Annotated in this window: 45 protein-coding genes; 26 read left to right on the forward strand and 19 right to left on the reverse strand. The window is 35.7% G+C overall.

From position 1 onward, the window contains the following. Positions 1–50: 50 nt before the first annotated feature. Entirely contained in the window at positions 51–608 is a 558-nt protein-coding gene (locus FLA105534_RS08395; RefSeq protein ID WP_173965572.1) for a DUF4369 domain-containing protein, read from the reverse strand. A gap of 55 nt (positions 609–663) precedes the next feature. Then, positions 664–945 carry a hypothetical protein gene (locus FLA105534_RS08400; RefSeq protein ID WP_173965573.1) on the reverse strand — a complete coding sequence of 94 codons (282 nt, stop codon included), beginning with the start codon at positions 943–945 and terminating at the stop codon, positions 664–666. A 346-nt stretch (positions 946–1,291) separates the two neighbouring features. Between FLA105534_RS08400 and FLA105534_RS08405 the strand changes: the two genes are divergently transcribed. From FLA105534_RS08405 to FLA105534_RS08430, 6 genes are all read left to right on the forward strand, one after another. Further along, positions 1,292–1,618 (forward strand): helix-turn-helix transcriptional regulator, encoded by a 327-nt coding sequence (locus FLA105534_RS08405; RefSeq protein WP_173965574.1) that lies wholly within the window; start codon positions 1,292–1,294, stop codon positions 1,616–1,618. A gap of 827 nt (positions 1,619–2,445) precedes the next feature. Beyond that, entirely contained in the window at positions 2,446–5,526 is a 3,081-nt protein-coding gene (locus FLA105534_RS08410) for a SusC/RagA family TonB-linked outer membrane protein (protein ID WP_173965575.1), read from the forward strand. A 10-nt stretch (positions 5,527–5,536) separates the two neighbouring features. After that, positions 5,537–7,234, forward strand: a complete 1,698-nt coding sequence (locus FLA105534_RS08415; protein WP_173965576.1) for a RagB/SusD family nutrient uptake outer membrane protein — start codon at positions 5,537–5,539, stop codon at positions 7,232–7,234. A gap of 99 nt (positions 7,235–7,333) precedes the next feature. Then, complete coding sequence (locus tag FLA105534_RS08420) at positions 7,334–8,659, forward strand: DUF3472 domain-containing protein (RefSeq protein WP_173965577.1); 1,326 nt, start codon at positions 7,334–7,336, stop codon at positions 8,657–8,659. 99 nt (positions 8,660–8,758) lie between these two features. Further along, positions 8,759–10,114, forward strand: a complete 1,356-nt coding sequence (locus tag FLA105534_RS08425; protein ID WP_246253196.1) for a Gfo/Idh/MocA family protein — start codon at positions 8,759–8,761, stop codon at positions 10,112–10,114. An 86-nt stretch (positions 10,115–10,200) separates the two neighbouring features. Continuing rightward, the gene (locus tag FLA105534_RS08430) at positions 10,201–12,057 is read left to right on the forward strand and encodes a glycoside hydrolase family 35 protein (RefSeq protein WP_173965579.1); all 1,857 of its coding nucleotides are present in this window, start codon (positions 10,201–10,203) and stop codon (positions 12,055–12,057) included. An 80-nt stretch (positions 12,058–12,137) separates the two neighbouring features. Here FLA105534_RS08430 and FLA105534_RS08435 read toward each other — a convergent pair whose 3' ends face one another. The 4 genes from FLA105534_RS08435 to guaA all read right to left on the reverse strand — a co-directional run bounded on the left by FLA105534_RS08435 (position 12,138) and on the right by guaA (position 18,246). After that, on the reverse strand, positions 12,138–12,539 hold the full coding sequence (locus tag FLA105534_RS08435) for an OsmC family protein (RefSeq protein ID WP_173965580.1): 402 nt from the start codon (positions 12,537–12,539) through the stop codon (positions 12,138–12,140). Then, positions 12,539–14,641, reverse strand: a complete 2,103-nt coding sequence (locus FLA105534_RS08440; RefSeq protein ID WP_173965582.1) for a PBP1 and LysM peptidoglycan-binding domain-containing protein — start codon at positions 14,639–14,641, stop codon at positions 12,539–12,541. The genes FLA105534_RS08435 and FLA105534_RS08440 overlap by 1 nt, the downstream gene beginning before the upstream one ends. A gap of 94 nt (positions 14,642–14,735) precedes the next feature. Continuing rightward, entirely contained in the window at positions 14,736–16,655 is a 1,920-nt protein-coding gene (locus tag FLA105534_RS08445) for a LysM peptidoglycan-binding domain-containing protein (RefSeq protein ID WP_173965584.1), read from the reverse strand. A gap of 61 nt (positions 16,656–16,716) precedes the next feature. Continuing rightward, on the reverse strand, positions 16,717–18,246 hold the full coding sequence (guaA, locus tag FLA105534_RS08450) for a glutamine-hydrolyzing GMP synthase (protein ID WP_173965585.1): 1,530 nt from the start codon (positions 18,244–18,246) through the stop codon (positions 16,717–16,719). A gap of 262 nt (positions 18,247–18,508) precedes the next feature. Between guaA and FLA105534_RS08455 the strand changes: the two genes are divergently transcribed. After that, positions 18,509–19,036 carry a hypothetical protein gene (locus FLA105534_RS08455; RefSeq protein ID WP_173965586.1) on the forward strand — a complete coding sequence of 176 codons (528 nt, stop codon included), beginning with the start codon at positions 18,509–18,511 and terminating at the stop codon, positions 19,034–19,036. Between the two features lie 125 nt (positions 19,037–19,161). On the opposite strand, the gene FLA105534_RS08460 is transcribed toward FLA105534_RS08455, so the two are convergent. After that, positions 19,162–19,875 (reverse strand): hypothetical protein, encoded by a 714-nt coding sequence (locus FLA105534_RS08460; protein WP_173965588.1) that lies wholly within the window; start codon positions 19,873–19,875, stop codon positions 19,162–19,164. Positions 19,876–20,321: 446 nt separating this feature from the next. Between FLA105534_RS08460 and FLA105534_RS08465 the strand changes: the two genes are divergently transcribed. The 15 genes from FLA105534_RS08465 (at position 20,322) to FLA105534_RS08535 (ending at position 33,628) form a co-directional block, all read left to right on the forward strand. Continuing rightward, the gene (locus FLA105534_RS08465; RefSeq protein ID WP_173965589.1) at positions 20,322–21,242 is read left to right on the forward strand and encodes a DnaJ C-terminal domain-containing protein; all 921 of its coding nucleotides are present in this window, start codon (positions 20,322–20,324) and stop codon (positions 21,240–21,242) included. Continuing rightward, positions 21,235–21,540, forward strand: a complete 306-nt coding sequence (locus FLA105534_RS08470; RefSeq protein WP_173965591.1) for a chaperone modulator CbpM — start codon at positions 21,235–21,237, stop codon at positions 21,538–21,540. Before FLA105534_RS08465 ends, FLA105534_RS08470 begins: the two co-directional genes overlap by 8 nt. Positions 21,541–21,706: 166 nt before the next feature. After that, entirely contained in the window at positions 21,707–22,090 is a 384-nt protein-coding gene (locus tag FLA105534_RS08475) for a RidA family protein (RefSeq protein WP_173965592.1), read from the forward strand. Positions 22,091–22,210: 120 nt separating this feature from the next. Next, complete coding sequence (locus FLA105534_RS08480) at positions 22,211–23,446, forward strand: voltage-gated chloride channel family protein (protein WP_173965594.1); 1,236 nt, start codon at positions 22,211–22,213, stop codon at positions 23,444–23,446. A gap of 351 nt (positions 23,447–23,797) precedes the next feature. Further along, a complete protein-coding gene (locus FLA105534_RS08485) occupies positions 23,798–24,802 on the forward strand; it encodes a DHH family phosphoesterase (RefSeq protein ID WP_173965596.1) in 1,005 nt (334 codons plus the stop codon). A gap of 8 nt (positions 24,803–24,810) precedes the next feature. Beyond that, positions 24,811–25,452 carry a gliding motility-associated peptidyl-prolyl isomerase GldI gene (gene gldI, locus FLA105534_RS08490; protein WP_173965597.1) on the forward strand — a complete coding sequence of 214 codons (642 nt, stop codon included), beginning with the start codon at positions 24,811–24,813 and terminating at the stop codon, positions 25,450–25,452. Positions 25,453–25,468: 16 nt separating this feature from the next. Then, positions 25,469–26,545, forward strand: coding sequence for a peptidylprolyl isomerase (locus FLA105534_RS08495; protein WP_173965599.1), 1,077 nt, complete (start codon positions 25,469–25,471; stop codon positions 26,543–26,545). Between the two features lie 42 nt (positions 26,546–26,587). Then, a complete protein-coding gene (locus tag FLA105534_RS08500; protein ID WP_173965601.1) occupies positions 26,588–27,730 on the forward strand; it encodes a peptidylprolyl isomerase in 1,143 nt (380 codons plus the stop codon). 210 nt (positions 27,731–27,940) lie between these two features. Further along, entirely contained in the window at positions 27,941–28,837 is an 897-nt protein-coding gene (locus tag FLA105534_RS08505; protein ID WP_173965602.1) for an EamA family transporter, read from the forward strand. An 88-nt stretch (positions 28,838–28,925) separates the two neighbouring features. Then, on the forward strand, positions 28,926–29,282 hold the full coding sequence (locus FLA105534_RS08510; protein ID WP_173965604.1) for a DoxX family protein: 357 nt from the start codon (positions 28,926–28,928) through the stop codon (positions 29,280–29,282). Positions 29,283–29,311: 29 nt separating this feature from the next. Beyond that, positions 29,312–30,019, forward strand: coding sequence for an aquaporin Z (gene aqpZ, locus FLA105534_RS08515; protein WP_173965605.1), 708 nt, complete (start codon positions 29,312–29,314; stop codon positions 30,017–30,019). Between the two features lie 32 nt (positions 30,020–30,051). After that, positions 30,052–30,294, forward strand: a complete 243-nt coding sequence (locus FLA105534_RS08520; RefSeq protein WP_173965607.1) for a GlsB/YeaQ/YmgE family stress response membrane protein — start codon at positions 30,052–30,054, stop codon at positions 30,292–30,294. 148 nt (positions 30,295–30,442) lie between these two features. Next, complete coding sequence (locus FLA105534_RS08525; protein ID WP_173965610.1) at positions 30,443–31,270, forward strand: sterol desaturase family protein; 828 nt, start codon at positions 30,443–30,445, stop codon at positions 31,268–31,270. 120 nt (positions 31,271–31,390) lie between these two features. Beyond that, positions 31,391–31,669: a DUF2805 domain-containing protein gene (locus FLA105534_RS08530; RefSeq protein WP_173965611.1), complete on the forward strand. Its 279-nt coding sequence runs from the start codon at positions 31,391–31,393 to the stop codon at positions 31,667–31,669. Between the two features lie 99 nt (positions 31,670–31,768). Beyond that, positions 31,769–33,628 (forward strand): M61 family metallopeptidase, encoded by a 1,860-nt coding sequence (locus FLA105534_RS08535; RefSeq protein ID WP_173965613.1) that lies wholly within the window; start codon positions 31,769–31,771, stop codon positions 33,626–33,628. A gap of 82 nt (positions 33,629–33,710) precedes the next feature. Here FLA105534_RS08535 and FLA105534_RS08540 read toward each other — a convergent pair whose 3' ends face one another. After that, positions 33,711–34,154, reverse strand: a complete 444-nt coding sequence (locus tag FLA105534_RS08540; RefSeq protein ID WP_173965615.1) for a hypothetical protein — start codon at positions 34,152–34,154, stop codon at positions 33,711–33,713. A 77-nt stretch (positions 34,155–34,231) separates the two neighbouring features. Continuing rightward, positions 34,232–36,559, reverse strand: coding sequence for a GH92 family glycosyl hydrolase (locus FLA105534_RS08545; RefSeq protein WP_173965617.1), 2,328 nt, complete (start codon positions 36,557–36,559; stop codon positions 34,232–34,234). 176 nt (positions 36,560–36,735) lie between these two features. On the opposite strand from FLA105534_RS08545, the gene FLA105534_RS08550 reads away from it, so the two are divergent. Next, positions 36,736–37,359 (forward strand): M949_RS01915 family surface polysaccharide biosynthesis protein, encoded by a 624-nt coding sequence (locus FLA105534_RS08550; protein WP_173965619.1) that lies wholly within the window; start codon positions 36,736–36,738, stop codon positions 37,357–37,359. 385 nt (positions 37,360–37,744) lie between these two features. On the opposite strand, the gene FLA105534_RS08555 is transcribed toward FLA105534_RS08550, so the two are convergent. Beyond that, positions 37,745–38,350, reverse strand: coding sequence for a GNAT family N-acetyltransferase (locus FLA105534_RS08555; RefSeq protein WP_173965621.1), 606 nt, complete (start codon positions 38,348–38,350; stop codon positions 37,745–37,747). 336 nt (positions 38,351–38,686) lie between these two features. Between FLA105534_RS08555 and FLA105534_RS08560 the strand changes: the two genes are divergently transcribed. Next, positions 38,687–39,022: a hypothetical protein gene (locus FLA105534_RS08560; RefSeq protein WP_173965622.1), complete on the forward strand. Its 336-nt coding sequence runs from the start codon at positions 38,687–38,689 to the stop codon at positions 39,020–39,022. Between the two features lie 43 nt (positions 39,023–39,065). Here the strand turns inward: FLA105534_RS08560 and FLA105534_RS08565 are convergent, their stop codons facing one another. From FLA105534_RS08565 to FLA105534_RS08605, 9 genes are all read right to left on the reverse strand, one after another. Beyond that, the gene (locus FLA105534_RS08565) at positions 39,066–39,422 is read right to left on the reverse strand and encodes a hypothetical protein (protein WP_173965624.1); all 357 of its coding nucleotides are present in this window, start codon (positions 39,420–39,422) and stop codon (positions 39,066–39,068) included. 190 nt (positions 39,423–39,612) lie between these two features. Next, complete coding sequence (locus FLA105534_RS08570; protein WP_173965626.1) at positions 39,613–40,791, reverse strand: AIR synthase related protein; 1,179 nt, start codon at positions 40,789–40,791, stop codon at positions 39,613–39,615. A gap of 156 nt (positions 40,792–40,947) precedes the next feature. Then, complete coding sequence (locus tag FLA105534_RS08575) at positions 40,948–42,435, reverse strand: carboxypeptidase regulatory-like domain-containing protein (RefSeq protein WP_246253195.1); 1,488 nt, start codon at positions 42,433–42,435, stop codon at positions 40,948–40,950. A gap of 91 nt (positions 42,436–42,526) precedes the next feature. Continuing rightward, positions 42,527–43,900 (reverse strand): CsgG/HfaB family protein, encoded by a 1,374-nt coding sequence (locus FLA105534_RS08580; RefSeq protein WP_173965628.1) that lies wholly within the window; start codon positions 43,898–43,900, stop codon positions 42,527–42,529. 60 nt (positions 43,901–43,960) lie between these two features. Next, complete coding sequence (locus FLA105534_RS08585; RefSeq protein WP_173965630.1) at positions 43,961–44,413, reverse strand: curli assembly protein CsgF; 453 nt, start codon at positions 44,411–44,413, stop codon at positions 43,961–43,963. Between the two features lie 86 nt (positions 44,414–44,499). Next, entirely contained in the window at positions 44,500–45,234 is a 735-nt protein-coding gene (locus tag FLA105534_RS08590) for a CsgE family curli-type amyloid fiber assembly protein (RefSeq protein WP_173965632.1), read from the reverse strand. A 4-nt stretch (positions 45,235–45,238) separates the two neighbouring features. Further along, complete coding sequence (locus tag FLA105534_RS08595; protein WP_173965634.1) at positions 45,239–45,718, reverse strand: hypothetical protein; 480 nt, start codon at positions 45,716–45,718, stop codon at positions 45,239–45,241. Between the two features lie 66 nt (positions 45,719–45,784). Then, positions 45,785–46,411 carry a hypothetical protein gene (locus tag FLA105534_RS08600; RefSeq protein ID WP_173965636.1) on the reverse strand — a complete coding sequence of 209 codons (627 nt, stop codon included), beginning with the start codon at positions 46,409–46,411 and terminating at the stop codon, positions 45,785–45,787. 395 nt (positions 46,412–46,806) lie between these two features. Beyond that, positions 46,807–48,996, reverse strand: a complete 2,190-nt coding sequence (locus tag FLA105534_RS08605) for a glutamine synthetase III family protein (protein WP_173965638.1) — start codon at positions 48,994–48,996, stop codon at positions 46,807–46,809. Positions 48,997–49,423: 427 nt separating this feature from the next. On the opposite strand from FLA105534_RS08605, the gene FLA105534_RS08610 reads away from it, so the two are divergent. Beyond that, a complete protein-coding gene (locus tag FLA105534_RS08610) occupies positions 49,424–50,440 on the forward strand; it encodes a glutamine synthetase beta-grasp domain-containing protein (protein WP_173965640.1) in 1,017 nt (338 codons plus the stop codon). Positions 50,441–50,621: 181 nt separating this feature from the next. Then, on the forward strand, positions 50,622–51,587 hold the full coding sequence (locus tag FLA105534_RS08615; protein ID WP_173965642.1) for a TerC family protein: 966 nt from the start codon (positions 50,622–50,624) through the stop codon (positions 51,585–51,587). Positions 51,588–51,726: the final 139 nt, after the last annotated feature.

Below are 51,726 nucleotides of genomic sequence, written 5' to 3' on the forward strand. Positions count from 1 at the left end.
GTTTGTGTCAATTGTATTAAGATTATCAGATTCATAGATTTCTTCTTTTGCTACATCCAAATATTTTGCAACTTTTGATCATCAGCTGATGAATCCCAAGATGTCTTTGATAATAAATCTAATGAATATGGATGGCTAGGATATTTTGAAACAATTTCATCTAATTTTCTATAGTTTTTAATCTGCCAATCTTTATCTTGATAATACTTTCTTCTAAATGCCTCATAATCTTTCTCAATCAAACTTGTTTCCGTCCCCTCTATTGAATTGATCGTAATCCAATCCAATTCAATCTTATTAACAGTTTTCTTTTCGAAAGTGATATCAATATTGATGTTTTCATTTTCCAAATAAAAGTCTTTGTCCATTCCGGCAGCTCTGCTAATAGAAAAATATCCGACCTCGACTTTAGATAGATTTCCTTTAAAATGAAACTTATTATTAATAACAATGCAACTATCTTTAATATTACCGTAATGAAGATAAAGATAACCCTCATAATTTCCGTGAATTAAACCAGTTAACGTAAATTTTTTTTTTTGAGTTTGACTTAACAGAGAAGTCGAAAAAAGAATAACAATAATTTTAATAAAAATACAATTTCTCATTTTTTTTGTAAATTAAGTTGTAGATAGTTATTAACTATCTACAACTAGGTAGTTTTTAAAGACAAACTCGTCCTCTATCACCACCACAAGGTGGATAATTACCGCTCACGGACATACCGCTACAACAATCAGAATTCTTAGTAACACCTGTCGAACATGCTGGTAAACAATCTGCTTCCCCCCCACCATAGGCATCACAAGGAGGCAGTCCAGATTGTCCACATGAAGGGCTTGCACCTCCCCCAGGACCAAAATTACCTGCAGAGAGATTTCTCATTTCGTTTCTCGTTAATTTATTAATAAGATTCGAAAGTCCAATTTCATTAATTTTTTTCATAATTTAAAATTTTACTTAACTTAAATTCTACACTACCTAAACATTCTCAACTACTTATTCACCACGTGCACTTAGTTTTTTTAAATAATCTAAGAATATTCAGCATTTGATAAAAGTAAAACATAAGTCAGATTACTCTTATGCATATCCATGCGAATTTTATGCAATTTGTCCTTAATTTATATCTTCACTAATACGAAATGTGTTCGAACACATTTTCTTCTCCTTTCCTTGCAAAATAAAAACTGTATCTGTATTTTCGTGCTTATTCTAACCTATCCAGCTATTTTTTTATCCAAATGGTAAAAGAAATACAACTATTCTTAAAATACTATATCATAAACCAATGAAAAAAAAATTATTACAAGCAAGATTAAATAAAGGATTATCACAAGAAGAACTGGCAGACCTAATAGGAATATCGCAATCGAATTATTCCCGAAGAGAAAAGGGGTTAAAAAAAATATCAAATATGGAGTGGGTTAAAATTGCAAAATATTTGGATGTAGCAAAAGAAGAAATCTATGAATCTGATAATCTTAATACAATTGACACAAACGATTCATTTAAAGCAGAATCCTTTACTATTCCAAATTTTATCATCGAACACATAGAAATGCTCACAGAGAGAAATAAACAACTTGAAGAAAAGTTAAAAAAATTTGAGCTTTAGATTCCTTTAACAAAAAAAAATCTACCAACAGATATACTTGTTTCTCCTTAATCTGATCCTTTACCAAAAGAAAATCTATTAACGAGTTCGCTAATATTATGAGATAAAACTTCTCTGTTTTAATTTAATCGTAAAGCTTTAAAAAAAAACCTTTAAAACGAAACTCTTCAATTCGCAAAATTGATTTGATTTTTCTTTCAATTTTGCGAAATTATGGCTTCAAAAAAAAATCTCTTTAAATTTCTAAAATCTGGTTGAAAACTCCGTCCTCATCCTCACCTTTTTTGTTCGTAAACTAAAGAGCATTTTTTACTCCAAAAACACAACTCTTCTCTGAATAAATTAACTCTCAACAGAAAAAATTCCTTCAAAACCGTCCTTACAGAATAACAGTAGAAAACTTACTTTATTATCAACATAAAGGGATAGCAATTACGAAATTCACAAAATTAAACACAACTCTTTTTAATAACTTAAAAATAGAATATTTACATTTTGACAATATAAATATCGAACTATTCTTTTTCGGCCCTTTAATTTTAACAAAACGCTACTTTTTTAGTTTAAAAAAAACGTTTTGTGTAATTTTATGTGCTCGAGAACACAAATTTTGTGTGTTCGAGCACATTTTTCATGTTTTTTCTTGGTTAATAAAAATATAATCGATAGTTTCGTCAAGTAATAAAAACATTGAGTGGGAATAATCCTATGTTTTAAGCCTCTTTAATTCGATTCTTAAGCCATAAAAAAGGAACCCTTCAAATACCAATTACGGCAAAAAAACAACTTGACAAAAAAACAATCATTAACCAAAACCAAACAAGAGCATGAAAGAAGCACTTTCAAAAAATCCTAAGATTTTAAAGTTGCAGACAGTACTTGATAAAAGTTTAAAAACAACATTGTGTACTTTGTTGTCCGTAACTTTTCAAATTACAACTGCTGCTCCCTCAAAAGAGATTTCTTTAAACAAAACCAGCTTACTGGCCTTTCAAAAAATAGTAAAGGGTAAAGTTGTGGATGAAAAAGGAATTCCAATTCCCGGTGTAAATGTTATTATAAAAGGATCCAAGACCGGTGTCCAAACGGATATCGACGGAAGTTTTGCAATCGAGATACCAAATGCCAACACCATTTTAGTATTCTCATTTTTAGGAATGCAGGATCAGGAAATCCCGGCTGGAAATGACGCTATTAAAGTGACGATGAAGGAAGCCGGACAGCAAATGGATGAAGTTGTTATCGTGGGATACAGTAAAGTAAAAAAAGAAAGCTTAACAGGGTCACTACAGACTTTAGACAATAAAAAACTATTGGATGTTACCACTCCAACTGTTGAAAACTTACTGGCTGGAAAAGCAAGTGGAGTTTTTGTTAGTACCAGTGGAGGAGAGCCTGGAGGTGCCTCAAAAGTGATTATTAGAGGTAAAACTACAGTAAACGGAAGCACTGACCCTCTATGGGTAGTAGACGGTGTGATCGTTGGAAACAGTTCTCCTCCTATGAATCCTTCTGATATCGAAAATTTAACCGTTCTTAAAGATGCGGCTTCTACTGCTGTTTATGGTTCACAAGGTGCCAATGGCGTAATTGTAGTAACCACAAAAAGCGGTAAAGCAGGAAAATCAATCATTAATTTTTCTTCAAGAACAGCGATGTCGACCGTAAACAATGGGAATCTTAAAATGATGAACGGAGCTGAATTATATGATTTTTATGATTCTTTTGCAAACAAACAAGATTTTCAAAATGTTTGGTGGTGGACTCCCGAATTAAGAAATAAAAACCACGACTGGTGGAAAAATGCTACTCAAACGGGTATTGCTCAGGATTACAACTTATCAATTAGTGGCGGTGGTGAGAACTTCAAAAGTTATGTTTCCTTAGGACTTTATGACGAAACTGGAGCTATAACTGGTTATGAATATAAAAGATATAACGGTTTGATGAAATTTGAGTACAAACCAATTTCATGGCTGACTATAAAACCACTAATCAATTTAACCCGAGAGAAAGTATACGATCAACAACATAGTGTAGGCGCTATGTACCGCAACCTGCCTTGGGACAGTCCTTATTTACCGGACGGATCATTAGTAGGAAATGCACCTAACCCAACCTGGGTAAATACGACTGGGTCTAACTATTTGTATGATTTACAATGGAATTATTCTGAATCGGAAAAATATACTGTTCGTGCCAATATGGATTTCGATGTAAAATTAACAAACTGGCTGACGTATTCATCTGTAAACAATTACATCTTCGACAATTACAATTCAACTGCCTATTCGGATCCGAGATCGTCCTCAGCATTAGCCGTAAAAGGTAGAATAGAAGACAGATTCGAAACCTATAACAAGCTATACACTAATCAACTGTTAAGGTTTAACAAATCATTTGGTTCCCATAATGTGAATGCGGTTGCAGGTTATGAATGGAATGAATATAATTTCAAAAAAACACAGGCAATTGCAACAGGAATTCCTCCCGGAATTAGTGTGACAGACCCAGCTGCCAAACCTGAAGCTGTAAACGGAAATAAAAGACAATGGGCAGTACAATCCTTACTATCAAATGTAAATTATACCTATGATAATCGCTATTTGGCACAATTTTCTTTTAGACGTGACGGAGCTTCTAATTTTGGTAAAAATGCACAATACGGTAATTTCTTCTCTATTAGTGGTGGATGGAATATCCATAATGAAGCTTTCTTTAAAGCGGATTGGGTGAATAACCTAAAACTAAGAGCCAGTTATGGTTCGGTCGGAAATCGTCCAAACAGCTTATACGGTCACCTGCCGTTATACTCTTTTCAAGAAAGTTATGATGAAAATCCCGGTGCCTTAATTTCACAATTAGCAAATCCTGATCTAAGCTGGGAAAAAACATTCACTACCGGTATAGGTCTAGACATAAGCCTCTTCAAGAGAGTAAATATTACTTTAGATTATTATGATAAAGATACTTCAGATTTATTGTACCAGGTTCCGCTTCCGGGTGTTATAGGAGTAACTCGTATCTGGAGAAACGTTGGGGCAGTAAACAACAGAGGGTTTGAAGCCTCAGTTAATGTAGATATTATCAAAACTAAAGATCTTGTTTGGTCATTTGACGCCAATATTGGGTTTAACAAAAATAAAGTAACCGGTCTTTATGGTGACAAACAGGAAATAATTGTTTCCGACCGAAGCGGTGTGGAAGGTGCTGCTAAAAAACTACTAAAACCAGGATATGATGTAGACAGCTGGTTCTTAACCGAATGGGCTGGTGTTGATCCTGAAAATGGGAAACCACAGTGGTTTACTACTAATGCTTCCGGAGAACGTGTAAAAACCTATAGTTATGGTGAGGCTTCCAAATATCAAAAAGTAGTGGGTTCTTATACTCCGGATTTCTTCGGAGGATTCTCAACCAGTTTAAACTATAAAAATTTTGATTTTGCAGCTATATTCAGCTATTCTGTTGGAGGTGAAATTTACAACTACGCCAGGTCAGAATTTGATTCGGATGGTGCTTATTCAGACAGAAACCAAATGAATCTAAATAGCGGATGGAGCCGTTGGGAAAAACCGGGTGATATTGCTACACACCCACAGGCGATTTACAACAACCCAAGTAACTCCCAAAAATCATCTTCCCGTTTCTTAGAAACTGGAACTTATCTAAAAATGAGAAGTTTATCTTTAGGTTATAATATACCTCTTCAACATTTACACATTACCAACTTAAGGTTATTTATTACCGGAGAAAATTTATTTACCATCTCACATTTTTCAGGTGTAACTCCGGAGTTGTCACCAAATTGGGATGCTTCAACTGAAGAATACGTGATTTCGGGTGTAGCCAGAGACATGTATCCGCAAACTCGTAAAATTACACTAGGTCTTAACTTAACGTTATAAAATAAAAATCATGAAAAAGATATTACTACTAGGTATTGCAATTAGTTTTCTGAGCTCATGTGAGTTAGACAGAGAGCCATTTTCTTCCTATACAAAAGATAAAATACAACAAGATAAAGAAGCTTCCGTAGAAGTATTGCTGAACGGATGTTACGCACAACTAAAAGGCTGGTCGGATGTCATGCACCGCGTTGGAGAATATCCGGGAGACAACATCATGATTAGAGGAACTTCTACCGATCACTTTTACTCTTTTATTTCCTATCAACATGTTCCTGACAATAATAGATTGTCTACTTTTTGGAATAATGGGTATAAAATTATTTCGCAATCAAGTGATTTGATAACATCTATTAAAGAAGGTGAAAGTCCTGCTATTGACCAGCAATTAGGGGAAGCTTATTACTTAAGAGGCATGATTTATTTTTACTTGTGCCGTACGTACGGAAGACCTTATGCCCAATCACCTGAAACCAATTTAGGTGTGCCAATTGTAAACGGCTTACCGGCAGATCTTAACAACCTTAGACTTCCGGATCGTTCTACCGTAAAAACAACTTACGACCAGGCTATTAACGACTTGAAAAAAGCAGAAGCACTAATGACCGTAGGAAAAGCAGCTACTTATGCCACCAAAGAGGCAGCGCAAGCCATGCTTTCAAGAGTCTATTTGTACATGAGTGGTACTTATGAAACTCCAAATCAGGAATATGCAACGCTTTCTATTGATTATGCTAAAAAAGTAATCATGAGTGGCAGATACAGCTTATTAAGCCGTGCCAATTTTATGAAGTACAACACTTATGCACCAGATTCTGCTGAACAAACAGAAACTATTTTTGCAATAAAAAGAGTCGCTTCAGAATATTCCGGATACGATCACTATTATGGTATTGGAGGAATGTATGCCAATATCCAGGGACAAGGATGGGGCGAAATGTATGCCAGTGGAGAATATCTTGACTTGTTAAGAAAAGCTGGACTGAAAAAAGATGCTCGTTGGGCTTTTATTGATCCGCAATACACAAAAGATGCCAGCGGAAATAAAACAGAGGCTTTCCGCTTTATAACGGATGTTTTCAATGCCGGTGGTACACAAACTGGATACAATTATGTGCAACAGCCTTTAAAAACTAAGGCAGATGGATCCTATTTTATTACAATTGGAACTACAGATTATAACCTTACTGTCGTAAATGCAGCTGAAAATCAATATTCTATTGTATACCAAGGCAAAACGTATACAGGAGAAAAAGATTATATGATGCTTTTAAACCGTGTATATCCAATGTTTTATATTACAAAATGTTCTTTACAAAATAATGATTCACACCTGCACTCGCCTATTATTTCAAGATTGGCAGAAATGTACCTGAACATGGCAGAAGCTTATGCTAAAAAAGGAGATTATTCCAACGCTTTGACCAATCTGAACATCATTCGTGAAAGAGCAATTGTTGGCGGAGGTTATGCTTCTTTAAACAGTACAAACGCTGTACAGCGTATTGATGAAGAGCGTCAGTTAGAATTGGCTTTTGAAGCGCATCGTGGTTATGACGTTTACAGAAACGGTCAAACAATGACACGTCGTTACCCTGGTCCTCATTTACCAATGAATGACGTTCCGGCAACGAGTCTGCGTGTAGTACAATACATTCCTCAATCTGAAGTTAATGCTTACCCTGGGACTTTAACACAAAACCCATAGTTTTTTATTTATTGTTTGTTTTGAAGCCTCTCTAATTGGATCGATTAGAGAGGCATTTCAAAAACAACTGCTTAAAGTATCATCACTTAATCTCAAAAAATGAAAAATATATTGTACTTGTTTTTTGCTTCTTTTCTTGTCTCAACTTCCTGCGCTGGCAGCAATGATGATGTACCATTGGAAAATGAAACCATAGAAAATCCAAAAACAACAATTTCCCTGCCCCTTGGAGGAAATGCATATAGTTCTAAACATTTAGACGGAACTACTTCGATTACAGACAATGGTATCGAGAACTGGACCGACTCCGGTGAATTTTTTACCGCTTATTTCAGAATTTCTAAACCCGGAACATTTCAAATTACAGTAGAAGAATCTGTTCAGGTGTATGGAAAATCGGAATTAGAATTTTCGATCAATAACGAATCCAAGAAAGTAAATTTCACCACTTCAAAAAAGGCTGTTATAGCTGGAACCTGGAACCTTAAAAAAGAAGGATATGTTGCTGTCAGAATAAAAGGAATCAGTAAAACCGGCGATCGTTTCCCGTCTATTAGTCGTTTAACGATTGCAAGTGCTGATTTTGACGGCAAAATCTCTTATGTACCTAACAACGAAGGAGCTTTTTACCACTGGGGACGTCGCGGGCCTTCTGTTCATTTAAATTATCAGGTACCTGAAAACACCAACACCGAATGGTACTACAACGAAATTACCGTTCCTCAAAACGAAGACAAAATTGGTTCTTACTTTATGGCAAATGGTTTTGGAGAAGGTTATTTCGGAATTCAGGTCAACTCAGCTACTGAAAGAAGAATTTTATTTTCTGTATGGAGTCCGTTTACGACCGATGATCCTGCCAGCATTCCCGAAACTCACAAAATTAAAATGCTTAAAAAAGGAGAAAATGTACACACCGGCGAATTCGGAAATGAAGGTTCGGGAGGACAAAGCTATCTAAAATATAATTGGAAAGCCGGAAACACCTATAAGTTTTTACTTCGTGGATTTCCAGCAGGTAATAATACGACCACCTATACAGCTTATTTTTATGCTCCGGAATTGAATAAATGGCTCTTAATTGCCAGCTTTAACCGTCCGGAAACCAACACCTACTTAAAAAGATTCCATTCTTTTCTGGAAAACTTTATTCCCGAACAGGGAGATCTATCCCGTAAAGTTCTTTTTAACAACCAATGGGTTTGCGACGACAAAGGCAACTGGTCAGAAATCAATTCGGCACGATTCACAAACGACAATACCGGTGCAAAAGAATACAGAATGGATTTTGCCGGAGGTACCGAAAATGGTTTCTTTTATCTAAAAAATGGAGGCTTTTTTAATGATTATACAACTCCAAAAACTATTTTTACAAAAGCTTTAACCAATAAAAAACCGGAAATAAATTTTAATACATTACCCTAAAAAACACTCATAAAACAATAATCCCCGATAATCGGATTTTAGATTATCAATCATTTCAAATCAAATTAAACTATTATGAAAACTAGCATTTTAAAATTCATGTTAGCCGCCTGTATTCTGTTTGGAGGAACAAACGCATCGGCACAAATGATTAAAACCAAAACACCTGCCCGTGCAAAAGGTCAAACCGACGTTTTGCGTTTGGCAACAACACCAATACCTACCGTTCGTGTTGCCTTTATAGGTCTCGGAATGCGTGGCCCTGGAGCAGTAGAACGTATGACACATATTCCGGGTGTGGAAATTGTCGCTTTGTGCGATATGACACAGGAAAACACTTCTAAAGCAAACGAAACTTTAACCAAAGCAGGATTTCCTAAAGCTCAGGAATTCTACGGTGACGAAAATGCCTGGAGAAAAGTTACTGCTTTACCAAATGTTGATTTAGTTTACATCGCTACCGACTGGAAACATCACGCTATTATAGGTGTGCAAGCGATGAAAGATGGTAAACACGTAGCCATAGAAGTTCCGGGAGCAATGACAATGGAAGAAATCTGGCAGCTTATTGATACTTCTGAGAAAACCCGTAAACACTGTATGCAGCTTGAAAACTGTGTGTACGATTTCTTTGAACTTACTACCTTAAACATGGCTCAGCAAGGTTTGTTTGGAGAAATTCTTCATGCTGAAGGATCTTACATTCACGGACTTCAGCCTTTCTGGGGAGAATACTGGAACAACTGGAGAATGGATTACAACATCAAACACCGAGGCGATATTTATGCGACTCACGGTATGGGCCCGGCTTGTCAGGCTTTAAACATTCATCGTGGTGATAAAATGAACTTCTTAGTTTCTATGGATACTAAAGCAGTTGGAAATCCGGCATACATCAAAGAAAAATCCGGAAAAGAAATTAAAGATTTCAGAAATGGAGATCACACAATGACCATGATTCGTACTGAAAACGGAAAAACAATCCAGATTCAGCACGATGTTACCTCACCTCGTCCTTACAGCAGAATGTACCAATTAAGCGGTACAAAAGGTTTTGCTAACAAATATCCATTAGAAGGATATGCTTTAGACGGTGCAACATTAGGTGACGATGTAAAACCAAATCACGAGAAATTAAGCGCACACTCTTTTGTTCCTGCAGATGTGAAAAAAGCATTAATGGAAAAATACAAACACCCAATCGTAAAAAACATTGAAGAGCAGGCTAAAAAAGTGGGCGGTCATGGTGGAATGGATTTCGTAATGGATTACCGTTTGATTTACTGTCTGCAAAAAGGACTTCCATTAGACATGGATGTTTATGATTTAGCCGAATGGTCTTGTTTAGGCCCGTTAACAGAAATTTCTCTTGACAACGGTTCTGCTCCTGTAGAAATTCCTGATTTTACACGTGGCGGATGGAACAAGTTGAAAAAATTAGAATTTTCAGAATAAAATTTATTGGTTAGTTAGTAGAAACAAGAGGGCACGATTTATAGTGCTCTCTTGTTCATTATAGCCAACACTAATTAAAATAAAAGATGAAAAAAATATATTTTACATTTCTGTTTTTGTTTCTCTCATTGTGTGCAACCGCACAGGAAAAACAAAGTTTTGCTATAGCCAATGGAAATTTCCTGCTTAACGGAAAACCCATACAAATTCATTCGGGAGAAATGCACTACTCCCGTATTCCTCAACCCTACTGGCGTCATCGCTTAAAGATGATGAAAGCAATGGGTTTAAATGCCGTGGCAACCTATGTGTTTTGGAACTACCATGAAACAGCACCGGGAATCTGGGACTTCAAAACCGGAAATAAAAACCTGGCCGAATACATTAAAACAGCTCAGGAAGAGGGTTTGTTTGTGATTTTACGCCCGGGCCCGTATGTGTGTGCCGAATGGGAATTTGGAGGTTATCCATGGTTCCTGCAAAACGTACCCAATATGGTTATTCGAGGGAATAACACAGCCTATCTGACGGCAACTAAAGCCTATTTTACTGAATTATACAATCAGGTTAAGAATTTACAAATTACCAAAGGAGGCCCAATTATCATGGTTCAGGGAGAGAACGAATTTGGATCCTATGTAGCGCAACGCAAAGATATTCCGCTTGACGAGCATAAAAAGTATAGTGCTGCCGTTTTTCAGCAATTAAAAGATATTGGTTTCGAAGTTCCGTTTTTTACTTCAGACGGAAGCTGGTTATTTGAAGGCGGAGCTTTACCAGGTGCACTGCCAACTGCAAATGGAGAAAGCGACATTACAAAACTAAAAAATGTGGTCAACCAATTCAATAATGGGCAAGGTCCGTATATGGTAGCTGAATTTTACCCGGGCTGGCTGGATCATTGGGCAGAACCTTTCCCGACACAAACTCCCGAGGAAACCGTAAGCCAAACTCAAAAATATTTGGACAATCAGGTTTCATTCAATTACTATATGGTTCACGGAGGAACTAATTTTGGTTTTACTTCAGGAGCCAATTATGATAAGGAACATGACATTCAACCCGACATGACTTCTTATGATTATGACGCCCCAATTAGCGAAGCGGGTTGGGCAACTCCAAAATACAATGCGTTAAGAGCCCTGCTCAAAACAAATGAAACTCCGGCTATTCCGGCAAAAATGCCTGTGATCACTATTCCAAATATAGCATTAACGAAAACCGTTGATTTAGCCGATTTAAAGTCTAAAATCCCCCCTGTAACTGCGGACAATCCTTTAACCTTTGAACAGCTAAATCAGGGAGACGGTTACGTTTGGTACAGCAAAAGATTTACTCAGCCTATTAGCGGGAAGTTAGAACTAAAAGGATTACGCGATTACGCTATAGTGTATGTCAATGGCAAAAAAGTAGCCGAATTGAACCGATACTATAAAAAATACGATTGCGAAATTGAAGTTCCTTTTAACGCCACATTAGATATTCTGGTGGAGAATATGGGACGTATTAATTACGGTTCTCAAATTAATGCCAACAATAAAGGAATTATTAGTCCTGTAATAATTAATGGTGAAACCATTACCGGAAATTGGAAAATGTACAAATTACCAATGGCTCAGGAACCGGATTTAACGACTTACAAAAACTCAGGAAAAACAGACCGTCCTACCTTATATCAGGGAACTTTTAATCTGAGTAAAACCGGGGATACCTTCCTGGACATGCGCGACTGGGGTAAAGGAATTGTTTTTGTAAACGGAATTAACATTGGACGCTATTGGAGCGTTGGCCCACAGCAAACATTATATGTTCCGGGTTGCTGGCTTAAAAAAGGCAAAAACACCATTCAAATTTTCGAACAGAAAAACGGGAAAATTCAGAAGGAGGTAAAAACAATTAGCACTCCGATTTTAGAGGATTTAAAACCCGAAAACGGACAATAAAATTCTCTGTTTTTTCAAAAAAAAAAATCCCAAGCTCCAACAAAAATTGGAATTTGGGATTTTAAATATTGAATTTTAAATTACTTCCAGTTAAAAGTAATTTTCTTTTCTATTTCAGCATTTAAACTTAAAAATACGGGACAAGTCATTGCTGCACGTTCCAAAATTGTTTTGCTTTTTTCATCGGCATCTCCTTTCATTTCAAAAACAATTTCAATCGCTCCTATACGTCTAGGTTCTGCATTCATTATTTTTGTTACCTCCGCAGTTGAATCGATTAGATTTACGTTCAGATCACGAGCTTTAATCCCCATAATCGTCATCATACAACTGGCTAAAGCATTGGCAACCGTATCTGTTGGAGAAAAAGCTTCTCCTTTTCCGTTATTATCTACTGGCGCATCCGAAATGATTTCGCTTCCGGATTGCACATGAATTGATTTTGTTCTTAAATCGCCTAAATAGGTTACTTTTGATGTCATTAATTTGCTACTTTTAAAGTTAAATCATTATCGTAATATAAAATGTAGACGCCTTTGTTTGCGTGCCCACCATCCTCTTTTTTATAAAATTGAAATTTATTGTCAACTTGTTCCGTTGTCATTAAATCGGCTGTTTCCTGATATGTTTTTCCCTGAACCAAACGCATCATGGTATCAAAAGTTACATCAAATCCTCTTGTCGCATACGTATTTGGATTCACTTTATTCTTCAATCGGTACTCTTTCTCAAAAATCAAAACAGACGGATCATCGCTGTCACGCGTAACAGACGGATACATCAATTTTAGTTTTATTAAACTATCAAAACTAATTTCATCTGAGTCCAGCGTACTGTTGGGCTCTAAAACAACCAATTGTACCTGACAGGTTTTTTGAGCATCAAGCAAAGCTTTTATAGTGGTTCTAACCATGGCTGTGTTGGCTGTTTCCATTACCACATAGTTCATTCGGTTAGGCAATAATAAACTTTTTAAATTGGCCACATCCAAAGCTCCGGTTTCTGTCAGACTTGCAAACACAACTCCTTTTTGATTTTGCTTGATGTAACTGATAACTGATTCTTTCTTTTTATCTACAACCGCAACAATGTTTCCATTTTTGCCGCGCATATACTCAAACATAGCATTTCTAACCATATCGTTTGACGGAATGGTCTGATACAAATTATCAATCGGGTTCGCTTTATCTTTTGACAATGGCGAAATCACCGGAATATTATACAAACGCAATGTATTAGCAGTAGATTCGGCATTACTCTGATAAAAAGGTCCCACTACAGCATTGGCATCCTGCAATTTATTCTGAGCGATTAAACCCGAAATATTAGAACTGTTTTTTGTTTCCTGAGAATCATAAATGGCAACATCAATTGGCAATTTTAAAGTTCTCGCAGAATCGATCGCCATTAAAACTCCCGAATAAAAATCAAGAGTCATATTCAGGAACTTATCGTTTTTAATTCTGGTAGCTGAACTTGTGGTATCATTTTGCATTTTAGCCAAATTAAACGGCAGCAATAAAACCAGTTTTTGACGATCGGTTTGTCCACGTTTTTTAGTCAGTTCAACCACCTCAGGATTTACAGAAACCGTTTCCGATTTTACTTTGTCTATAATTTGTATCCCTCCCGTACTTTTATTTTCCAGTACTTTTTCAATATTTTGCTGTGGTTGTTCTTGTTTTTCTTGCACAACAATAGGCACTGGCGCTAAATATCCAGCAGGAACTTTTAAAACCATTCCTTCTTTAACCCCTTCAGAAAGTGCCGGATTTAAAGCTGTTAATTCTTCCTGAGTAATATGAAAAGTGTGTGTTAAACTATAAAAAGTTTCTTTTGGTTTTACCTGATAATCCATATAAGAAACCGCTTTTTTAGTCATTTCTGTCCCTTTCTTAATTTCTGTCGGTTTAGCAACACTAGTCACGGGCTGGGAAGAAGTTTCTGTTTTAGGAGCTGTTCCTTTTATCGTTAGGCGATAACCAACCGGCAAATTTGAAACAATCTCAGGATTGCGTTTTTCTAATTCTTCAATTGTTATTCCGTATTGTTTTGCGATCGAAAACTTAGTTTCTTTTGCAAGCACGTCATGATAAACATACTTTTCCGTAGCTGTCGATTTAGCTTTAGCAGGAACCGAAACCGCTGCTTTTACTGCACCGCCTTTTGATGGTATCGTAAGAGTCTGTCCAATTTGCAAACCGTCTTTTACCAAAAAAGGATTGGCCGTTTTTAAAGCTTCATCCGAAACATTATATTTTTTCTCAATCCCAAACAAAGTCTCTTTGGGTTGCACTTCATGTGTAACTGTTTTTCCCGGGGTAGAACTCTTCACTGAAGCAACATCAGTTTTAACCGCCGCTTTAGTACCGGAAGTCGGAATCAATAAAACCGTATTCGGTTTAACACCATTTCTGGCATCCGGGTTTAATGAATAAATATCATAAGGCGTAACCTTAAATTTTACGGCAATCTGATTAATAGTTTCTCCGCTTGAAACCGTGTACTTTACCACTTTTTCTTGTGAAAATGCAGAACTGGTTGCAAAAAAAATCAGAGACAATAATGTTGAATAATATTTCATAATAAAGCTTAAAACAATTTAATTTCAATTTCAATAACAAGTTACAAAATTCTCTTTAAAGCAAGATTCCTGCCACTTATTATTTCTACACTGCTTATTCCCTAAGATCAATCTCGATCTTAGCAATAACAACCTCTTTATATAACTCCTCTTCCTCCTTTTTCTTGCATTGATACAAAACTTCTTCCATATTTTGGTACTTATCTGAATAGACATAGTAAGAAAGACTGTTAATGTTAAAGAAGAAACTGGCGTTAAAATCGCCCGAATCAATGAGTTTCATAATGAACCTGTCTCTTAGCGTTGCGTCTGTAAATATACCTAAAACTAAGTAATAGCCGTTTGAAACTTCTTTAAGATTATCAAAAACTTCAACCTTTATCGTTTTGTCTTTTCTAAGCGGATTTTCCTTTAACTCGCACTTCATTTCTTCCGATGAAACGATCTTCGAATCTTCTGTTGCACCATTTTTTTTCTGATTTTTAATCGCCTGATCCTGATACTTTTTTAGTTTAACCAAAGCCACCTTGTCATCAAACTTTCGGGCTTCCATACTATAATAAGATGCTTTGCTAATATGTCTTTTTACTTCAATCTTTTTCTGAGTATCCAGCGAATCTATTTTAGCAATCAAAAGCTGATTTTGGGCATCCCCTTGTTCCTGCTCTATTTTGTAACGCTTTATTTCTTCCAGAGAAAGACGTTGCAGCAGTGAAATTGTAGTATTATTCTTTTCACTTTCACGGATTTTCTTCTTGTATTCCTGGTTTTCCTCCGCAGCAATTTTCTCTACCTTATTCATTAAACCGGCATATACCTTTCTATTCTCGGCCAGTTCTTTCTTCAACTGAGACGATAACTCATTGGTTTTTCCGATACTTTCATAAGATCGTTTTTCGAGTCTTTTTGATTCGTCGATATTTAGAACATCCATTCTCTTTAAATCGACCAGATCGTTACTCATTATAGTGACCAGCGAATCCAGTTTCGCCATTAAAACACCCTGAACATTTTTATTAGCTTCCAATACCAATCGCAACTTTTCAACTGAATTCTCTTTGGAACCGTTCATGTTATTCAGATTCACTTTCAGATCGTTAATTTTTATGATTTTCTGATTCATTTCTTTCTGAACAACCAATCGGTCTTTCAAATCCTCCAGTTCAACCGTTTTCGCTTTTGTTTTTTCGACCACCACCTGCTTTTCAGCCAGAGCCAACATCAACTCTTCACTTTCGTTTGTTGGCTTTACTCCTTTGGTATTGATTGCTAACTTGTTCCCTACAATCAGTCCGTTTACGATTTCAGGATTCTGAGACTCTAACTGATCAATTGAGATTTCGTATTTTTTAGCAATCGAAAACTTGGTTTCTTTAGGCTCTACCACATGAAAAACAGTTTCCTGATTAATGACACGAACTCGTCCATCCAGTGTTTTTCGTTTGTTCGGAATCGCAATAGACTGACCAATCTGTAATCCATTTTGAAGAAGATTTTTGTTTAGATTTTCTAAATCCAGCACCGAAACATTATATTGTCTGGCAATGCTGAATAAGGACTCCTTAGCAACAACCTGATGGTTTACTTTTGAAGATGATGTACTTTCATTTTTGGAAAGATCTGCCAGTCCTTGAGGAATAACTAATTCCTGACCAATCTGAAGTCCGTTGGCAAGAATCGTCTGATTTGCATTTTGAAGCGATTCAACTGAAACGTTGTACTGTTTCGATAAACCAAAAAGGGTTTCTTTTGCGCCAACAATGTGAGTAATTTGCTGACCGGGGTTTGTTTTTTCAACCGGGTGAACAGGAATCTTAATAATCTGATTGTCTTGGATTCCACTCTGTGATTCGGGGTTGAATTTGTAAATCTCTTCGACAGAAACCTTGTACTTTTGGGCAATAAAATAGGCAGTTTCTCCTTTTTGAATTTTATGCTCAATAAATGAATCTTGCGCAGTTATTTTGTTAAAAGACAAAACAAAGACAAGAGAAAACGTTAAAAATTCTCTCATAAATAGTAGGTTTAAAAAATTAAGGCGTTACAAATGTAACGCCTTAATTGGAAAAACAATACTATTCCCACTCAATTGTTGCAGGTGGTTTTGAGCTGATATCGTAAACAACACGATTCACTCCTTTTACTTTATTGATGATGTCATTAGACACTTTCATTAAGAATTCATAAGGCAAATGAACCCAGTCAGCTGTCATACCATCTGTTGATTCAACGGCTCTAAGCGCCACTACTTTTTCGTAAGTACGCTCATCACCCATTACCCCAACACTGTTTACCGGAAGCAAGATTGCTCCTGCCTGCCAAACTTTGTCATACAATCCCCAGGATTTTAATCCTTCGATAAAAACAGCGTCAACATCTTGTAAAATCTGAACTTTTTCAGGAGTGATATCTCCTAAAATTCTAATTGATAATCCTGGTCCCGGGAAAGGATGTCTTCCTAACAACTCAGGATCTATTCCTAAAGTAGCTCCCACTCTTCGAACTTCGTCTTTAAACAGCATTCGAAGTGGCTCTACAATTTTTAATTTCATATAATCCGGCAATCCACCCACGTTATGGTGCGATTTAATGGTTGCTGATGGTCCTTTTACCGAAACTGACTCGATAACATCAGGATAAATAGTTCCCTGTGCCAACCATTTTACATCTTCGATTAAGTGTGACTCATCATCAAAAACTTCAATAAATACACGACCAATAGTTTTACGTTTGGTTTCAGGATCGCTGATTCCTGCTAATTCAGACAGAAAACGATCTCCTGCATCTACTCCTTTTACATTCAATCCCATTCCTTTGTATTGATCTAATACATTTTGGAATTCGTTTTTACGAAGTAAACCGTTATTAACAAAAATACAATATAAGTTTTTACCAATGGCCTGATGTAATAAAACCGCTGCTACAGTTGAATCTACTCCACCTGACAATCCTAAAACTACTTTGTCATCTCCTAATTTCTCTTTTAACTCTCCAACCATCTCTTCTACGAAAGCATTTGGTGTAAAGTTTTGAGGAACTTCTGCGATATCTACCAAAAAGTTTTTCAGCATTTTTGATCCGTCTGTGGAGTGAAAAACTTCCGGATGATATTGAATCGCATAAGTAGTTTCGCCTTCAATTTTATAAGCGGCAAATTCTACGTCGTGCGTGCTGGCTAATTTTACAGCATTGGTTGGCAAAGCTTTGATACTATCGCTATGACTCATCCAAACCTGGCTGTTTTCAGAAACTCCGTTAAAGAAAACCTCATCCTCTTTAATATAAGACAAATTAGCTCTACCGTATTCTCTGGTGTTTGAAGCGGCTACTTCACCTCCGCTAAAATGCGCTAAGTATTGTGCTCCGTAACAAACTGCCAACATTGGAAGCTTGCCTCGAATTTGAGATAAATCAGGATGCGGAGCATCTTCTGCACGAACAGAAAAAGGACTTCCTCCTAAAATTACGGCTTTATAAGGTGATAAATCACTAGGAAAGTGATTGTAAGGGAAAATTTCGCAGAATATATTTAATTCGCGAACTCTACGCGCAATAAGCTGAGTATATTGCGATCCGAAATCTAAAATAAGTACGTTGTGTTGCATGCGCAAAAATACTTTTTATATTCGAATTTGAAAAATGGAATTTTGATTTTTTTTCTTTACAAGGTTCTAAGGGGCTGAGGCGCTAAGATTCTAAGGTACTAAACTCTTAAAAAAAGAAAAACTTAACATCTCAGCAGCTTAGTATCTCTAAAAAAAACTTAGTATCTCAGTACCTTAGCAACTTACTATCTTAGTATCTTCGCAAAAAATCCAAAAACCAGATTATTTCGTAAGTACCGAAAAACTCAATTAAAATTTAACTATGAAATCAAAATTAATTGCCCTCTCCTTCTTCTTATCTTTATTTTTAAGCTCTTGTGATGCAGTAGATGATTTATTGACGTTTACTATTTCCAACGAAACTTCGATTCAGATTAAAAGCACTTCTCCTATCAATTTGCCTTCAGAAATTATTACGCCTGATGTGACTACGAATTCGTCTGCCGAATTTGAAAACAATAAAACGAAAGCCAGTTTAGTAAAAGATGTTAAGTTGAAATCGCTTAAATTAATGATTACAAACCCAACCGATAAAACATTTACGTTTTTAAAATCTGTTCATTTGTATATTTCCACCACAGATTCTGATGAAATAGAACTTGCCTATCAGGATAACATTAATGCCTCAACTAACAGTATCGATTTAATTTGCACGGATGCAAGACTCGATCAGTACATTAAAGCCGATAAATATAAAATCAGAACAAAAGTTACTTTAAAAGAAACGCTTACCAAAGATGTAACCGTAAAAGCAGAAATGAAGTTTAGAGTGACTGCGGATCCGTTTTAATCTTAAGGTACAAAGTGACAAAGCAACAAAGGTTCAGAGGTAAAAGTATTAAAACTTTGCTCCTCTGAACTTTTGTCCTTTAAATCTCTGTTACTTTGAACCTTTGCAACTTTGAACCTCTTACTCTATTCTTTTGTCACAATAATCGATGCCTTAAATCCTGCGGCGAGATTATCCCAATAATCATTGGTTACTAATTGACCTTTATCATCGTAGACTTGAATTTCGGCGGTATTTCCACCTAAGGTACCTATATTCAGTGCTTCAAAATCAAGTTTATTAAAGCCATCTGTCAGCATAATTTTTACGTCTTTGAAACTGGAATCCAAAAACAGCTGATCTTTTATTACTTTATCGTTAGAAGACACTTTAACCAAATCGCCATCAATGGCTCCAAAGTCACGGAATTTCACTATAAAATATTGCGATTTTGTTCTAAAATCACCTAAAGAAATATTTCTTTTTACCAATGTTCCGCGTCCTTCTTTTAAACCAGCATCTCTTAGAGCTTTATCTAAATCTTTCTCCATTTTTGGCACGTAACGATCTCCTGGATTGGCAAAATCAGTTTCGGTAGACATCGTGAATTTACTTTTTTCGGCTCCAATCTGAAATTGAGATTTTGGCGTAATACTGGTATTATCAAAAACATTAGGAGTTTTAATACCGGGCATATCCAAATTTTCACCCTGTGGATCTTTTATTTCCGGAATTGGGGTCTTTTTCGGTTTTGCCCCAAATTTTGGTGCTGCAATAGGCTTGAATTTCGTTCCAAATTCCTTTTGTGCTGATACAGTGACAGCAGTAAAAAATAATATAAAAAATAGGATGTGTTTCATTGAAAAAGTATTATCGAATCGGCTTTTATAATTGGAATAAAACAGGGTCTGGCTTCACAAAAATAATATAATATCATTAGGCACTACAACTTTAAGAGTTTTATAACACTATATTATGCATTTTTTTGGAATCAAAAAACCTGCCAAAAACTGTGAATCGGAGCAAAATTAATTCCAAATACCAAATACCAAACTCCAAATTCCAAATGCCAAATCAATCGGGACTTTTGAAACTGTAGAAATGTTATTTTTTTAAGATTCGGAAAGCATCGTTTTGATAATTAACAACTTATTCCTAACTTCAATCTTTTTAAAAGCAGCACTACAGATGATCCTCTGCAAAAAAATTATTCAAAACATAGAAATAATTACGCTCAACATGCAACAAATACTCTTATCCCTTTAAAATACCTGATGAAATAGCTAATTTATTAAATTTTCAAGCCATGGATTATATTGATTATTATAAAGTATTAGAAATCACAAAGTCTGCAACTGAAGCAGAAATCAAAAAAGCTTACCGGAAACTGGCACGAAAATACCATCCCGATCTGAATCCGAATGACAAAGAAGCGGAAAGAAAATTCAAGGAAATAAATGAAGCCAACGAAGTTTTAAGCAATCCGGAGAATCGTAAAAAATACGACAAGTACGGAAAAGACTGGAAACATGCGGACGAGTTTGAAAAAGCAGGTTACGATCCCAACCAGCAACAGTATTCCAGACAACAGCAAGGCAACCAAAGTTACACTGATTTTAGCGGAGGAGATTTTTCAGAAAGTGATTTCTCCGATTTCTTCAATTCTATGTATGGATCTTCAGGAAGAAGCTCCAGAAGTCAGGCAAAGTATCGAGGACAGGATTTTAATGCCGAATTACAGTTAGATCTTGCGGCTGCTTATACCTCTCACAAACAGAACTTAAGTGTTAATGGAAAAAACATCCGAATCACTATCCCGGCAGGAGTCGAAAACGGACAGATAATAAAAATTCCTAATCATGGCGCTCCCGGTGCAAATGGTGGTCCGAATGGCGATTTGTACATTACTTTTTTAATCGATAACAATTCCGATTTCAAACGCGAAGGCAATAATTTATACGCCGATGTTGAACTGGATTTATACACTGCTATTTTAGGAGGAGAAATTTTTGTGACCACTTTTGATGGAAAAGTAAAAATAAAAGTACCTGCCGAAACCCAACCCGGAACTAAGGTAAAACTAAAAGGAAAAGGATTTCCCGTGTACAAAAAAGAGAATCAATTTGGCGATTTATACATTACCTACACCATAAAAATCCCAACCAAACTGTCTGCAAAGGAAAAAGAATTATTCGAAGAACTAGCTAAATTAAGAAATCATGAGTAGTAAAAACTTAATCCAGATAAAACAATTTTGTTTGTACCACGAAATTGAAAATACCTTCATCACGGAGTTGCACAACTATGGTTTGATCGAAATTATAGTGTTTGAAGAAGACGAATATTTTCAACCCGAACAATTACCGGCAGTCGAAAAAATGATACGTCTTCATTACGACCTGAAAATTAATCTTGAAGGCCTTGATGTCATTGCAAACTTACTCAACAAAATAGAAACACTGCAGCAAAATCTTACTACAACCCAAAACAAACTTCGGCTTTATGAGCAGCATCAAATCGATTAAAAAACAGATTTTCATTATTGAAAATATCACAAAAAAGAATGAATCCCGAAATGATTTCAATTCGATCGCGCTCATTTTTATCGGCATAATTCATAAATTGCAACCCTATTAACAAATCGAAATTTGCCTAAAAAACAAAAAAAGCAAATTCAATAAACCATAAAAAATGAAAAGAGAAAACATCTTAACAGGATCGCCTTGGGAGGACAAAATGGGATATTGCCGTGCGGTAAGAATTGGCAACATCATTGAAGTCTCAGGAACTGTGGCTATTGTTGATGGTGAAAAAGTAAAAGCCGATGATGCTTATGCCCAAACCTATAACATCCTGGAGCGCGTTGAAAAAGTTTTAGAAGATTTAAATGTTGGAATGAAAGATGTCATCAGAACACGAATTTTCACAACGGATATTTCGACTTTTGAAGAAGTAGCGAGAGCGCACTCTTCATTTTTTAAAGACATTAAACCTACAACCGGTTTTTATGAAATCAGTAAACTGGTTGCACCGGAATATTTAGTTGAAATAGAATTTACAGCTGTTGTACAATAATTTTTCGGCCACGAATTCACGATTTTTTTAGCCACTGATTAAGGGATTAAAAAGATTATTTTTGTCTAAATTAAAATTCGTTGTATTCGTGAATTCGTGGCTAAAAAACTAACTATATTAATGGCTTTTCAAAACCCCAAAAAAACACTCCTTACTATTTTCAAATGGATTCTCATTTGTATTCTAATTGGTATTCTGTCCGGATCTGCTTCGGCATTTTTCTTAGTTTCTTTAGAATGGGTTACACAATTTAGAATACAGCACGACTGGCTAATCTGGTTTTTACCTTTTGGTGGATTAATAGTCGGATTGAGTTATTATTACTGGGGAGAATCTGTCGCAAAAGGCAATAATTTACTACTCGAAGAATACGAAAATCCCCAAAAAGTCATTCCGTTTAAAATGGCTCCACTTGTACTTTTAGGAACCTTACTCACGCATTTATTCGGAGGTTCTGCAGGGCGCGAAGGTACAGCAGTACAAATGGGCGGCGCTATCGCCGATCAGTTTACAAAACTTTTCAAACTGGATAATACTGAACGCAGAATTCTAATCATCCTCGGAATCAGTGCAGGTTTTGCCTCTGTTTTTGGAACTCCGCTCGCAGGAGCAATTTTCGCGTTGGAAGTTTTATATTTTAGTAAAATCAATTTCAAGAGTATCCTATTGTCCTTTTTGGTCGCTTATGCCGCTTATTTTACAGTCGAATTCTGGCAAGTAAAACACACGCATTACAACATTCCGATTGTTCCTGAAATTAGCGCAACGACTTTATTTTATGTGATTGTGATCGGTGTTTTATCCGGTTTCGCAGCTTTGCTTTTCTCGAGAAGCACCCATTTCTGGGGATCTCTTTTTTCAAAAAAAATCAAATATCCTCCGCTACGTCCTTTTATCGGTGGAATTGTTTTAGCCATGGCTATCGCAGGTTTCGGACTAACGAAATTCTCTGGTTTAGGAGTACCTGTAATTGTAGATTCCTTTTCAAACGCTAATCTCTGGTACGACTTCCTGCTTAAAATTCTCTTCACCGGATTTACACTGGGAGCAGGTTTTAAAGGTGGTGAAGTGACTCCATTGTTCTTTGTGGGGGCTACTTTAGGAAGCACTTTGTCTTTAATAATTCCACTACCAATTGCTTTTCTAGCTGGTCTTGGATTTGTAGCCGTATTTTCGGGAGCTACCCACACCCCTATCGCCTGCACCATTATGGGTATGGAGCTTTTTGGTATCCAATCTGGAATTTTCATCGCTATCGCCTGCACCATAGCCTACTTTTCATCCGGTTCTGTCGGAATTTATAAATCGCAAATTGTAAAAGGAGCCAAGTATAAATTGTATCAGAAGTGGCTTTGATTTAGTTTTCGGTACTCAGTGACAGTTTTCAGTCTCAGTTTTCAGTCTCAGTATTCAGTCTCAGTATTCAGTCTCAGTATTCAGTCTCAGTATTCAGTCTCAGTTTTCAGTCTCAGTTTTCAGTCACGGTGTTCGATTTTCAAAATAGTTATTTTCCATAGGGAATCGATAGATTTTTGCATATCGAAAACTGTGATTGCGTCTTTTTATGACAATCTATAAACTGAGACTCGCACTGAACACTACGACCAAGACCCAATACTGAGACTGAACACTGAACACTGCGACTGAAAATTGAATACCAAACAAAATCATTTCACATTACATTAAAAAAATGTAAATTCGCACACTATGAAAATACAAGATATTCAAGCGATACAATTATTACTCGCAACCCCAAAGAAAATCGCTATCATTCCGCATAGAGGTCCTGACGGTGATGCTATGGGTTCAACCTTAGGTTTATACCATTTTTTATTAAAAAACAATCATCAGCCAACGGTGATTGCACCGAATGATTTTCCGGATTTTTTAGCCTGGCTTCCGGGTTCTGAAACGGTTAAAATTTTTGAAAAAGATACCGAAAACTGTACCCAAATATTAGAAGAAGCTGAGCTTATTTTTACACTCGATTTTAATGCTTTTCATCGTACCGGTGAAATGGAACATACCCTAGCGAAGCTAACTGCTCCGTTTATCATGATCGATCATCACCAAAAACCGGATGATTATGCTCTTTATACGTATTCGGACACTTCCTTTGGATCTACTTGTGAAATGGTTTATAATTTCATTTCTTTCTTAGGTAAAAAAGAAGATTTAGACAAAACCATCGCCACTTGTATTTACACAGGAATACTAACAGATTCCGGCTCTTTTCGTTTTCCGGGAACGACAGGAAATACACACCGTATCATTGCAGATCTAATTGATTTAGGTGTTGAAAATACCCAAATTCCAATTTTATTGTTTGACAACAGTTCATACAGCCGTTTACAATTGTTAGGCCGTGCATTACAAAACATGAAAGTTCTGGAAGAGCATAAAACCTCTTACACTTCGCTTACTCAGGATGAACTGGATTCTTTTAATTATGCAAAAGGAGACACCGAAGGCGTTGTTAATTATGGATTGAGTATAAAAGGTATCGTTTTTACTGCTATTTTTATCGAAAATAAAGAAGAAAAAATCATCAAAATCTCTTTCCGTTCACAAGGAGGATTTGACGTAAATCAGTTTGCCAGAGATCATTTTAATGGTGGCGGACATAGTAATGCAGCAGGAGGAAGATCAGATGTTTCGATGGAAGAAACCTTAAAGAAATTTGAAGATTTAGTAAACAAACTAAAAATATAACCCACATTATGAACTACTTAAAACGAAGCAGTTGCGCCCTACTTTTTGCTGTTTTATTGGTTAGCTGTAAACAACATGAAGACGCAAGAAGACCTATTTCTCAGGCTTCAGGTACTTTCATGAAAAAATCAGCCGATCGAAATAAAAAATTAGTAGCCAATGAAGAGGATGTTATCAAAAAGATAATCAAAAGTAATCCGAAAATAAAATACTATGCAACCAGAAAAGGATACTGGCTGTATTATGACGAACGAAATGAAACCGATCTAAAGACTCCTAAAAAAGGCGACATCGCTTATTTTAATCTGGAAGTAAAAGACATAAACGGTAAAATAATCTACTCAGAAGCCGATCTTGGACCGCAGACCTATTATGTAGACAAGCAGGACATTATGATGGGATTACGCGATGGTATCAAAATGATGCATAAAAATGAAACCGTGACCTTCTTATTCCCTTCTCATATCGCCTACGGCTATCACGGAGACAACAAAAAAATAGGACCAAATCAATCCTTAATGTGTACCGTTACACTTCGCAATTTTGTACCGGATCCGACCGCTGCACCAGCAAAAACGGCTACACAAACGCCTAAAACAACGGCTCCTAAACCCGTAACTCAGACTAAAAAAGATACATTAAACCCATAAAAACAACCGCTAAAAAATGAAAAAAAGTATTCTACTAGTATTACTTGCCGTTAGTTCATTATACTCTTGTAAAGACGAACACAGCAACTTACCTGATGGTTTATATGCCGATATTGAAACCAATAAAGGACACATTATTGTTGAATTAGATTATAAAAAAGCACCTGTTACGGTTGCTAATTTTGTAACCTTAGCCGAAGGTAAAAGCGAGTTTGTAACCAAAGATTATCTTAAAGGCAAACCTTTTTATGACGGATTAAAATTTCACAGGGTTATTGACAATTTTATGATTCAAACCGGAGATCCAGAAGGAACAGGTTCAGGAGATGCAGGATACAGATTTAAAGATGAAATCACCGATTTGAAATTTGACAAAGCGGGGGTTTTGGCAATGGCAAACAATGGTCCGGCTACTAACAGCAGTCAGTTTTTTATCACTCACCTTGAAACTCCATGGTTAGACGGAAAGCACACTATTTTTGGTCATGTTGTTGAAAAAGGACAAGAAGTTGTCAATCAGATCAAACAGGACGATAAAATTGTTTCGGTAAAAATCATCAGAAACGGTGAGGCTGCCAAAAAGTTTGATGCTGTAAAAGTATTTCACGATTATTTCTCTGAAATTGCCAAAGAAAAAAGCAAATATAACGGAGTACAAAAAGAAAAAGTAGCTTACTTAGCTTCAATAAAACCTAAAGCAACCAAAACTAATTCAGGTTTAGAGTACGTAATTACTGAAAAAGGAACGGGTAAAAAACCGACTACAGGAGCGCAATTATACATTAATTATTCAGGCTTTTTAGAAGACGGAACTTTATTTGATTCAAGTGTTGAAGAAGTTAATAAAGCTTTCGGGAAATTTGATGCTGCAAGAGCTGAAGCAAAAGGATATCAGCCAATTCCTTTCCAGGCTGGACGTAAAGACGGAATGATTCCTGGTTTTATTGAAGGAATTGAACAACTTTCATTTGGAGACAAAGCAGTTCTTTTTATTCCGGCGCACCTGGCATACGGATCAACCGGTGCGGGAGGAGTAATTCCGCCAAATGCAAATATTATTTTCGAAATTCAATTATTAGAGAAACCACAATAGTTTATTTAAAAGAAACCAACATAGACTTAAATTCGGAACATCATGAAGTTTAAATTTCTATTCTTATTTTGTCTGGCTGTAATAAACATTCAGGCTCAGACTACAAAAAAACCAGTTGCCAAAACAAAGCCAAAAACGACAGCAACACCAGTAAAAGCAGCACCAAAAGCGAATCCAAATGAAGGTATTTTTGCCACAATAGCTACTACAAAAGGAGACATCGTACTTTCTTTAGAATATGTAAAAGCACCGGTAACCGTAGCAAACTTTATTTCGTTAGCAGAAGGAACTAACCCTAACGTTAAAGTTGAAAAACTTAAAGGAAAACCTTTTTATGACGGATTAAAATTTCACAGGGTAATCAATGATTTCATGATTCAGGGTGGAGATCCTGACGGAAATGGTTCAGGAGGTCCGGGATATGCCTTTAAAGACGAATTTGTACCAGAATTGAAATTTGAAAAAGGTGGAGTTTTAGCAATGGCGAATTCTGGTCCTGCTACAAACGGAAGTCAGTTTTTCATCACACATAAAGATACACCTTGGTTAAACGGTAAACATACTATTTTTGGTCATGTAGTTTCAGGAATGGACAATGTTAATAAGATTGTTCAGGACGACATTATGACTAAAATTACTATTACGCGTAAAGGTGCTGCAGCCAAAAAATTTGATGCTGTAAAAGTACTTGCTGCAGATGCTAAAGGCCAGGAAGCCAAAAAAGCAGAATCTCAAAAAGTAATCACTGAAAAAGCAGCTTATTTTGCTGCTACAAAAGCCAAAGCTACTGCAACAGCTTCAGGTTTAAAATATGTCGTTACTAAAAAAGGAACCGGAGTTAAAGGTGCTGAAGGCTCTAACATTTACTTCCACTACGCAGGATATTTTGAAGACGGAAATCTGTTTGACAGTAGTATTGCGGCTGTAGCAAAAGCTTATGGTAAATACGATGCCAACCGTGACGCTCAAAAAGGATACAAAGCGTTCCCTTTTGTTGTAGGTAAAAAAGACGGAATGATTCCTGGTTTTATTGAAGCTTTAGACATGATGACGGACGGAGAAAAAGCAATATTTTTTCTTCCTTCTAATTTAGCTTACGGAGAAAAAGGTGCCGGAGGTGTAATTCCGCCAAACGCAACTTTGATTTTTGAAATCGAAACTTATAAAGAACAGCCCGTTAAGTAATACAAAACACTATACCGAACTTAAAATCAACCATCAGAGTATCTTTCTGGTGGTTTTTTTATTTTATCAAATCTGTTAAATCTTCAATTTTAAACCTCAGGAAAAGAGCAAAATAAACGCAATCACAACGTTTCTGAATATTTTATATTAAATCCTAAACAAAATAGCTTACCTTTGCCGGCTTAAATTTTTTAAAATAAACAGATTAAGATGTCACAAAACAACGTATTAAAAGGAGTATTTTTAGTAGCATTAGGAGCCACTACTTATGGAATGTTAGCCACTTTCGTAAAAATGGCCTATACAGAAGGATACACTACCGCCGAAGTAACTACCTCACAATTTGTATTGGGAATCATTGGTATCTTGTTGATTAATACGTTTCAGAAAATAAAACATAAGGATAAAGTAGTCAAAGCTACTCCAAAAAACATATTCAGTTTAATGCTTGCCGGTACTTCTTTAGGAATGACCAGTTTGTTTTATTATTTGGCTGTAAAATACATTCCTGTTTCGATTGGTATCGTTTTATTGATGCAAACGGTTTGGATAGGTGTTTTACTTGAAATGATCTTAGAAAAAAAATTACCTTCCAGACAAAAAGTGTTTTCGGTATTTATCGTTCTTATTGGTACCGTTTTAGCCACTAATATTCTGCACAATGAAATCGAACTGGACTGGAGAGGTCTTGTTTGGGGAATGTTAGCTGCAGTGTCTTTTACGACAACCATGTTTACAGCCAATCGCGTTGCGACTGAAATCTCATCGGCACAACGTAGTTTGTACATGCTGTTTGGAGGTGCCATTATCGTGTTTTCGTTTGCATTGGTAACACAGGTTACCCCCTTTAACCTTGCGATCTTTGCCAAATGGGGAATCATATTAGCCTTATTCGGAACGATCATCCCTCCAATGTTAATGAACTTAGGTTTTCCGTTAACAGGAATTGGTCTTGGAAGTATCGTTTCTGCACTTGAACTTCCGGTTTCTGTAACTATGGCTTACATTTTATTAGACGAAGAAGTAATCTTATTGCAATGGGTTGGAATTGTTTTAATCATCCTGGCCATTATTATTATGAATGTAAATTTCAAACGCAAAAACTAGCTAATTCAGAAACGCTCTAAAAAAAAGCCTCTTTGTAATGCAATAATTGTTAATTTTTTTATAAATTCGTGAGAAACAATCCTATATCATGAATTTACCCTGGCATTTATATTTAATGGCGTCGCTTTATATTATTGCCGGATTAAATCATTTTAGAAAACCGGGAATGTACATTCGAATCATTCCCCCATTCTTTTCAAACCCCAAATTAATAAATACTTTAAGCGGAATTGCCGAAATCCTTTTCGGTATACTTCTGATGATTCCTGTTACTTCCCATTTTGGTGCGTGGGGAATTATAGCTATTTTAATTGCTGTATTTCCTGCCAATCTTTTCATGTATCAGAATAAAAAAGCAAGTTTTGGTTTACCCAAGTGGATTTTGTTTATACGCTTGCCCTTTCAGATTATCTTGATTTTATGGGCATACCAATATACTTTTTAACAATCAACTATTAATTAAAACTATTTATTATGAAAAAATTATTTGCAGAGTTTTTTGGAACTTATTGGCTGGTTTTTGGAGGTTGTGGAAGCGCAATTTTTGCCGCCGGAATTCCTAATTTAGGAATCGGATTTGCTGGTGTTGCCCTGGCCTTTGGTTTAACAGTACTAACAATGGCTTATGCTGTAGGACATATCTCAGGCGGACACTTTAATCCTGCTGTTTCCTTTGGTTTATGGGCGGGTGGCAGATTCCCTGCAAAAGATTTAATCCCTTACATTGTCGCACAATGTGTTGGTGCAGCTGCCGCAGCTGGGACTTTATTTACCATTGCATCGGGAAAAGCCGGTTTTGCAATTGATAATACAAAAGCAGGAGCTTTTGCATCAAATGGTTTTGGAGCATTTTCGCCTGACGGATATTCTTTACAATCTGCTTTTATTGCTGAGTTTGTACTTACGCTGTTTTTCTTATTGGTAATTCTGGGCGCTACAGATAAATTTGCTAACGGAAGATTTGCTGGTATTGCCATTGGTCTAGCACTAACCTTAATACACTTAATCAGTATTCCAATTACCAATACTTCTGTAAATCCTGCAAGATCATTATCTCAGGCAATTTTTGTTGGCGGAGAGCCGTTGTCACAAGTATGGCTGTTTTGGGTAGCTCCGATTCTGGGTGCAATTGTAGCCGGATTTATTTATAAAACATTACTGCAAAATCATGCCGAAGCTTAATCAACTTATCTCTAACCTTTAAAATTTATCTTATGACATTTTTATATTTTTTACTTATTGGTGCAATATCCGGATGGCTTGCGGGTCAGATATGGAAAGGTGCAGGTTTTGGATTATTAGGTAATATCATCGTAGGAATTGTGGGTGGTATCATTGGTGGCTGGATAGCCGGCAGACTTGGCATTGGCGGAGGCGGACTTCTCTGGCAAATTATAATTGCGGTTGGAGGGGCCTGGGTGCTACTTTTTATTATCAGCTTAATCAAAAAAGCTTAAAACCTTTATCTATAAATTACTTTTAAAAGAGAAAATCAAATATAATACTATTCGGTTTTCTCTTTTCTTTTTTTGGAGCAACTTAAGTTCTTCCGTTTTCTCCAGTGACTTTATTCAGCTCTTTTTCGTATCACTTTATTCGATTCTTATGAATGACATTATTGCCTATTTCAGTACGATTCCGTCTTCACATAGAAGTTTAATTCTCATGGGAGGAATCACCTTCTTTTGGCTGATCGAAAATACCTTTCCTTTGTTTCACCTGCAATATCGAAAATGGCAGCATGCCCGGATTAATTTTTTCCTGACCTTCACTACAATTGTTGTCAACTTTGTTTTGGCCTTTATCTTAATTAAAACAGCCAATTGGACAACAGAGAACGATTTTGGACTGTTACAATGGCTGCCCGCTTTGCCGCTGTGGCTTTACACCATAATTGGTTTATTGCTATTGGATTTAATTGGCGCTTATCTTGCCCATTACGTACAACACAGGTTCAAAATTTTATGGCGCTTTCATCTGGTGCACCACACCGACACCTGGATCGACACTACATCGGCAAATCGACATCATCCGGGCGAAAGCATTATCCGGTTTGTCTTTACCACTCTTGGTGTTTTAATTGTAGGAAGCCCAATGTGGATGGTTTTTCTTTACCAGACTTTATCCGTTATTTCGACTCAATTTACGCATGCTAATATCGCATTACCGCAGAAATTAGATGTTTTCCTTAGTTATTTTATTGTTTCCCCAAACATGCATAAAGTACATCATCATTACGTTCTTCCCTATACAGACAGTAACTATGGGAATATTTTTTCGGTTTGGGACCGTCTTTTTGGCACTTTTACCAGTTTGCCTAAAGACAAAATAATTTATGGCGTAGACACCCATATGGCTGTTGAAGAAAACAACAATCTCAAAAATTTATTAAAAATACCGTTTCAAAAAGCGAGATCCATAAAAAACAGTTAAAATCAGTAAAAAAAATATCGTTGATCGAACCAACTAATTATTTTTTTTATTAATATTGATACTTAAATTGAAAATCAATCTATTAATCATTAACCTCTATTTTGAATTAATTTTCACGTGATGAAAAAGAGTAACCGCAAAGAATTGAATTGGGAACAAACTGAAAAAGTTGTTTCGTTAGCCTTAGAAGAAAAAAATCCATTTGAAATCATAAAAAAAGAATTTGGATTGGCAGAAAAAGAAGTTCTGGAAATCATGAAAAAGAAAATGCCACTTGAAAAATTTGAGATGTGGAAAAAAAAGGCAATTGCAAATAAACCAAAACCAAAACCAGTTAAAATAGACGATTTTGACGAAGATTTGGATGGCAAATATTATATAAAGAATAAACTAGACTAAGATAGAACTCCTGGGATTCAGGAGTTTTTTTTTATTTTTAATCAAAATGTAACTTTTTTACCTTTTGTAAGTCAAATAGCAATAACCAAACATGAAGAAATGAAAAAAATACTTTACACCCTAGCTCTCGCAGTCACACTTTGGAGCTGTAAAACAGGGAGCCCTTCAGGTACCGCAAAAAGCAATGTCGTAGATGTTAATATTAATCTTGTTGACGTTAAAGACGATAAAGTTTTGGTAATGGTAACACCTCCGCAAATCAAAACTGACGAAATAATTTACAGCATCCCAAAAACGGTTCCGGGAACTTATTCTACGGACAACTACGGTAAATTTTCAGACGATTTTAAAGCCTTTGACGCCAAAGGAAATGCATTAGTAGTAAAAAGAATTGATGACAACTCATGGTCGATTTCTGATGCTAAAAAACTTAAAAAAATAACTTACTTAGTAGGAGATACTTTTGATACTGAAAAAGGATCGGGATTTGGAAATGACGACGTCTTTTCTCCAGCTGGCACCAATATCAATACCGGAGTAAATTTCTTAGTAAACACACATGGTTTTGTAGGTTATTTTAAAGACAAACTTGAAATTCCATATAAAGTTACCATTACACACCCGGAAACCCTTTGGGGAGCAACTTCTATGACCGATGAGGATGCGAGTAAAACAAGTGATGTTTTCACCACTTCGCGCTATGCTGTTTTAGTCGAAAATCCAATCATGTACTCTAAACCTGATTATACTACATTCAACGTAAACGGAATGGATATTTTAATCGCCGTTTATTCTCCAACAGGAAAATTTACAGCAGAAAGTATCACTCCGGAAATGAAAACGATGATGACGGCACAAAAAAACTTTTTAGGCAAAGTAAATGCTAACAAAAAGTATACTGTTCTTTTGTATCTGTCAAGTATGGCTAAGGATGATGCCCACGGTTTTGGAGCATTGGAACATCCAACTGCTACGACGGTTGTTTTACCGGAATCTATGCCTAAAGAAAAACTGGTAGAATCTATGAAAGATGTAGTTTCTCACGAATTCTTTCATATTGTAACTCCATTAACGATTCACTCTAAAGAAATTCAGTTTTTTGATTACAATGCACCAAAAATGTCAGAGCATTTATGGATGTACGAAGGAGTGACCGAATATTTTGCCAACTTGTTTCAAATCAATCAGGGGTTGATTAACGAGGCTGAATTTTACACCCGTATTGCCGATAAAATTGAGCAGTCTAAACGTTTAAACGATACCATGTCATTTACCGTAATGAGTAAAAATGTATTGGATCAGCCTTATAAAGACCAATATTTAAATGTGTATCAAAAAGGAGCTTTGATCGGGATGTGTATCGATATTATCATCAGAGAAAAAAGCAATGGCGAAAGAGGAATTCTGGATTTAATGCACAAATTAGCAAGCGAATACGGTGTTGAAAAACCATTTAACGATAACGAGCTTTTTGCTAAAGTAACTGAATTGACTTATCCTGAAGTTGGGGAGTTCCTTAACAAATATGTGGCTGGTACTACTCCTATTCCTTATGAGTTTTATTTGGCTAAAGTTGGTGTTACCAAAGCCTCTGAAAAAGTTCCGGGATCAATTTTCATCAAAGGTCAGGCTCCTTATATAGGAGTTGATAAAGCTACTAAAGCAATAAACGTTCGTTCTAACATCGACCTAAATGTATTCTTTACCAATTTAAACCTTAAAGCAGGAGATGTAATTCTTGCGGTAAACGATAAGACGTATACTTTAGACAACATTTATGATTTGATTGGTGAAAGTGAAAACTGGAAAGAGAATGATCCGATTACGATTAAAATAAAACGTGCGGGAGTTGAACAAACTATCAAAGGAACGGTAAAGGTGCCTTCTGAAGAAAAAGAAACTTTTAAAGCAACAGATGGTTCAAAAGAGAAACTTAAAAATGCATGGTTGAAAGGTTAATCTGTTTCAATTCAAATACAAAAAAACCGACAAGTGATTGTCGGTTTTTTTATTGATCATTCTGTTATTCCAAAGAATGAGATTACTTCTTTACCGGAAACTTCCAGTCAAATTCATCTTTATCGTTAATGATTGCACCCACTTCGAATTTTACAACTTCGTCAAATTCGGTTTGAAGAATGAACCAATTGTCTTCATTAAAGTAATTTTCAAAAGTATCAAAAGTCTCCTGAGTATATTTTGTAATTCCTTTCGTCGCTAAATCTTTCTTGACATCAGCAATTTTTCTTCCGATTAATTTGAAGCCGAAAACTTCTAAATCACTACTTGAAGCTACTAAATAACCTAATTTCATCTCTTCTTCCTGATAAAATGTCAATCTGATTTTTTGTGCATTATATACAAAAATCACATTATCATCTTCGTCTTTATAATTTTTATCAGGCTTTCCTAAAGCAGCTGTAACATCATTTTGCTTCATTCCGAAAAGCAATTTATCAATTCCTGATTTTAGATTTATTTTCATATTTACTTTTATTTAAAGTGCAAATTTCGGGAAGTTTTTTGTTGTTCCGTCACGAATTACACAAATTTTATCAAATTTTAATATTGTTTCTTATTCGGTTTTGAACTCATATAAAAAGTAATTTTTCCGCCATTGATAACATCTTCATGTTTCAAGAAAGGTTGGTCAAGCTTTTTACCATTCAATAAAACCTTGCTTACAAACACATTTTTATCGGATTGATTTACCGTTTCGACTTCAAATTTCTTTCCGTTTTCCAGATTAAAAACTGCTTTTTTCACTAATGGACTCCCTAATGCATACTCGTCAGAGCCCGGAGCAACCGGATAAAATCCTAAACTGCTAAAAATGTACCAGGCACTCATTTGTCCAAAATCATCATTTCCTCCTAAACCGTCGGCTCCGTTTCGGTACATTTTTTTTAGGATCATCCTGATTTTGTCCTGAGCTTTCCATGGCGAATTCGTCCAATTGTACAAATAAACAACATGATGAGAAGGTTCGTTTCCATGAACATAATTCCCGATGATACCATCTCTTGTAATGTCTTCTGTATTTTCAAAATATTTATCCGGTAAATGCATATTAAACAAGGAATCCAAACGAACTTTAAACTTCTCATTCCCTCCCATCATTTGAATCATATCTGCTGGATCCTGCGGAACATACAAACTGTAATTCCACGAGTTTCCTTCAATGAAACCCTGACCGTGTGTATCCAGCGGATCAAATTCTTTCTTGAAAGTTCCGTCGTTTAATTTAGGACGCATAAACCCCGTCTTAGCATCGTACACATTTTTATAATTTTTAGATCTTTCGATGAACTCTTTATAAATTTCTGTTTTGCCTAACTTTTTTGCGGCCTGTGCAATCGCCCAGTCATCATAAGCATACTCCAGTGTTTTCGAAACCGAAGCACCGTTTTTGTCTTCAGGAACATAACCCTTTGTCATATAATATTCCAATCCGTCATAATAAGGTACTTTTGCAGTGTTGACACAAGCCTGAAGTGCTTTTTCAGCATTAAAATGAGTATTACCTTTTACAATCGCGTCCGCAATTACAGAAACGGAATGATAGCCAATCATGCACCAATTTTCATTAGCATAATGCGACCAAATTGGTAACATCTTATGCACACTTTGATCAGAATGTGCCAACATCGAACTAATCATATCTGAGTTTCGTGTTGGCTGCACCAAGTTGAATAACGGATGCAAAGCACGATAGGTATCCCATAACGAGTAACTGGTATAGTTTTTAAAATTTTCAGTTTTATGAACGTTCATATCCAGACCTTTGTAGTTCCCGTCTAAATCCATGTATTCGGTCGGACCTAAAAAGGCGTGATACATAGCTGTGTAAAAATTTACCAAATCTTCTTTCTGAATGGTCTCCACCTGAATTTTGTTCAACTCATTATTCCACACTTCCTGACTTTGCTTTTTTACTTTTTCGAAATCCCAACCCGGAACTTCTTTTTTCATATTTTCGAGTGCACCGGCAGAACTTACCGGCGATAAAGCCATTTTTATTTTGACTTTCTCTCCCTCTTCTGTATTAAAATCAAAAAACAATTTTAAGTTCTGACCCGCCATTTCTGGAAAATTTTTCGTCTGGTCAAACCTTCCCCAAAAACCTCTGTACACGCTTTTTTCTAATGCTGCCTGACCGTAGCTCTTAATAGGCTTACTAAAGGCCATAGCAAAATAGACTGTTCTGGTTCTCGCCCAGCCGTTTGTCTGACGGTAGCCTGTAATCAAAGTATCATTTTCTACACGAACAAAAGTCCATACATTTTTTTTGTCATAATTGTAAATTCCCGAGTTGAGATCTAAAATTACATGTGCTTCATCCGACTTTGGAAAGGTATACTGGTGCATTCCTACACGTGTTGTCGCTGTAAGTTCGGCTTTAATTTTATGGTCTTCCAAAAGCACACTGTAATAGGCTGGTTCTGCTTTTTCGGTGGTATGGGAAAATGCCGATCGGTAACCTGATAATGGTTTTGAAGCAACACCCGGATTCAATTGTAATTTTCCTGTTGTCGGCATAATTAGAAAGTCGCCTAAATCAGAATGTCCTGTCCCACTAAAATGAGTGTGACTAAATCCTACGATTGTTTTATCTTCATATTGATATCCCGCACAATATTTATAGACATCTCCGTTGTATTTTCCATTTGTACTGTAAGCTATAGTATCGGTTTCAGGACTCAACTGTACACTTCCAAACGGAACTGTTGCACCGGGATAGGTATGTCCCATTTTGGCTGTCCCAATCATAGGATCAACGTACTGAATCAGATCTCGTTTTTCAGTCGTTTTCTTCTGAGCATTTCCGGTATAACCGAATATTAAGAAGGATAATCCAAAAACAAAATTTCTACAATTTATTCTATTCATTAGTTTTCTTTTAATGATTACTTTTTGCTTAAAACAGTATCTGGCATTTACTAAATCGATTTACCAATACTTTCAAGTTTGAAAAATACAACAAAATATGCTTTTTAAAAAATATAAAATTATCAGATCTCGAAAGCTTTTAAATATCTTTGATTCTGTAAAATGTCACAGCGCACATGAAAAAATATATTTTATTGTGGATCTTTTTCTATACCACATTCGGCTTTGCACAAAAAAAAGAGATTCACAGACTAACAAAAAAAGAGATCACACAAAGGGGACTCAACAACCTTACAGATTTTCCAATCTATAGAGCACTAGAATGTTCAGATAAAGGCGGTGTGTATGAATTACTTTTCTGCGAAAACCAAAAAATAATTTCGAAAAAAGACACTTTAAATACGAAAATCCAAGCCATTTTTGTCCAGAATGACCATGGGGGTTTTCTTGAAAAATGGAGAATTAATGATTTATTGGAAGACAGTAATCCTAAAGAAACTACTATCTATTTTTGGACAAAATACTGCAGTACGACAGATCTTGACGGAGATGGGCTTATCGATCCGGTAATTGTTTACGGTACGAGAACGGAATACAACGAGATAAGGCGCGTTAAAATTATTACGATCTCTCACAATAAAAAATATGTAATTCGTGCTGTAGAATGCGATCTGGATTATTGCAGAAGTTTTAAAAAGGATTCAACCTGGAATTTACTTCCTCTAAAAACAAGAACCTACCTTAATTCATTAGTTGAAAGGTTAAGAAAGGAGCAAAATTTACTTTTGAAAGACGGATAAGTAGATCGTTATGGGTTTGAATTATGAATTATGAATTATGAATTATGAGTTGTGAATTATGAGTTGTGTTTAAGAGTTCCGTAGGAACGAAATATTTATAGCAACAGATTTCAATCCGTTGAAAAAAATCACACGACACGTTCAAAAGTTCTGTAGGAACGAAATATTTATAGCAACGGATTTCAATCCGTTGAAAAAATCATACGACAAGTTCAAAAGTTCCAGCGGGATGGCACATATTATAATGGTATTTTTTTAAAACAAATTATACGTTTGCAATGGGTTTGTAAAATGGACCGAACCGGTGGTTCTTCTTTTGCTCTTGCGACATTTAATCCGGATTAAAATCCGGTCCTACAATATGGGTCGAGGCTAGCGCCTCTTTTTAAAGCTTACTTTTTAAATTTTCCTTTACCTCATCAAACCATTCGTTTTGCAGGATGCTCAACACAATAGAATCACGACGAACATCACTATTTGCAGTTGGCATATGACTTCTTAAAACGCCTTCAACTTTACAGCCGATACTTTTCATGGCAGCAATACTTCGTTCGTTATTATTATCGGCACGAAATTCTACTCGTTCCATACCAAGTGTTTCAAAGGCAAATTGCAGCAATAAAAATTTACAGTGTTTATTCAATCCGGTTCCTCTAAAAGCTGATCCGTACCAGGTAAACCCAAGCTGAAGTGTTTTATACTCCAGATTCATGTCGTAGAAACGAGTTGTACCTGCATATTTTTGAGTTTTTTTATCGAAAACTATAAACGGAAATTCTTTTTGATTCTCTCGTGCTTTTATCGCTAACTGAATATATTTGATCAGATTTTCTTTTCCATCTGCACCTACGAGTGAGTACTTCCAGGTTTCGGGTTCGTTGATAGAAATTTCCAATAAATTATCGACATCTGATTCTTGTAAAGGACGTAATAAAACGGAATCGTCTTCTAAAATGATATTGTCTGAAAAACTGAAATTTGATTTTGTCATGGCTTATATTTTTGTGTGTCTCTGCGAAATCTTTGTGCGACTTTGTGTTAGAGCTATTTCGCAAAGATTCACGAAAATACTCAAAGATTCACAAAGAAAAAATATTGATAAAAGAATAAAACACAATTGTATAAAAAATATTTAATATCTGTAGTCCCTACGGGACAAATGCGGGGGGGATTTTGTTTTTTTTCTATCAATATGTAATCTCTACGAGATTTGTCTTGTTCGTTATATTGTAAAATGAGATATTGGCTAAATTTATAAACATTCAATCTTTTAAATAATTTATTTTTGTTTGAGAAACCAAAAAATCACATTTAAATAACTAAATAAATGAACCATTTTGATGTCATATTAGAATCTCTTAAAAATCAAAAAAAGAGTATTGAGGAAAAAATTTCCCTTGAAATTGGGAATAAAAACCTTTTGATTATTGAAAAAGAAAAAATAAAGCAAGCTATTTATTGGTTGTCGTTGATTGGTAATTTACAAATTGAAAATTGTAGAGTAGAAAAGTCAATCACCATTCCTGATTTAGGATTTTGTGATGCAAGATTGGTACTTGATCCTGAGAGTGATAATCCTGAAATGTGGTCTGATTTTAAAATAAACGACGAAACGGTCTTATTAGATTCCGGTGATATTATTTTAAAATTAAAAAAACGCTAAAATTAGAACCCTAACAGGTTTTAAAATCCTGTTAGGATTTTATCTACTCACTCATTTCATCATAACGCTCCGGTACTTGCGGATCGTAGAGCGGACATTTGAATTCTTCCATCAGTTCTACCAGCTTGTTCATCGTTTTTCCTTCGGTTCCGTAACAATCGATTTTGATGCTTTGCGGTGTAGTAATTACCTGAAATGCTCCTTTTCCTCCGTCGTTTTTCCAACTATTTTCATCTACTCTCTCCCATTGAGAAAAAACCGAGTTGATTCTGTTTAAAATAACCTCAACGGGAAGGGTCTCAAGACCTTCTACTTCTTCTTTTTCCACAAGGGCTTCATAAACTTCATGATGGTTTAAATAAACCTCTTCTAAATATCTCCAAAAAAGTAATTCGTACATAACCTGATGTTTTTTTTAGCCCCGATAGCAGTGAAAACCCTTTTGTGCCGGGGTTCGGCATAAAAGGTTGCAGCGGATAGCGGGATTAGCTACTAAAATGCTAATGATTAATAAAAAAGGTTCTGTGTAAACTCCAGTATAAAAAACCTTTGCAACTCAGAACCTTTGAACCTTTATAACTCAAAAAATATTAATATTCGAATGTTCCGTATTCACTGGTAATGGTAAGTCTTTTAGCAGTTGCTGCTTCTACTCTACCAACAATTTGTGCGTCTACATTAAATGATTTTGAAATTGCAATAATGTCTTGTGCAATATTTTCGGGAACATAAATTTCCATACGGTGACCGCAATTGAAAACCTGATACATTTCTTTCCAATCGGTTTTAGATTGCTCCTGAATTAACTTGAATAATGGCGGAACCGGAAATAAATTGTCTTTTATAATATGTAAGTTCTGAACGAAATGTAAAATCTTAGTCTGAGCTCCTCCACTGCAATGCACCATTCCGTGAATATCATTTGGCGTATAAGTATCCAAAATTTTCTTAATGATTGGCGCATACGTTCTGGTTGGAGAAAGAACCAGTTGCCCAGCATTTATTGGACTGTTTTCGACAGCATCCGTTAAATTTACCTGACCTGAATAAATTAATTCTTCGGGTACAGCTGCATCGTAACTTTCCGGGTATTTCACTGCCAGATATTTTCCGAAAACGTCATGACGTGCAGAAGTTAATCCGTTGCTTCCCATTCCTCCGTTATAGCTTTTTTCGTAAGTAGCCTGACCAAAAGAAGACAATCCAACAATTACATCTCCAGCTTTTATGTTGGCATTATCTACCACATCACTTCGTTTCATACGAGCAGTTACAGTAGAATCTACAATAATAGTACGAACAACATCACCAACATCGGCAGTTTCACCTCCTGTTGAATGGATGGTTACACCAAAAGATTTTAATTCGTTGATTAATTCTTCGGTACCGTTGATAATCGCCGAAATGACCTCGGCCGGAATTAAGTTTTTGTTTCTTCCAATTGTTGACGAAAGCAAAATATTGTCGGTTGCGCCTACGCACAATAAGTCATCAATATTCATGATTAAAGCATCCTGAGCAATTCCTTTCCAAACCGAAATATCTCCGGTTTCTTTCCAGTACATATACGCTAACGATGATTTTGTACCGGCACCGTCAGCATGCATAATCAAACAGTGCTCCTGATCTTGTGTTAAATAATCAGGTACAATTTTACAAAATGCCTGCGGGAATAAACCTTTATCAATATTTTTTATGGCGTTGTGTACGTCTTCTTTTGATGCCGAAACACCTCTTTGTGCGTACCTTTTGCTAGAATCTGAACTCATGTAACTTAGTTTGTGTTGATGTGGTGCAAAGATAATCCCTTTTTTTAATTCTTTGATTGATTCGTATGTCTGATTCGCAAAAAAAATCGGCAGGTTTTTAGGCACTGCCGATTTTTTTCTATAAAATTGGTTATCAAAAATTGAGTTTTTAGTATTTTACCTCCAATCCGGCATTGAGGCGTTCTGAAATAGTGTTGTTCTGGAGCCATTACTATTGCTACTGGAAATAGTAACTTTTTGTATCGTGTTGGCTGATAAACCATCATTTGAGGTATTGACATAAATCAGCTCTGCTTCATTTGGAGAGAATTTTACATCGAAATCATTAAATCCATTTGGTTTTTGACTTGCCAGTTCGGTTGAAGTATTGGTAGCAACATTGTAAATAAATATTCTGGAGTCTAATCGTCTGTAAGTCGAATTTTCGAATCCTGAAATATCTCTGGTATAAGCAATTTTACTATTGTCTACAGAAATACTAATACCACTTGCTCCACCTGTTACTCCGGAAAGTACCTGATACAACACATCACCGGCGGTATTGATCACATATATCTCAACATTGTAACCCGACATATCATTTACTTTAAGTACAATTTGTGACCCGTCCTGACTCCATTCACATTCTGAAATGAATTTTCCGTTTGGCGTTTTAAACAATTGAATCAATCCCGATCCGTCAGAATCAATGCGATACAATCTATCAAAATTTGGATAAATAATTTGTCTTCCGTTGGTGCTCCAGCAATAATTCACATGCTCCATATTAAATCCTGCTATAGGTATAAAGTTTGTGATTTTTTTGACATCAGTACCATCCGGATTCATTGTGAAAATTTGATTTAATGAGCCGTCAGAACTTATATAAGCAATTCTGTTGATGCTTAAATTTTTTCTCGGTCTGTAGCTGTTTACTTCGGCAGATGACAGCTGAAGTTCGTTTCCGGATTCATCGGCGGTATAAATGACGTTGTTATTTTTTACTTTTTTAACATACAAATATCTCGGATTTGGAAATGCTAAAGTCGTAAAGGAGTTTGTAACACTATTTATTGGTTTATTAATTCCATCATCGGCTGTTACCTGCCAATAGTATTTCGTACTAAAACTTAAACCTGAAATGTTAAGTTTTGTGTCTTTTAAACTGGCATAGGTTTTAGTTTCGTCTGTTGTTCCGTTTTTCACCGTAACGGTATAGGTCATCGGATCTGATTCCGGATCTTTTGCCGTCCAGGTTAAATCTAGTGTTAGCGGTTGTCCTATAGCATTGTCTGTAGGCGCGGTTAATACGGGAACATCTGGTGGTTTGTTGTTGGCAGTAGAGACTTGCAACTCAAAAATAATCTGAGCTGTTATGTCTTTCTCAACGGTCGCAGGTTCAAATCTGGCGGTAAAACCATCTTTCTGTGCTTGAAAAGAGTATTTTCCCATTGTTATATTATCTATCTCGAAATATCCGTCTTTATCCGAAAATACGGTACTCGTAGTTGGGCTTGAAGAAATACGTGCGTTTTCTATTCCTTCATATGTTCGGGCATCTACTACTCTTCCTTTTATTGCTCCCGTTCCTGTTTCATCGATTTGATCTTCACTACAAGAAACCAAAAGCATAAAGCATATCAATATTTTTAGTCCTATTTTCATTGCGGTCTTGATTTTGTTAAACTTATATTGACTTTTTTCTCTATTTGTTCTCGAAAAAATATCGTTCTATTACAGTGTATGTATTGACGAACTATCTTTTCTTATGCTTGGAACTTTTTGGAAAGTAATAAGTGAGTCCCAAACCAAGTCTCCAGTAATAATCATCTCTTTTACCTCTTACGATATAATCAACATTGTCGCTAAAGGTCATATTATATTCTGCGAATAATTTTACTCCTAAATTACTGGTCGCCATATATTCTAAACCACCTCCAAACTGAACTTTACTATGAAAATTTTTGTATTCCTTATTAAATTCAAATCCGTAACCACCAAAAACAAATGGAGTCAGGATATCGTGAGGCAATATGATGCATTCGAGATTTAGATCTGTAGATACATATCCCAATTTGTCTCTTCCTTTATTCCCAATTTTGAATGCATTGGCCGATGCACTTATATTAAAAGCCGGAGTGAAAAAATACTTCACCGCTCCTCTGACCATTGGTGCCGGCTCCGGACTTTTATAATCGCCTTGTATAATGGCTGTTCCTCCGGAAACCTCTATACCAAAAAGGCCTCTTTTATCTTCTAAATTTCTATCGTATAATTGTGCCAGATCGGCTTCGCTTTTTTCCGCATCATAGGCTGATACAAAAGCATCGATTTGATTTTGAGGTGCATTCACTTCCCAAAGCTTGTCTTTGATTCCTTGTACAATAAGACCTTCAACTGCTTTTTCTATGGCTTCGGTAACTGCCAGCTGAATGGGTTCGTTTCTGGTAAAACCGGTTTCTACTTCCAAAAGTCGATTTAGATTTACATATCGAAATAAACTGGCATCTATACTTTGTGATAAGATTGTCTTAGAAACATAAACAGTATTTAATATTTTTCCGTTTGAAGTGGAAACCAATCTTAAATATACTGTAACGCGATCTTGTCGGTATCGAGTAGAACCTCCGGCGCCAAAATATCGGGCTCCGAAACCTCCGGTAATAATATTGGTATCATAGGAAATAATACCACCTTCCAGTAAAACTCCTGCAAACAATAAAGGAGTCAATACTGCTTCACCGCCTTCTTTTTTTGCCTCATATTCCTGACGTGTAGACCGGATAATGTTTCGTTCGTTTAATAAATTTCCAAGATTCTCGCGTTCTATAGGAACAAACCATTTTGAATCCTGAAGTGCTTTTATTAAAATAGAGGTAGCACCCTGAGTAACTGCTGTGCTAAATGTGCTTCCAACTTCAGTCGCTTTGTATTGACCTGTCTGGTCTTTAAATTTATATACCCCTACCACAATTTGTTCTTTTGGTTTTGGCATATCGACTAAATGTTCAGTTGCAGAAGTGTTTTCTCCAAAAACAGCTTTCTGAACTCCTACGGGTTGATTAAAATAAGCGCCACATCCTGAGAGTAGGCAGGTTATTAATAGTAGAAAAAGGAGAGTTTTATTCATAATTAGTTATTTTTTAATAATAAAACATGAACTTACTTTTTATAAAAATCGAATACCAGACTATTTACCCGGTATAATAACTTGCGTTTGCTCGCCAGTTTCTATATCCAGAATATTGACAACCATTCCTAAGTTAGAATTGTAAATATCCACAGACAGCGTTCCGAAGACATAATTACCAGGAGTAAGTCCTCCACCGGTACCGCCTCCAGTACCACCTCCAGAACCTGTACCTGAACCAAATTGACTATCAAATAATGAATTTGAAATTCTATTGAGCAATTGATTATTTAAAGTACTTTTAAAACGTTCCAGATCTGTTGGCTGCTTGTATCCGCCGTTTGCAGTGGTATCTTTATAATCATTTTGTGCCTGTGCAGAACTAAGCATCCATTGATAATTAAAAGTTTCACCACCGCTAAAAGCTGGATTAATAGGCTTATAAGCAAGATCCTGTGCAAAAGAAACGGTACAAAAACCCAACACAAATACGAATGAAATTAATTTTTTCATATTGCTGTTATTTAGTTTCCTACATTAAAAAAAGATAAACTCCTCTACAAAAAATTACTTCTCGATTATTAATATTGAGTTATTTATTAATACTGAGTTATTATTTTATTCTGTTTTTCGATGTCTTTAAAATACTTAAATGCTTTTGATGCGGCAGATTCTGCCATGTATTTTAAAAAATCTTCGTCCGGACGTGAAATAAATTCTTCCACTATTTCTCCATCTATCAGAATAGTAATTTTTGTTGTACGTCCAAAAGTCAATTCCTCCTGAACGGTCACGATTTTACTTGTATTAATTCTTAGTTTTGAATATTGTGCATAAAAAAAATCATAAAAATCATTCCCCAGTTTTGTTTTGGTATCATTAGCAACAATCCCGATCATTTCAATTCCATCTACAGGAATTGGTTTTCCGGCATCCGATACTTTGTCTTCTCCAAAAACAACACGGTCTTTCCCTATCAATTCATTTTTCTCATCATAAATTAATAGCAATATTATAATCTCATCTTCTGGTGTAAAATTAACCTGCGTTTTAGAAAGTTCAACTTTTTGAATCGGTTCTAATGTGACTCTGCCATCCTGAGCATTATTTGATTTATTCGAGTTTTTTTTGTTTTTTTTAAATACAGTCAATTTATATGATATGTTCTTAAACTGCGATTTTAAGTTTTCTGCAGTTCCCGTAATAGCAAGTAAATTTTCTATTTCTTTTACTTCTATTTTGGCTTTTACTTCAATGTGAACTTCCTGAGAAAATCCAGATTCAGAAAAAAAAATAGCAAAAACAATAATCAATATGCTCAAATACTTTTTCATGATACTATCGATTGAATATGTAAATTGTCCCCGAGTTTCCCGTTTGATTAATTATTAAATCTTTAGATATCGAATTTGAGCCGGTACTGATTACCGATAAATTATTGCCGTACTGATTGATTTCCATGGAAGTGACTCCACGCGAATACATCGAAGTATCATTTATATAATTGTTATTGCCTGTTTGTGTGTAGGACTGATTGATTTCATCAGCATATTTGTAGACATTCATGTAGTTATTGTTGCCTGTCTGTTGTGCGGTAACATAAGCATTATTACTTATGATGGTTAAATTGGCTTGATTGTAGTTTCCAATTTGAGCAACATTAACGATGTTGCTGCTTTTAATATATTGATTTACTGCTTGATTTTGATTGCGATTGAATGCTTCATTTAATAAATAGTCACTCCTATTCACATCAATTACTTGAGAGAATAAAATCCCTGTGATTAGTAAGAATATAAAAGTGGCTAAACGTTTCATGACCTATTGTAATTTAAAAAAAGGAAGAACTTAATAGTTCAAGTTCTTCCTTTTCCTGGTTTATTCTTAGTTAGATTGAATTACTACACTTCCATTTAAGAAACCTGTTTGAGTAACTGTACTCATATGATCGTTTCCAAATTGTGCAGTGGCTGCAAAGTTGCCGGCTCCGTATTGTTGAATACTAGAAGTGTTGTCCCAGCCTAATTGTAAAGTAGCTGCATTGTTAAACAGTCCAAATTGATCTGTAGATGCGGTGTTGTCATTTCCGAATTGAAGTGTCAAAGCGTTATTGGCAAGACCAAATTGATTAGTAGTAGCTGTATTGAAGTTACCTATCTGTAATACATCAGAATTGTTGTAAGCTCCAATTTGAGTAGTAACTGCAAGATTACCGAACCAGATTCCCTGAGCGATGCTAGAATCATTATTGTCTCCGATTTGTGTTACTACAGCAACATTTCCTCCTCCTAATTGTCCAACAGTAGACTCATTATCATCTCCATATTGTCCTACAATTGCAACGTTGGCAATACCTATTTGGTCAACATCTGAGCTATTAGTTGCTCCTACCTGAATTACCAGTGCACCATTTAATAAACCTGTCTGGTCCACATCACTCATGTTACCTTGCGCAAAAGCTGCGACTCCCACAAACAGCATCGCGGAGATGCTTAAAATTGCTTTTTTCATAATAAATATATTTAATTGGTTATTAATTCAATTTATTATGTAGGTCAGTATGATTTAGGGAAATCATGCACTCAAAATCTTCATTCAAAAATAAAAATCAAAGCTTTTATTTTCTTTCTTCATGATCAAAATTAGAAAACTTATCACCAACCAAAACAGGTATAAATACCTATTTTCCAATATCTTAATTACTTTTCGATGAAGTGTAAAACTATCTCGATGAACTACTTTAATGCTTTTTTTTCTTAGCAGGAAAAAAGCTACTTTTCATAATTTGATCACAATTTAACTTAGACATTTGTTAAAACAAAATCATAATATCAATTTTTTAACAAAATCATAAAAAAAATCCTGTCTTGAAAAGACAGGATTTAAGAAAGCGTATATTCTAAATGTTACTTGGTAAACAACAATTCTCTGTATTTCGTCAAAGTCCAGCTTTCATCGTCTACTAATAATTCTAATTTATCACAGTGATTGCGGATGTCTTCAAAATAAGGTTTTACTTTATTACAATAAGCTTCTGCCATTTTTTGCGCATCGGTCAATTGATTTGCCGTTCTTCGTTCACTGGTCATCGCCAGTACTTTAGAATTGATTCCTTCTATATGACCTGAGATTTCTTTGATCAGAACAATTTGTTCTTTTGCAATGGTTTCAAACTCTTTACCAAAAATCTCTTTTAACCCTTTTACATTTTCAATTAAAGTATTTTGGTAGCGAATAGCAGTTGGAATAACATGGTTTCTGGCAATATCTCCTAATACTCTCCCTTCGATCTGGATTTTCTTAGTGTATTCTTCCAATTCAATTTCGTAACGGGCTTCTGCTTCAACATGATTCAGAATTCCAAGTTCGTCAAATAATTCCAGAGCCTGTTTCGAAACTTTCGCTTTAATCGCTTCCGGAGTAGTTTTAAAATTACTCAACCCTCTTTTAGCCGCTTCTTTTTCCCAGGCATCACTATAGCCATCACCTTCAAAAAGAATTTTTTTAGACTGCTTGATGTATTCTCTTAAAACATTAAAGATCGCATCGTCTTTCTTCATGTCTTTAGATTCGATTAAACCGTCTACTTCTATTTTAAAATCCTTCAATTGTTTGGCCACAATAGCATTCAGTGTAGTCATTGCGTTTGAACAGTTGGCATTCGAACCCACCGCTCTAAACTCAAATTTGTTTCCTGTAAAAGCAAAAGGCGAAGTTCTGTTTCGGTCTGTATTGTCCAAAAGAACGTCCGGAATTTTTCCAACAACGTTTAATTTTAAATCTGTTTTTTCCTCAGGAGATAATTTTCCGGTGGTTACACTCTCCAATTCCAACAATACTTTAGACAATTGCGCTCCGATAAAAACAGATATGATTGCCGGAGGTGCCTCATTAGCTCCCAAACGATGATCGTTGCTCGCCGTTGCAATAGAGGCTCTTAATAAAGTTTCGTAATCGTTAACTGCCTTAATCGTATTGATAAAGAAGGTTAAAAATTGCAGATTGCTCATTGGTGTTTTACTCGGACTCAATAAATTAACCCCTGTATCTGTTGCCAATGACCAGTTGTTATGTTTTCCCGAACCATTTACTCCTTTAAAAGGTTTTTCATGAAACAGCACTTTAAAATCATGACGCTCTGCTACTCTTTGCATCACATCCATTAATAAAGAGTTATGATCTACCGCCAAATTAGTCTCTTCAAAAATTGGAGCTAGTTCAAACTGATTAGGCGCTACTTCATTATGACGTGTTTTTACAGGTATACCTAATAGCATACACTCCTGCTCTAAATCTCTCATGTAAGTTAATGCGCGCGTCGGAATAGATCCAAAATAATGATCGTCTAACTGTTGTCCTTTTGCCGAAGTATGCCCTAATAAGGTTCTTCCTGTCATCATTAAGTCAGGACGGGAATTGGCCAATGCCTTATCAATTAAAAAGTATTCTTGTTCCCAGCCTAAAGTAGCGGTAACCTTCTTTACATTTTTATCGAAATATTTACATACTTCTGTCGCTGCTTCGTCCATAGCAGATAAAGCTCTTAACAACGGAATTTTATTATCCAAAGCTTCTCCTGTGTAGGCTATAAATACAGTTGGAATACACAAAGTCGTACCATAAATAAATGCCGGAGAAGTTGGATCCCAGGCGGTATAACCTCTCGCTTCAAATGTATTTCTGATTCCGCCATTTGGAAAACTTGAAGCATCTGGTTCCTGTTGTACCAATTGTGCTCCTCCAAACTTTTCTACAGGATCACTTCCATCATAAGAAGTTTCAAAAAAAGCATCATGCTTTTCTGCTGTTGTTCCTGTAAGAGGCTGAAACCAGTGTGTATAATGGGTAACACCTTTTGATAATGCCCATTCTTTCATGCCCATGGCGATATAATCGGCCAGTTTTCTGTCTATTTTAGTTCCATGTTGAATGGCATCTCTTACTCCTTTTAAAGCATCAGAAGTTAAAAATTGCTTCATTGCTTTTTCATTAAACACATTTGAACCAAAGATGTTCGATTTTCTGTCTATTTCTTCAAAATGTACCGGCTTTCTTGTAGAAGCTTCTTGTAAAGCTTGGAAACGTAATGTTGACATGTATATAAGTTTAAAGATTTGTAATTATTTTCATTAAAAAAGAGAAACAAATATAAACAATAAACTCCCCTGTTTGAAACATAAACTTTAGAATATTATCCAACGATTTATCAACATTAAACGCTTTTTTCAAAGAATAATGAATTTGATTCAAAGAAATATAACAAAATGCCGCAGTATTATTCATTAAATCAACATTTTTTCACAATTCTATGGTTTAAAAATTTAAAAACAACCCCTCATTTTTACGAATTTGCCTTTTTACGCTATATAAAATTACTTTTTTAAAAATATACCCCTTCAAAAATTACGCTTATCTAAAAAATAGTATCACTCTAAACAAAATAGCCCCCTAATTTTTAGGAGTGAAAAAATAAATCTATCTTTGACCCAACGAAAAAAAACAAAAAAATTAATTTATATTATTATGGCTAAAATTAAGTTAGAATACATTTGGTTAGATGGATATGAACCAACCCAAAATCTTAGAAGTAAAACTAAAGTTGAAGAGCACGAAAATTTCAAAGGAACGTTAGCAGAACTTGGGAATTGGTCATTTGATGGTTCATCAACCAAACAAGCCGAAGGCGGATCTTCTGACTGTCTTTTAGTTCCAGTTGCAATCTATCCGGATCCAACACGTATTAACGGATACCTGGTAATGTCAGAAGTTATGTATGCTGATGGAAGACCACACCCGTCTAACGGTAGAGCCACAATTGATGATGATAATGATGATTTTTGGTTTGGATTCGAACAAGAATACTTCATCATGGACACTAAAACTCAACTTCCTCTTGGATTTCCAGTTGGAGGTTACCCTGCTCCACAAGGGATGTACTACTGTTCTGTAGGAGGAAAAAATACTCACGGAAGAAAATTAGTTGAGGAGCATGCTGATTTATGTATTGCAGCAGGAATCAATTTTGAAGGTATCAACCAGGAAGTTGCCTGCGGACAATGGGAATTCCAACTATTCGCTAAAGGCGCTAAAAAAGCCGGAGATGAGATCTGGGTTGCCCGTTACTTATTAGATCGTTTGACTGAAAAATACGGTTATTACATCGAATACCACCCAAAACCACTTGGAGATACCGACTGGAATGGTTCAGGTATGCACGCTAACTTCTCTAACGAGGTGTTAAGAACATGTGGAGATCAGGCTACTTACGAAAGAATCTGTGAAGCTTTCCGTCCTGTTACTGCTGAACATATCGCCGTTTACGGAGCTTACAACGACCAACGTTTAACCGGTAAACACGAAACTGCTTCTATCCATGATTTCTCTTATGGTGTTTCAGACAGAGGATGTTCTATCAGAATTCCGTTAATGACTGTACAAAAAGGCTGGAAAGGCTGGTTAGAAGACAGAAGACCTGCTTCAAACGGTGACCCATATAAAATCGCTGCGAGAATTATCAAAACTGTAAATTCAGCATTGTAATTATTAGCTATATCATACTCAAAAGTGCCCCTCAATTATGAAGGGCACTTTTTTTTGTAAACCTGTCTTTTAAAAACCTTTAACATCTAAACAACAGAACATTTTAGAGTTAACTTTTTAATAATTCATTTTTAGATTTAATTTAAAAACTATCTTTGTGAATCACTAAAAAAACATCCTAATGGTTTGGATTTTCTTCTTAATAGCTGTTGCACTTATTCTTGCTTTAGACTTAGGCGTTTTTAACAAAAACCCACATATCATTAGTACTAAAGAAGCAAGCAAATGGACTCTTATCTGGGTAACCCTTTCTTTTCTTTTTTCAGGAGTTATTTATTGGCTCTATACTACAGATTATATTGCAAATCCTGATAATCTGAAACCCGCTGTAGCTTCTATGAAGTTTATAACCGGTTATCTGATTGAATTATCGTTAAGCGTTGACAATATTTTTGTCATCGCAATTATTTTTGCTTCCTTTAAAATACCTCAAAAATACCAGCACCGTGTTTTATTCTGGGGAATTCTGGGTGCCGTTGTTTTCCGCGGATTAATGATTTTCTTTGGAGTAATGCTCATCAATAAATTTAGCTGGACTACCTATTTATTTGGTGCCTTCCTGCTTTTCACAGCCATCAAAATGTTGTTCACCGGAGACAATGAAGATTTTCAGCCCAAAGACTCTTTTATCTACAAAACACTGGGAAAAATTATTCCGATTACTTCCCAAATGGATGGAGAGAAATTTTTCATTCCCACAAAAACGGCAAAAAAAGCAGCTACTCCATTATTTGTAGCCCTTATTGTGATTGAATTCATGGACGTTCTTTTTGCGGTAGACAGCGTACCCGCCATTCTAGCCATTACTTCTGACCCATTTTTGGTATTCAGTTCTAATATTTTTGCTATTCTGGGATTACGTTCGATGTACTTTTTCTTAGCCAATATGTTGGCAAAATTCAGTTATCTGGAATATAGCCTTATTGCTATTTTAAGTTTCGTAGGATTAAAAATGCTGCTTCACGATTTTTTCCATGTACCGGAATGGGCTTCTTTAGCCTTCATTGCGCTTTCACTTTTAGCCGGTATTCTGGTTTCTTTAAAATTTGGAGCAGAAAAAGAACTTACTGATACCGATCCGGAATAGCACTTAAAAATAGTATAAAGTTAAAAAGGAGATCTTTCGATTAAAAGTGGTCGGAAGAAATTTCGGCCACTTATGTTTTATATACTTTTTGCGGATCTCCTCCTGAAAGTACTATCATTACTGCAGTAATTAACTCTCT

Source organism: Flavobacterium collinsii, from assembly GCF_902804485.1.
Classification (GTDB): domain Bacteria; phylum Bacteroidota; class Bacteroidia; order Flavobacteriales; family Flavobacteriaceae; genus Flavobacterium; species Flavobacterium collinsii.

Excerpts from the sequence above, each read along its gene's own strand:
- FLA105534_RS08395 (WP_173965572.1), bottom strand. The coding sequence starts at position 608 with ATGAGAAATTGTATTTTTATTAAAATTATTGTTATTCTTTTTTCGACT.
- FLA105534_RS08400 (WP_173965573.1), bottom strand. The coding sequence starts at position 945 with ATGAAAAAAATTAATGAAATTGGACTTTCGAATCTTATTAATAAATTA.
- FLA105534_RS08405 (WP_173965574.1), top strand. The coding sequence starts at position 1,292 with ATGAAAAAAAAATTATTACAAGCAAGATTAAATAAAGGATTATCACAA.
- FLA105534_RS08410 (WP_173965575.1), top strand. The coding sequence starts at position 2,446 with ATGAAAGAAGCACTTTCAAAAAATCCTAAGATTTTAAAGTTGCAGACA.
- FLA105534_RS08415 (WP_173965576.1), top strand. The coding sequence starts at position 5,537 with ATGAAAAAGATATTACTACTAGGTATTGCAATTAGTTTTCTGAGCTCA.
- FLA105534_RS08420 (WP_173965577.1), top strand. The coding sequence starts at position 7,334 with ATGAAAAATATATTGTACTTGTTTTTTGCTTCTTTTCTTGTCTCAACT.
- FLA105534_RS08425 (WP_246253196.1), top strand. The coding sequence starts at position 8,759 with ATGTTAGCCGCCTGTATTCTGTTTGGAGGAACAAACGCATCGGCACAA.
- FLA105534_RS08430 (WP_173965579.1), top strand. The coding sequence starts at position 10,201 with ATGAAAAAAATATATTTTACATTTCTGTTTTTGTTTCTCTCATTGTGT.
- FLA105534_RS08435 (WP_173965580.1), bottom strand. The coding sequence starts at position 12,539 with ATGACATCAAAAGTAACCTATTTAGGCGATTTAAGAACAAAATCAATT.
- FLA105534_RS08440 (WP_173965582.1), bottom strand. The coding sequence starts at position 14,641 with ATGAAATATTATTCAACATTATTGTCTCTGATTTTTTTTGCAACCAGT.
- FLA105534_RS08445 (WP_173965584.1), bottom strand. The coding sequence starts at position 16,655 with ATGAGAGAATTTTTAACGTTTTCTCTTGTCTTTGTTTTGTCTTTTAAC.
- guaA (WP_173965585.1), bottom strand. The coding sequence starts at position 18,246 with ATGCAACACAACGTACTTATTTTAGATTTCGGATCGCAATATACTCAG.
- FLA105534_RS08455 (WP_173965586.1), top strand. The coding sequence starts at position 18,509 with ATGAAATCAAAATTAATTGCCCTCTCCTTCTTCTTATCTTTATTTTTA.
- FLA105534_RS08460 (WP_173965588.1), bottom strand. The coding sequence starts at position 19,875 with ATGAAACACATCCTATTTTTTATATTATTTTTTACTGCTGTCACTGTA.
- FLA105534_RS08465 (WP_173965589.1), top strand. The coding sequence starts at position 20,322 with ATGGATTATATTGATTATTATAAAGTATTAGAAATCACAAAGTCTGCA.
- FLA105534_RS08470 (WP_173965591.1), top strand. The coding sequence starts at position 21,235 with ATGAGTAGTAAAAACTTAATCCAGATAAAACAATTTTGTTTGTACCAC.
- FLA105534_RS08475 (WP_173965592.1), top strand. The coding sequence starts at position 21,707 with ATGAAAAGAGAAAACATCTTAACAGGATCGCCTTGGGAGGACAAAATG.
- FLA105534_RS08480 (WP_173965594.1), top strand. The coding sequence starts at position 22,211 with ATGGCTTTTCAAAACCCCAAAAAAACACTCCTTACTATTTTCAAATGG.
- FLA105534_RS08485 (WP_173965596.1), top strand. The coding sequence starts at position 23,798 with ATGAAAATACAAGATATTCAAGCGATACAATTATTACTCGCAACCCCA.
- gldI (WP_173965597.1), top strand. The coding sequence starts at position 24,811 with ATGAACTACTTAAAACGAAGCAGTTGCGCCCTACTTTTTGCTGTTTTA.
- FLA105534_RS08495 (WP_173965599.1), top strand. The coding sequence starts at position 25,469 with ATGAAAAAAAGTATTCTACTAGTATTACTTGCCGTTAGTTCATTATAC.
- FLA105534_RS08500 (WP_173965601.1), top strand. The coding sequence starts at position 26,588 with ATGAAGTTTAAATTTCTATTCTTATTTTGTCTGGCTGTAATAAACATT.
- FLA105534_RS08505 (WP_173965602.1), top strand. The coding sequence starts at position 27,941 with ATGTCACAAAACAACGTATTAAAAGGAGTATTTTTAGTAGCATTAGGA.
- FLA105534_RS08510 (WP_173965604.1), top strand. The coding sequence starts at position 28,926 with ATGAATTTACCCTGGCATTTATATTTAATGGCGTCGCTTTATATTATT.
- aqpZ (WP_173965605.1), top strand. The coding sequence starts at position 29,312 with ATGAAAAAATTATTTGCAGAGTTTTTTGGAACTTATTGGCTGGTTTTT.
- FLA105534_RS08520 (WP_173965607.1), top strand. The coding sequence starts at position 30,052 with ATGACATTTTTATATTTTTTACTTATTGGTGCAATATCCGGATGGCTT.
- FLA105534_RS08525 (WP_173965610.1), top strand. The coding sequence starts at position 30,443 with ATGAATGACATTATTGCCTATTTCAGTACGATTCCGTCTTCACATAGA.
- FLA105534_RS08530 (WP_173965611.1), top strand. The coding sequence starts at position 31,391 with ATGAAAAAGAGTAACCGCAAAGAATTGAATTGGGAACAAACTGAAAAA.
- FLA105534_RS08535 (WP_173965613.1), top strand. The coding sequence starts at position 31,769 with ATGAAAAAAATACTTTACACCCTAGCTCTCGCAGTCACACTTTGGAGC.
- FLA105534_RS08540 (WP_173965615.1), bottom strand. The coding sequence starts at position 34,154 with ATGAAAATAAATCTAAAATCAGGAATTGATAAATTGCTTTTCGGAATG.
- FLA105534_RS08545 (WP_173965617.1), bottom strand. The coding sequence starts at position 36,559 with ATGAATAGAATAAATTGTAGAAATTTTGTTTTTGGATTATCCTTCTTA.
- FLA105534_RS08550 (WP_173965619.1), top strand. The coding sequence starts at position 36,736 with ATGAAAAAATATATTTTATTGTGGATCTTTTTCTATACCACATTCGGC.
- FLA105534_RS08555 (WP_173965621.1), bottom strand. The coding sequence starts at position 38,350 with ATGACAAAATCAAATTTCAGTTTTTCAGACAATATCATTTTAGAAGAC.
- FLA105534_RS08560 (WP_173965622.1), top strand. The coding sequence starts at position 38,687 with ATGAACCATTTTGATGTCATATTAGAATCTCTTAAAAATCAAAAAAAG.
- FLA105534_RS08565 (WP_173965624.1), bottom strand. The coding sequence starts at position 39,422 with ATGTACGAATTACTTTTTTGGAGATATTTAGAAGAGGTTTATTTAAAC.
- FLA105534_RS08570 (WP_173965626.1), bottom strand. The coding sequence starts at position 40,791 with ATGAGTTCAGATTCTAGCAAAAGGTACGCACAAAGAGGTGTTTCGGCA.
- FLA105534_RS08575 (WP_246253195.1), bottom strand. The coding sequence starts at position 42,435 with ATGAAAATAGGACTAAAAATATTGATATGCTTTATGCTTTTGGTTTCT.
- FLA105534_RS08580 (WP_173965628.1), bottom strand. The coding sequence starts at position 43,900 with ATGAATAAAACTCTCCTTTTTCTACTATTAATAACCTGCCTACTCTCA.
- FLA105534_RS08585 (WP_173965630.1), bottom strand. The coding sequence starts at position 44,413 with ATGAAAAAATTAATTTCATTCGTATTTGTGTTGGGTTTTTGTACCGTT.
- FLA105534_RS08590 (WP_173965632.1), bottom strand. The coding sequence starts at position 45,234 with ATGAAAAAGTATTTGAGCATATTGATTATTGTTTTTGCTATTTTTTTT.
- FLA105534_RS08595 (WP_173965634.1), bottom strand. The coding sequence starts at position 45,718 with ATGAAACGTTTAGCCACTTTTATATTCTTACTAATCACAGGGATTTTA.
- FLA105534_RS08600 (WP_173965636.1), bottom strand. The coding sequence starts at position 46,411 with ATGAAAAAAGCAATTTTAAGCATCTCCGCGATGCTGTTTGTGGGAGTC.
- FLA105534_RS08605 (WP_173965638.1), bottom strand. The coding sequence starts at position 48,996 with ATGTCAACATTACGTTTCCAAGCTTTACAAGAAGCTTCTACAAGAAAG.
- FLA105534_RS08610 (WP_173965640.1), top strand. The coding sequence starts at position 49,424 with ATGGCTAAAATTAAGTTAGAATACATTTGGTTAGATGGATATGAACCA.
- FLA105534_RS08615 (WP_173965642.1), top strand. The coding sequence starts at position 50,622 with ATGGTTTGGATTTTCTTCTTAATAGCTGTTGCACTTATTCTTGCTTTA.